The organism is Burkholderia singularis (assembly GCF_900176645.1).
GTDB lineage: Bacteria > Pseudomonadota > Gammaproteobacteria > Burkholderiales > Burkholderiaceae > Burkholderia > Burkholderia singularis.
The window spans coordinates 1-43,277 of record NZ_FXAN01000068.1 but is presented as its reverse complement, the minus strand read 5'-3'; the positions used below and the strand labels follow the sequence as shown (position 1 = coordinate 43,277).

General features: G+C 63.0%; 42 protein-coding genes and 1 pseudogene. 21 read left to right on the top strand and 22 right to left on the bottom strand.

The window, feature by feature from the left end; translation table 11 throughout:
• From BSIN_RS15260 to BSIN_RS15235, 5 genes are all read left to right on the top strand, one after another.
• On the top strand, window positions 1-767 hold a 767-nt coding region (locus BSIN_RS15260), incomplete at its 5' end, for an ATP-binding cassette domain-containing protein (protein ID WP_143757460.1).
• A gap of 14 nt (window positions 768-781) precedes the next feature.
• Window positions 782-1,840 carry an ABC transporter permease gene (locus tag BSIN_RS15255; RefSeq protein WP_089341128.1) on the top strand — a complete coding sequence of 353 codons (1,059 nt, stop codon included), beginning with the start codon at window positions 782-784 and terminating at the stop codon, window positions 1,838-1,840.
• Complete coding sequence (yjfF, locus tag BSIN_RS15250; protein ID WP_089341127.1) at window positions 1,837-2,916, top strand: galactofuranose ABC transporter, permease protein YjfF; 1,080 nt, start codon at window positions 1,837-1,839, stop codon at window positions 2,914-2,916. Before BSIN_RS15255 ends, yjfF begins: the two co-directional genes overlap by 4 nt.
• Window positions 2,917-2,953: 37 nt before the next feature.
• Window positions 2,954-3,232, top strand: a complete 279-nt coding sequence (locus BSIN_RS15245) for a hypothetical protein (protein WP_231935896.1) — start codon at window positions 2,954-2,956, stop codon at window positions 3,230-3,232.
• 304 nt (window positions 3,233-3,536) lie between these two features.
• Window positions 3,537-4,418 carry an SMP-30/gluconolactonase/LRE family protein gene (locus BSIN_RS15235; RefSeq protein ID WP_089341126.1) on the top strand — a complete coding sequence of 294 codons (882 nt, stop codon included), beginning with the start codon at window positions 3,537-3,539 and terminating at the stop codon, window positions 4,416-4,418.
• Between the two features lie 362 nt (window positions 4,419-4,780).
• On the opposite strand, the gene ychF is transcribed toward BSIN_RS15235, so the two are convergent.
• A complete protein-coding gene (gene ychF, locus BSIN_RS15230) occupies window positions 4,781-5,875 on the bottom strand; it encodes a redox-regulated ATPase YchF (RefSeq protein ID WP_089341125.1) in 1,095 nt (364 codons plus the stop codon).
• 148 nt (window positions 5,876-6,023) lie between these two features.
• On the opposite strand from ychF, the gene BSIN_RS15225 reads away from it, so the two are divergent.
• Both BSIN_RS15225 and BSIN_RS15220 read left to right on the top strand, forming a co-directional pair.
• On the top strand, window positions 6,024-6,512 hold the full coding sequence (locus BSIN_RS15225) for an integrase arm-type DNA-binding domain-containing protein (protein WP_143757459.1): 489 nt from the start codon (window positions 6,024-6,026) through the stop codon (window positions 6,510-6,512).
• Complete coding sequence (locus tag BSIN_RS15220) at window positions 6,509-7,168, top strand: tyrosine-type recombinase/integrase (protein WP_089341123.1); 660 nt, start codon at window positions 6,509-6,511, stop codon at window positions 7,166-7,168. Before BSIN_RS15225 ends, BSIN_RS15220 begins: the two co-directional genes overlap by 4 nt.
• A 622-nt stretch (window positions 7,169-7,790) precedes the next feature.
• Here BSIN_RS15220 and BSIN_RS15215 read toward each other — a convergent pair.
• Both BSIN_RS15215 and BSIN_RS15210 read right to left on the bottom strand, forming a co-directional pair.
• Window positions 7,791-10,271: a DEAD/DEAH box helicase gene (locus BSIN_RS15215; RefSeq protein WP_159935985.1), complete on the bottom strand. Its 2,481-nt coding sequence runs from the start codon at window positions 10,269-10,271 to the stop codon at window positions 7,791-7,793.
• Window positions 10,268-11,971, bottom strand: a complete 1,704-nt coding sequence (locus BSIN_RS15210; protein WP_089341121.1) for a site-specific DNA-methyltransferase — start codon at window positions 11,969-11,971, stop codon at window positions 10,268-10,270. Before BSIN_RS15210 ends, BSIN_RS15215 begins: the two co-directional genes overlap by 4 nt.
• Before the next feature lie 254 nt (window positions 11,972-12,225).
• Here BSIN_RS15210 and BSIN_RS15205 point away from each other — a divergent pair, with 254 nt between their 5' ends.
• On the top strand, window positions 12,226-12,927 hold the full coding sequence (locus BSIN_RS15205) for a hypothetical protein (protein WP_143757458.1): 702 nt from the start codon (window positions 12,226-12,228) through the stop codon (window positions 12,925-12,927).
• A 160-nt stretch (window positions 12,928-13,087) separates the two neighbouring features.
• A complete protein-coding gene (locus BSIN_RS15200) occupies window positions 13,088-14,365 on the top strand; it encodes a DNA primase family protein (RefSeq protein WP_089341119.1) in 1,278 nt (425 codons plus the stop codon).
• 635 nt (window positions 14,366-15,000) lie between these two features.
• Here the strand turns inward: BSIN_RS15200 and BSIN_RS15195 are convergent.
• Window positions 15,001-15,795, bottom strand: a complete 795-nt coding sequence (locus BSIN_RS15195; RefSeq protein WP_089341118.1) for a hypothetical protein — start codon at window positions 15,793-15,795, stop codon at window positions 15,001-15,003.
• Window positions 15,796-16,673: 878 nt separating this feature from the next.
• On the opposite strand from BSIN_RS15195, the gene BSIN_RS15190 reads away from it, so the two are divergent.
• Entirely contained in the window at window positions 16,674-17,012 is a 339-nt protein-coding gene (locus tag BSIN_RS15190; protein ID WP_256583819.1) for a DUF6573 family protein, read from the top strand.
• Between the two features lie 487 nt (window positions 17,013-17,499).
• Here BSIN_RS15190 and BSIN_RS15185 read toward each other — a convergent pair.
• Window positions 17,500-17,604 (bottom strand): annotated as a pseudogene (locus BSIN_RS15185) (GTPase); the annotation flags it as partial.
• Window positions 17,601-17,999 carry a hypothetical protein gene (locus BSIN_RS25410; RefSeq protein ID WP_143757457.1) on the bottom strand — a complete coding sequence of 133 codons (399 nt, stop codon included), beginning with the start codon at window positions 17,997-17,999 and terminating at the stop codon, window positions 17,601-17,603. The pseudogene BSIN_RS15185 and the gene BSIN_RS25410, both read right to left, overlap by 4 nt.
• A 69-nt stretch (window positions 18,000-18,068) precedes the next feature.
• Here BSIN_RS25410 and BSIN_RS15180 point away from each other — a divergent pair, with 69 nt between their 5' ends.
• Window positions 18,069-18,599 (top strand): lysophospholipid acyltransferase family protein, encoded by a 531-nt coding sequence (locus BSIN_RS15180; protein WP_089341117.1) that lies wholly within the window; start codon window positions 18,069-18,071, stop codon window positions 18,597-18,599.
• Between the two features lie 395 nt (window positions 18,600-18,994).
• Here BSIN_RS15180 and BSIN_RS15170 read toward each other — a convergent pair whose 3' ends face one another.
• A complete protein-coding gene (locus tag BSIN_RS15170; RefSeq protein WP_059520670.1) occupies window positions 18,995-19,360 on the bottom strand; it encodes a hypothetical protein in 366 nt (121 codons plus the stop codon).
• Between the two features lie 170 nt (window positions 19,361-19,530).
• Window positions 19,531-19,653: a hypothetical protein gene (locus tag BSIN_RS26520; RefSeq protein WP_069233726.1), complete on the bottom strand. Its 123-nt coding sequence runs from the start codon at window positions 19,651-19,653 to the stop codon at window positions 19,531-19,533.
• 235 nt (window positions 19,654-19,888) lie between these two features.
• On the opposite strand from BSIN_RS26520, the gene BSIN_RS15160 reads away from it, so the two are divergent.
• The 4 genes from BSIN_RS15160 to BSIN_RS15145 all read left to right on the top strand — a co-directional run bounded on the left by BSIN_RS15160 (window position 19,889) and on the right by BSIN_RS15145 (window position 24,723).
• Window positions 19,889-21,070, top strand: a complete 1,182-nt coding sequence (locus BSIN_RS15160; protein ID WP_069233727.1) for a UbiH/UbiF family hydroxylase — start codon at window positions 19,889-19,891, stop codon at window positions 21,068-21,070.
• A gap of 112 nt (window positions 21,071-21,182) precedes the next feature.
• Window positions 21,183-21,908, top strand: a complete 726-nt coding sequence (locus BSIN_RS15155; protein WP_059520672.1) for a DsbC family protein — start codon at window positions 21,183-21,185, stop codon at window positions 21,906-21,908.
• Between the two features lie 120 nt (window positions 21,909-22,028).
• Window positions 22,029-23,834 (top strand): M61 family metallopeptidase, encoded by a 1,806-nt coding sequence (locus BSIN_RS15150; protein WP_089341115.1) that lies wholly within the window; start codon window positions 22,029-22,031, stop codon window positions 23,832-23,834.
• A 292-nt stretch (window positions 23,835-24,126) separates the two neighbouring features.
• On the top strand, window positions 24,127-24,723 hold the full coding sequence (locus BSIN_RS15145) for an FMN-dependent NADH-azoreductase (RefSeq protein ID WP_089341114.1): 597 nt from the start codon (window positions 24,127-24,129) through the stop codon (window positions 24,721-24,723).
• A 249-nt stretch (window positions 24,724-24,972) separates the two neighbouring features.
• Here BSIN_RS15145 and BSIN_RS15140 read toward each other — a convergent pair whose 3' ends face one another.
• From BSIN_RS15140 to BSIN_RS15120, 5 genes are all read right to left on the bottom strand, one after another.
• Window positions 24,973-25,788 (bottom strand): uracil-DNA glycosylase, encoded by an 816-nt coding sequence (locus BSIN_RS15140; RefSeq protein WP_089341113.1) that lies wholly within the window; start codon window positions 25,786-25,788, stop codon window positions 24,973-24,975.
• Between the two features lie 57 nt (window positions 25,789-25,845).
• A complete protein-coding gene (locus BSIN_RS15135; protein WP_089341112.1) occupies window positions 25,846-26,487 on the bottom strand; it encodes a CYTH domain-containing protein in 642 nt (213 codons plus the stop codon).
• An 18-nt stretch (window positions 26,488-26,505) separates the two neighbouring features.
• Complete coding sequence (gene trpC, locus BSIN_RS15130) at window positions 26,506-27,291, bottom strand: indole-3-glycerol phosphate synthase TrpC (protein WP_089341111.1); 786 nt, start codon at window positions 27,289-27,291, stop codon at window positions 26,506-26,508.
• 77 nt (window positions 27,292-27,368) lie between these two features.
• Window positions 27,369-28,400, bottom strand: a complete 1,032-nt coding sequence (trpD, locus tag BSIN_RS15125) for an anthranilate phosphoribosyltransferase (RefSeq protein WP_089341110.1) — start codon at window positions 28,398-28,400, stop codon at window positions 27,369-27,371.
• An 18-nt stretch (window positions 28,401-28,418) separates the two neighbouring features.
• Window positions 28,419-29,009 (bottom strand): aminodeoxychorismate/anthranilate synthase component II, encoded by a 591-nt coding sequence (locus BSIN_RS15120; RefSeq protein WP_059520679.1) that lies wholly within the window; start codon window positions 29,007-29,009, stop codon window positions 28,419-28,421.
• 438 nt (window positions 29,010-29,447) lie between these two features.
• Here BSIN_RS15120 and BSIN_RS15115 point away from each other — a divergent pair, with 438 nt between their 5' ends.
• From BSIN_RS15115 to BSIN_RS15105, 3 genes are read left to right on the top strand one after another with little or no spacing between them, the layout of a single operon-like run.
• Window positions 29,448-30,368, top strand: a complete 921-nt coding sequence (locus BSIN_RS15115) for an LPD16 domain-containing protein (protein WP_089341109.1) — start codon at window positions 29,448-29,450, stop codon at window positions 30,366-30,368.
• A complete protein-coding gene (locus BSIN_RS15110; protein WP_089341108.1) occupies window positions 30,365-31,531 on the top strand; it encodes a cysteine desulfurase family protein in 1,167 nt (388 codons plus the stop codon). Before BSIN_RS15115 ends, BSIN_RS15110 begins: the two co-directional genes overlap by 4 nt.
• Window positions 31,528-32,346, top strand: a complete 819-nt coding sequence (locus BSIN_RS15105; protein WP_089341107.1) for a class I SAM-dependent methyltransferase — start codon at window positions 31,528-31,530, stop codon at window positions 32,344-32,346. Before BSIN_RS15110 ends, BSIN_RS15105 begins: the two co-directional genes overlap by 4 nt.
• Before the next feature lie 31 nt (window positions 32,347-32,377).
• Here the strand turns inward: BSIN_RS15105 and trpE are convergent, their stop codons facing one another.
• From trpE to BSIN_RS26810, 4 genes are all read right to left on the bottom strand, one after another.
• Complete coding sequence (gene trpE, locus BSIN_RS15100) at window positions 32,378-33,871, bottom strand: anthranilate synthase component I (RefSeq protein WP_089341106.1); 1,494 nt, start codon at window positions 33,869-33,871, stop codon at window positions 32,378-32,380.
• A gap of 364 nt (window positions 33,872-34,235) precedes the next feature.
• Complete coding sequence (locus tag BSIN_RS15095; RefSeq protein WP_369828189.1) at window positions 34,236-34,946, bottom strand: phosphoglycolate phosphatase; 711 nt, start codon at window positions 34,944-34,946, stop codon at window positions 34,236-34,238.
• 11 nt (window positions 34,947-34,957) lie between these two features.
• Window positions 34,958-35,644 (bottom strand): ribulose-phosphate 3-epimerase, encoded by a 687-nt coding sequence (rpe, locus tag BSIN_RS15090; protein ID WP_089341104.1) that lies wholly within the window; start codon window positions 35,642-35,644, stop codon window positions 34,958-34,960.
• 52 nt (window positions 35,645-35,696) lie between these two features.
• Window positions 35,697-35,900 (bottom strand): hypothetical protein, encoded by a 204-nt coding sequence (locus BSIN_RS26810; RefSeq protein WP_082712181.1) that lies wholly within the window; start codon window positions 35,898-35,900, stop codon window positions 35,697-35,699.
• On the opposite strand from BSIN_RS26810, the gene apaG reads away from it, so the two are divergent.
• Complete coding sequence (apaG, locus tag BSIN_RS15080; RefSeq protein WP_059520702.1) at window positions 35,826-36,200, top strand: Co2+/Mg2+ efflux facilitator ApaG/CorD; 375 nt, start codon at window positions 35,826-35,828, stop codon at window positions 36,198-36,200. The genes BSIN_RS26810 and apaG overlap by 75 nt on opposite strands.
• Window positions 36,201-36,239: 39 nt before the next feature.
• On the opposite strand, the gene BSIN_RS26515 is transcribed toward apaG, so the two are convergent.
• Complete coding sequence (locus BSIN_RS26515; RefSeq protein ID WP_231935900.1) at window positions 36,240-36,383, bottom strand: hypothetical protein; 144 nt, start codon at window positions 36,381-36,383, stop codon at window positions 36,240-36,242.
• A gap of 28 nt (window positions 36,384-36,411) precedes the next feature.
• Here BSIN_RS26515 and mltA point away from each other — a divergent pair, with 28 nt between their 5' ends.
• Window positions 36,412-37,527, top strand: a complete 1,116-nt coding sequence (gene mltA, locus BSIN_RS15070; protein WP_089341103.1) for a murein transglycosylase A — start codon at window positions 36,412-36,414, stop codon at window positions 37,525-37,527.
• A gap of 282 nt (window positions 37,528-37,809) precedes the next feature.
• Here the strand turns inward: mltA and paaK are convergent, their stop codons facing one another.
• The 4 genes from paaK to paaN form a co-directional block, all read right to left on the bottom strand.
• On the bottom strand, window positions 37,810-39,108 hold the full coding sequence (paaK, locus tag BSIN_RS15065) for a phenylacetate--CoA ligase PaaK (protein ID WP_089341102.1): 1,299 nt from the start codon (window positions 39,106-39,108) through the stop codon (window positions 37,810-37,812).
• A 43-nt stretch (window positions 39,109-39,151) separates the two neighbouring features.
• A complete protein-coding gene (paaI, locus tag BSIN_RS15060; RefSeq protein WP_082712184.1) occupies window positions 39,152-39,544 on the bottom strand; it encodes a hydroxyphenylacetyl-CoA thioesterase PaaI in 393 nt (130 codons plus the stop codon).
• A gap of 67 nt (window positions 39,545-39,611) precedes the next feature.
• Window positions 39,612-40,403, bottom strand: coding sequence for a 2-(1,2-epoxy-1,2-dihydrophenyl)acetyl-CoA isomerase PaaG (gene paaG, locus BSIN_RS15055; protein ID WP_089341101.1), 792 nt, complete (start codon window positions 40,401-40,403; stop codon window positions 39,612-39,614).
• Between the two features lie 97 nt (window positions 40,404-40,500).
• Window positions 40,501-42,207, bottom strand: a complete 1,707-nt coding sequence (gene paaN / locus BSIN_RS15050; protein ID WP_089341100.1) for a phenylacetic acid degradation protein PaaN — start codon at window positions 42,205-42,207, stop codon at window positions 40,501-40,503.
• A 129-nt stretch (window positions 42,208-42,336) separates the two neighbouring features.
• Between paaN and BSIN_RS15045 the strand changes: the two genes are divergently transcribed.
• Window positions 42,337-43,113 (top strand): enoyl-CoA hydratase, encoded by a 777-nt coding sequence (locus tag BSIN_RS15045; RefSeq protein ID WP_069233740.1) that lies wholly within the window; start codon window positions 42,337-42,339, stop codon window positions 43,111-43,113.
• Window positions 43,114-43,277 lie beyond the last annotated feature (164 nt).

The window sequence follows — 43,277 nt, the reverse complement described above, 5'->3', positions numbered from 1 at the left end:
GCGGCGCGCCCGCCGCCGCGCGCGGCGGCGATTCGGCCGAACCGTTCCTGTCGATGCGCGGCGTGGCACGGCGCGGCATGCTGCCGCCCGTCGATCTCGACGTGCGCGCGGGCCGGATTCTCGGGCTCGCCGGGCTGCTCGGCTCCGGGCGCACCGAGACCGCACGGCTCGCGTTCGCCGCCGAGCGCGCCGACGCGGGCACGATACGCATCGACGGCCGGCCCGTGAAACTGGCGTCGCCGCGCGACGCGGTGCGGCACGGCATCGCGTATTGCCCGGAGGATCGCAAGAAAGAGGGAATCGTCGCCACGCTGTCGATTCGCGAGAACATCGTTCTCGCGCTGCAGGCGCGGCGCGGCTGGTGGCGCATGATCGGCCGCGCGCGCCAGCGTCAGATCGCCGACGAATGGATCGCGCGGCTCGGCATCAGCGCGCGCGACGCCGAGCAGCCGGTCGGCCTGCTGTCGGGCGGCAACCAGCAGAAGGTGCTGCTCGCGCGCTGGCTCGTCACCGAGCCGAAGCTGCTGATTCTCGACGAACCGACGCGCGGCATCGATATCGCCGCGAAGTTCGACATCATGGAGCGCGTGCTGGCGCTGTGCGCAAAGGGGCTCGCGATCCTCTTCATTTCGTCCGAAATCGCCGAGGTGGTGCGCGTGAGCCACCGGATCGCCGTGCTGCGCGACCGGCGCAAGGTCGCCGAGCTGGCGGGCGGCGCGATTGCCGAAGACCGCGTGTACCGGCTCATTGCGGGAGACGACGCATGACATCCACGGCATCTATGACGTCCCTGCGCGTGCTGGTGCGTCATCCGCTCGTCTGGCCGTCGCTGACGCTCGCGCTGCTGCTCGCGATCGACGTCGCGCACCGCGCCGACTTCCTGTCGATCACGTTGCTCGACGGTCATCTGTTCGGCGCGCCGGTCGATATCCTGAACCGCGCGGCGCCGCTCGCGATCGTCTCGCTCGGCATGACGCTCGTGATCGCCACGCGCGGCATCGACATTTCGGTCGGCGCGGTGGTCGCGATCGCCGGGGCCGCCGCCGCAGTGGTTCTCGAAGCGCATCCGTTGGCGCATCGCGCGGATATCGGCGCGGCGCTGCTCGCGGCGGTGGGCGTCGGGCTGCTGGCTGGCGTATGGAACGGCATGCTGGTCGCGTTCGTCGGAATGCAGCCGATCGTCGCCACATTGATCCTGATGGTTGCCGGGCGCGGTATCGCCCAATTGCTCACGGGCGGCCAGATCATTCCGATCGAAGCGCCCGGCTACCTGGCGCTCGGCGACGGCTATCTCGCGGCCGTGCCGTGCGCGATATGGATCGCCGCCGGCGCGACGGCCGTGACCGCGTGGCTCGCGAATCGCACGGCGCTCGGCCTGTTCATCCGGTCGATCGGCGTGAATCCGGTCGCCACCCGGCTGGTGGGCCTGCGATCCAGCGCGATCGTGTTCGGCGTCTACGTGTTCTGCGGCTTGATGGCCGCGCTCGCCGGCATCATCGCCAGCTCGAACGTGCGCAGCGCCGACGGCAATCACGCGGGGCTGCTGCTCGAACTCGACGCGATTCTCGCGGTGACGCTCGGCGGCACGTCGCTCGCGGGCGGGCGCTTCAGCCTCGCCGGCACCGTGCTCGGCGCGCTGATCATCCAGACCCTGACCTACACGACTTATTCGATCGGCGTGCCGCCGGAGGCGACGCTCGTGGTCAAGGCGATCGTCGTGATCGCGGTGAGCGTGATCCAGTCCGAATCGGCGCGCGCGCTGCTCGTGCGGGCGGCGGCGCGTTACCTGCGCTTCACGCGGCCGCGCACGGCCACCGGAACAGGAGCACGCACGCCATGAGCAAGCTGACCGGCCGGCTGGCCGACCCCCGAGTCCTGCCCATTGTCGTGACGATCGCGTTGTTCGCCGTGCTGTTCGGCTTCGGCTGCGTGATGTACACCGGATTCTTTTCGTTGCAGGTGCTGTCGGGGCTCATCGTCGACAATGCGTTCCTGCTGATCGTGGCGATCGGCATGACGTTCGTGATCGTATCGGGCGGGATCGATCTGTCGGTCGGCTCCGTCGTCGCGCTGACGACGATTCTCTGCGCGCTCGGTGCCGAATGGCTGCATTGGCCCATCTGGGCGGTCGTGCCGGCCGTACTCGCGATGGGTACGCTGTATGGCGCGTCGATGGGCGCGCTGATCCATTATTTCCGCCTGCAGCCTTTCATCGTCACGCTGGCGGGCATGTTCCTCGCTCGCGGCGCATGCTTTCTGATCACCACGCAGTCGATCACGATCAACGAACCGACGTTTCATGCGGTCGCCGGCCTGAGCGTGCCTCTCGGCGGCGGCGCGCTGAATGCGGGCGCGCTGATCGCGCTCGCGGTGCTCGCGGCGGCGATCTACGTCGCGCATTTCACGCGCTTCGGACGCAACATCTACGCGATCGGCGGCAACGAGCGCTCGGCGTTGCTGATGGGGCTGCCGGTCGCGCGCACCAAGATCGGCGTGTATGCGCTCAGCGGCCTGTGCTCGGCGCTCGGCGGCGTGGTGTTCACGCTTTACGTGCTGTCGGGCTACGGCTTGCAGGCGCAAGGCATGGAGCTCGACGCGATCGCGGCGACCGTGATCGGCGGCACGTTGCTGACGGGCGGCGTCGGCTACGTGGTCGGTTCGGTGTTCGGCGTCGGCATACTCGGCACGATTCAGACACTGATTACGTTCGACGGCACGCTCAGCTCGTGGTGGACGCGCATCGTGATTGGCGCGCTGCTCTGCGCTTTCTGCCTGCTGCAGCGGATCATCGAGCGGCACGCCGCACGGCGCCCGGCCGGCGGCGGTGGGTTCGACGCCGCGCCGCAGCCGCCGGGCGGCGCGGCGTCGCGGCCCAACGGTGCCGATGATGATGCCGGTCTCGTATCGATGAGATGATGTGGGTTCAGAGCCACCTGACAACGAGGAAAAAAACATGCAACCGGAAACCGGATTCGACATCGATGCCTTGGACGCCGTGGAATCGACCGCCCCGCTGGTGACCCAATTCGTCCTCGATCTGAGCAGCGCGCCGGACAGACGCATCGTCGCCGACGCATTGCGCCTGCTGCTGCGCGAGCGCTCGGACGCACTGAATTTCGCGATGCGCATCGCCGCCGAGCATGGCCAGCCGCGGCCGGACCCCGGCGGTTTCGGCTTGAGCGATATCCTGCGGCTGCTGCGCACGGTGGAGCGGGTCGACGTGCCCGATTGATCGAGCGGGCGCCGGCTGCGCGGCGGACGCGCGCGGCCGCGCGGGGCTGACGGGACACCGAGACGCCAAGACGCCAAGACGCCAAGACGCCAAGACGCCAAGACGCCAAGACGCCAAGACGCCAAGACGCCAAGACGCCAAGACGCCAAGACGCCGTGCCGGGCGCGAGACGCCCGGCGCCTCGCCGGTACCCGGATCGTGCCCGCGCGCGGCTTGATAGGCTGCGATATGCCGGAGCCGGACCGCGGTGTTGCCGCGGCCAAGAATCAAGAATAACGATTGTTGAATCGATGGAGACAAACGCATGACGAACGAGATACGCGCCGATTTGCTGATCGACAGCCGGTGCGCGCTGGGAGAGGGCGCGACCTGGTGCTGGCGCAGCGGCCTGCTGTATTGGACCGACATCGAAGGCCGGCAACTGTGGCGCCACGATCCCAGCACGAACACAAGCGTATCGTTTCCGATGCCCGAACGGCTTGCGTGCTTCGCGTTGTGCACCAATCCGCGCTACCTGCTGCTCGGGCTGGCGACGCATCTGGCCTATTTCGATACGGAACACGCCGCGATGACGGCGATCGTCGATGTCGAACCCGGCCTGCCGACGCGTTTGAACGACGGCCGCTGCGACCGGCAGGGCCGTTTCGTATTCGGCACCAAGCATGATGTCGACGAGCCCGAGCCGATCGGCGGCTTCTATCGGCTGAACGCCGATCTGACGCTCGAGCGTTTGCCGTTGCCGAACTGCGCGATTTCGAACAGCATCGCTTTCGCGCCGGACGGCCGGACGATGTATTACTGCGATTCGCCCACCCGGCGGATTCACGCATGCGACTACCCCACGTTCGCGTCCAACCGGGTGTTTGTTGAACTGGATGGCGCCGACGGCGTGCCCGACGGCTCGACCGTCGACCGGGACGGCTATTTGTGGAATGCGCAATGGGGCGCATCGCGCGTGGTGCGATATGCGCATGACGGCAGCGAGGCCGCGCGCATCGCCGTGCCGACCCGTCAGCCGAGCTGCGTCGCGTTCGGCGGGCCGCGGCTCGGCACGCTTTATGTGACGAGTGCCGCCGTTGGCCTTGCCGATGCCGCGCGCCGGGCTGATCCGCATGCGGGCGGTGTGTTTGCCGCGCAGCCCGGCGTGTACGGGCTTGCGGAGCCGGTGTTCGGCTTCGGCGGGTGATGGACGCGGTGGCCGCGTCGCCCGCGTCGCGAACGGATGCGGGCGGCGGCGGTGCGGCGGCACGCGCGTGCACGGCGTCGGCGCGGTAGGCGCCGCGTGGTTCCCGCAAGTGCGGATGATGACGTTCGAAGAGACGAAACAGCCCGCTTCGTGCGCTTATGCCGTTCAATTCAGTTAAGCGCGGCTTAGCGGGCCAGCAACCATTCGAACTGCGTTCGAAACAAGGAAAAAGGCCGCTCCGACGTCAACCGGAGCGGCCTTTACCCTAACTGAACGGCACGATCCCTTCATCGAGCTTTTTCGTGCGGTTCGTGAAAGGCCGGGATACCAGTGGGCTCCTCCCGGCGCTTGGGCGCGTTGCGTCAGACGTTGAACAGGAAGTTCATCACGTCACCGTCCTGCACGATGTATTCCTTGCCTTCCGCGCGCATCTTGCCCGCTTCCTTCGCGCCTTGCTCGCCCTTGTACGCGATGAAATCGTCATACGCGATCGTCTGCGCGCGGATGAAGCCGCGCTCGAAATCCGTATGGATCACGCCCGCCGCCTGCGGCGCGGTATCGCCGATATGGATCGTCCACGCGCGGACTTCCTTCACGCCCGCGGTGAAATACGTCTGCAGCCCGAGCAGCTTGAAGCCCGCGCGGATCACGCGGTCCAGGCCCGGCTCGTCCATGCCCATATCGGCGAGGAAGGCTTCCTTGTCGGCTTCGTCGAGATCGGCGATTTCCGCTTCGATCGCCGCGCACACCGCGACGACCGGCGAGTTTTCCGCCTCCGCATACCGGCGCACCGAGTCGAGGTGCGGATTGTTCTCGAAGCCGTCTTCCTTCACGTTCGCGACGTACATCGCCGGTTTCGCGGTGATCAGGCAAAACGGCTTGAGCAGCGCCTTTTCGTCGTCCGACAGATCGAGCCCGCGCACGGCGCGGCCCTGATCGAGATGCGCGCGCGCCTTGTCGAGCACCGCGACGAGCTTCGCGGCCTCCTTGTCGTTGCCCGACTTCGCCGCCTTCGAGTAGCGCGCGAGCGCCTTCTCGACGGTGCCGAGGTCCGCGAGCGCGAGTTCGGTGTTGATCACCTCGATGTCGTCGAGCGGGCTCACCTTGCCCGCGACGTGGATCACGTTGTCGTCCTCGAAGCAGCGCACGACGTGCGTGATCGCGTCGGTTTCGCGGATGTTCGCGAGAAACTGGTTGCCGAGGCCCTCGCCCTTGCTCGCGCCGGCGACGAGGCCCGCGATGTCGACGAACTCGACGACGGCAGGCACGACGCGCTCGGGCTGAATGATGTCGGCGAGCGCCTTCAGGCGCGCATCGGGCACTTCGACGACGCCGACGTTCGGCTCGATCGTGCAGAACGGGTAGTTCTCGGCGGCGATGCCGGCCTTCGTCAGCGCATTGAACAGAGTGGACTTGCCGACATTAGGCAAGCCGACGATGCCGCATTTGAGGCTCATGGGAAATTCCTGAAAAATCAATTGGTTGCGAGCTGTCTCAGCGCGACAGCGACGGCGATGCCGGAAAAGGCGGCAGCCAGGGCAATTGGTGCAGAACCGCGCAAACCGGAGCGGAAACGCAACGATTGATACGAGTTTTGACCAAATTTTGACCAAGAAAACCACGATTGTAACGCTTTCGGATGCGCTTCTGAGCAAGGGTGCAGCGAAGCCGGGTATGGTTCTGCGGGACAAGGTTTTGTGCGGTCTCATCCTGCGCGTTGGAAGTCGGACGCAGACCTTTTGTGTATCGACCACCGTGAAAAGCAGGCCCATCAGGGTAACGCTTGGACGGTGGCCGCTTGTCTCAGTCGGCCAAGCTAGAGACTTGGCATTGCCCATCATTCGGCAGTGCCGGGCAGGCGATTTCGTCAAGCCGGCGAGGATTCAACTGCCGACCTTATGGGAGGTACTGGACGAATACGGCTCGGCTCGGAAGGTCAAGGAATCGAGCCTGAAACGGTACAAGTCGATACTCGTGACTCATTTCGCGGAATGGTTCGATAAGCCGGTTTCGGCCTTGGCTAGCGCGGCCTTCCGGCAGCATTGCCACGAGTTCGTACAGACGAGGGGCGCGGCATTATCGGCTCGCTTTTGAAGTATGTCGGCGCGGTTTACAACGTCGAGATACCGAGTCCGTTCGCCAGGCTACGCGCGGCGGGCCTGATGCCTGCCCGGCCTGCTGCGCGTGCGCGTAAGCTCGATGAAAACCGTCTGCCAGAGTGGAAGGCCGGTGTGGATGCGCTCCCCGAGGAACCGCGCGATTACTTGTGGCTCATGATGCTGACCGGGTTGCGGCGGAACGAAGGCACCGGCATACGACGGCGCGACGTAGATTTCGACCAGGACGTGCTCAGCATTCCCGATACGAAGAACGGCAAGCCTCAAAGCCTGCCGATAACGGACGCGATGCGGGCGGTGCTGAAACGACGATGCGCCGCGTTGGAGCCGGCCGACAGACTGTTTGCCGGGGTATCGGGGGAGCATGTAGCGGAGATGGCACAGCGTGCTGGCGCGCCGGTTTTCACGCTGCACGACTTACGCAAGCAGCTTGCGTCGGTCGGGGCACGTATCGGTATAGGCGATGCGACTCTCCGGCGGATTCTTGGGCATATGCCAAAGACGAGCGATGTTCTGCACCGGCATTACATCAGCTTGTCGCCGTCCGACATTGCGCCGGAGCTGACGCGAGTTCAGGATGCGCTACTAGATGCGTGCCGAAGGCGTGAAGATACGGCGGAGGGCGTGCAGTAGAGATGCCGCACCATGCAATTCGATGCCAAGCCTGCCGGTAGAACTTGGTTTTTAAGGGAATAGGCTTACCCGGGTTCTGGCATATCGCTTCATCGCGCATCCGCAGCACCCGTCGCAGCCTTCGCACGTGAGGAGCTGCGCTCCCCGCGCGCGAAGGCTGCGACGGGTGCTAGCTTGGCGCGGCGAAAGAATGGGTAAGCCGGCACGAGCGAAGCTCGCGCGGTTCTCCTCGCCGATAAGATTCCGTGACATGCTCGCCAGACGAACTCCGTCCCTGGCTGCGAACGCCCGCGGAGCGGGCGGAACGAAGTATCTTCGATGTGGACATGCGGGTCCCGGATGCGCTGCGGAGCGATGCAATCATCCGCAACCAGGACGGCTGGTGAGCCGGCAATTGCAGCGTAACGCCGGAGGCGTTGGCCCCTACGAAAAGTAGCCAATGCCGGAAGCGTATCTTTGACGAGAGGCTTTTTATTCTGGCGCGTACTACCAGAGTTACCGGACTTTTCACCACAGCTATACGTAGCTTTCGCGCCTCGGTGCCAGATGCACACAATTGAAAACCTGTGGCATATGGGGGTGGTTGAAAAAGTCCGGTAACTCTGGTGCGAGTGCATTGAAATCAGTCGTAACGCAGTCGGCCAACCTCGAACAAGCCATCATCGACCAGTTCCTTTTCGACCAGGCGGAACAGGCGCAATTCCTTCTTCTCTTTTGAGCCACGGCCGACCATAAACGCACGGCCATAGTGCATATGTACGGCACCGGCCTTTTCCTTGTCGTACTGTTGGAGCTGCGGTCCCTTGAACTCCAGTAGTGCGATGCCGTCGCCCATGTTGCGCCCCTTCACCGCGACGACAAAATCAGGGAAGAAGCCGACACCGCTCGACCAGTGATATAGCGCCACGGATTCGGGTTGCCGCGATGGATTCCGATGCCACCACTCCACTTCGCCCGAGGTATCCAGAATTTCAGCAAGGCGCAGTTCGTCGGGAGAAAGGTCAGCCGGGAAAACGCCGTACACGTTGCGCTTTGCCGGGGGCAATCGGTATTTCGATTGCAGTATCGGCGGTAGCGTAAGCGTCCGGGTCTGAATCTGGCTCGCGCGGCAACGCTTATGAGCCTGCCGTATCAGGCCAGGATTGCGAACGAGAACCAGTTCGAGCTGCTGCGTAAGGGCTTCGTCCGTGGCCGGCAACTCGAAGCCGCCGGCTTCCAGTGCGCTGCGGAAACGCTGACGCAGGGCCAGCAGGAACTGACGGTTATCGACATCTGGGTGTTCAAAGGCTATCTGTCGTGCCCGCTGCGCGATACCGACAGGAGACATCCTCGCCCAGACATCTTCATCGTCCGGGGTGTTGTTGGTCTCATCGAAGATTTCCGTCGTTCGCTTGACAAGTTTCGTTCTACTACGTTCACGGTCGGCTATCACCGCCGAGAAGTCGATGAACGAAACCAGTTGCGTTTCAAAGTCGTCGGCATGCGCGGGCAGCACTTCCGTCACAAGTGCCGGCATGTCGGCCACTTTCAGCAAGTAGTGATGCTGTTCTTCGGCATCCAGGCTAAAGGCATGGGTCAGCGCCGTCGGGCCATTATGCGCGCCATGCGCCAACGTTTCCCGGCTCAACTCGGGAAACAGGGGAGAAGACTGCCCGGAAGGTATCGGGGTGGATGATGGTGCGCCATACGGCGCTAAATCTTCCTCTGCTAGAAGCTCGCCGTACGGCTCCGGCTGACTGGCGGGGAACATCGTCGCCGTTTGGCCGGGCTTGACGACTTGCACAAACGACGAGTCCACCGTGAACGTGACGACGGTATCAGGCACCGTGCTGGCCGTATGCTCTTGCAGCTTGTTGATGACCGACGCAGCCCCCGTCAGCCCCTCTTGCGCCTCCCGGTTGGCAAGGTACACATAGCCGTAATCGAGCACGGGCGGCAGGTCGGGGCGGCGCTGCAACAGCGGGTGCACGCGCATGATGCGACCGACCACCTGGATGCCGAAATTTGCATCGCGCGTACCGCGCAGGGCAGCCAAGGTGAAGGCACGCGGGGCGTCGAAGCCCATAGCGATTGCCATCTTGAATACCAGCACTTCGACCGCAGGGTCATGCGCGAGTGCTTGCAAGTTCGGGTCGGGTTCTTCGGAGACGTGAACCTTGACCGCTGACTCGGGAAACTTGAGCGTGCTCGTCAGATAATCGCGTGCGCTTTCCAGCGATACCCCGCCGTTCGGCACCTGGACCAGCATCAGCGGCGTGAGGTTGATGCCTTGTTCCGCCAGTACGCCTTTGATGTGGCGGTGCATGTTCGCGCACTCGGCCAGGGCGACTTCTTCGAAATCGACCAGTGCCGCGTCATCGTTGTTGCCGGTCAGGAATTGCGCGGTCTTGACGCCGAACTTCAGCAATCCCGCGTGATAGCCCTCGTAGCGGGTGATGGTCGCCCAGTCCGACGGTTCGCCAAGCTGATAGCCGGTTTTCGTGGCGAAGCTGGCAACGTCCGCATCGCGCGGCGTAGCCGTCATCAACAGCGCATAGTCGGGCGACAGCACGTCGACGAAGAAGCGATAGGCTTCCTTTGCCTTGACGAAGCCATGGTGCGCTTCATCGACCACCACGCCGATTCGCAGGCCTTGCGCGCGGGCATCCGCGATAAGGTCATCGACCGACAGGCCATCGTCGCCGGTCGTGCGCGCCCGCCGGGCTTCTCTCGTCTTGGTTGCCACGGTTTGCCAGGTAATGACAAACAACGCGCCAGATGCGAGTTCATCCGCCGTGCGCTGATGCTCGATATTCAGAATCTTGAGCTGCGAAGCCTGACGCGTCAAACTCGATGCGGCTTGGTCAATCAGCGTGGCATAGGGCGCGAACCAGAACCAGACGACGTTATCGAGCGCCGAGAAGCGCGCAACGACTTCGGTTGCAATCAGCGTCTTGCCAACGCCAGTCGGTGCCTGAAGCATAACGGCCGCTGACTGCTTCCGCAGCGTGTTCAGTTCCCCCGGATTGGTCAGCAGGTTGTAGCTGTCGCGCAGATTCTGGAATCGTTCGACCAGCGCAGCAATATGCCGCTCCTGGAACGGTAACGGGTCGATGCGGCTCATGCTTGAACGCCCCCTAGTTTGCCAAATCGGAAGCCGCGCGTCAGGTCGGACGGCACTTCTCGCAGATTGTTTTCGTTGACCATATCCACCAATGCGGCCGGTGTCCATGTGTACACAGCGGCTTGCGGATGCTCGGCCAGTGCTTCGCGCAGAGCCGCCTTTACTTTCGCCGTGGTGGCCGGGACATAGATGATGACCTCCTGCATCCAAGCCGACACCGAAACCAGCTTGCCGCGCTTGGACAGGGGATGATGGTGCTTCATCTGGATAAACGACCAGACCATACCATCGTCCAACCGTTCTTCCAGTCGATGCGTCGGGATGTGTCGAGCGCGCACGTAGGCAAAATTGCCGCCGAGGCCTTCCACCTGGTCAGCCTTCGCAGTCGTGTAGCCTTCAATTGCTCGCCGTACTCGCGCCGCGCACACGTCGCGGCACAGGTTTTTGTCTGGCTCGGAATCAGTGGCTTCAGTGTTAGATACCAGAATGAAACGGCGCTCGCCGCCATCCTCCTTATTGAGTTGCAACAGCGCTTGCGCCATCGTCCCCGAGCCTGCAAAGAAGTCCAGGACCAAATCACCCGGCTTCGTTGCCAGACGCAGAATACGGTCCATCAACTGCAGTGGCTTCGGCGTCGAAAATACGTCTTCGCTTCGCTCCTTGGGCAGCATCTCGTTAAGCTGCTTCTTGGCGTCTTGCGTGTGGCCTACGGCATCGTACGTCCACAGGGTCTGAGGTACTACGCCTTGCTTGACTTCCGAGAGAAAGCGCTTCAGACGCGGGGCGTTGTTACCGCCCTTGCCCCACCAAATGCGGTTGTCTCTGTTCAACTCGTGGAATTTATCTTCCGAGACCGTCCAGTATCTTCCCGGCGGCGGCCCGGAAATCACCTTTCCAGAGGGAGCCGTGACCGCATAGGAGCCTGCTGAGTAGAAATTGCGCGCAGATATGTCACTAGACATCCACGGTCCTCTAGGGTCGTTGTCCATGTTCTTGTACGCACCATCCTGCGCGGCCGTGCGAGGCATGGGATTGGGGCGCCAAACGTCCCTATCAGCTGCATAGACGAGGATGTACTCGTGGTCATCCGAAAAATGAACGGCAGTATTCTTGGGTGAGAAAACCTTCTGCCAAATAATGTTGGCGATGAAATTGCTCTCGCCAAACACCTTGTTCATTAACAATCCGAGGTTAAACAGCTCGTTATCGTCGATGGACACAAAAATAACGCCGTCTTCCGCAAGCAAGTCTTTGGCCAGCCGTAACCGCTGGTACATGAACTCCAGCCAGGTCGAATGCCGATAGCGATTGGTCGGGTCGAAATAGCTGTCGTTGTAAACAAAGTCCTTGCGGCCCGTGTTGTACGGCGGGTCAATATAGATAAGTTTGACCTGGCCGGCATAGGTGCTGACCAGATGGCGCAAGGCATCGTAGTTATCGCCCTCGATGATGAGATTGCGCCACGGCCCCGTACCGCACGACAACGCCGGGTCTAGCTCAAGCCCGACGAAATCGCGGTTCAGCGCCTTGTCTTGCGCAATGTTCCTGCTTTCCCAGACCAGGCCATACGGGGTTTGGCTGTCGCGTCGCCTCAGCATCTCGATAAGGGTTTCGCGCGGAAGGTTCTCGTACTCCGCTGCGTTCGGGCGCGATGCCTCGTCCGGTTCGGCGTGAGGGATGCTCTGCAAGTCTTGGGTCATCTGCGCAAGGTGGTGCTATGAAGTCGAAGCCGTGATGATAGATGCTTTCGGCGCGGCGTTGATGGCTGTCCTCGTGCGAGGCAAAAACGGCAGCCAGGGCCAGAGGCTCTACAGCGTCCGTCCCTTGTGGCCGATAACCAGAGTTACCGGACTTTTGCCCCTAGGACGTGCGGCACGCGGAATCGGGAACCCACTGGCATGTGCGGTGGACTCCATGAGATAGTCCGAAAAGTCCGGTAACTCTGGTTAGGTATGTGCTCGCGCGTGATGTTGCGGAGATTTTTGTTTATTTATCGGCAGAATTTAAATTGAGCAAAGACGAGTCGATTAAAAAGTCGATGGCTGTATCCATCGCCAACCTCATGACCTCGCCGTCAGACGATGAGATTTCTCAGATAATCGATGATTACCGATACGTCGATAACGACGATGCACGAAATAAACTGAAAGGATTGGGTCTGTCGTTCGACAACGGAAAAGGTATTGTCGAGCAGGTTGTACACTTGGATTATGATGCCGATGAGGCTGCGGCCATGCTTGAGCCTGTTGCCAAAAATCAGGCGCCTGAAGCCATCCATTCGGCGGCAGCGCGAGCCATCGGAATCTGGGAAATACTGGGGCGCGTTGGCTCTCAATACGTCCCATTTGACGAGCTGCTTTCAACCCTGGAGGACGAGCTTGAAAGCAGTCCGGTTGATGCGCTTACCCTGGTCAGCCTATGCCTGTTTGGCAGGGATACCGCACGGCAGCATCGTGAACTGGCGGCAGCCGTTTCTGGCGTGATTGGTTCGCAGAAACGCTATAACCAGAAAAATGGCTCCCGAGACAGGAAGCAAAAATTTCTGGAAATGTGGCGACGCGGAGAATACAAAACAAAAACGCTTTGTGCGGAAAAGGAGCACGAACGTTTCGGCGTGTCATTCAATACGGCTATTACATGGCTGAAAAATGCCTAATCGCGCAGCCGGGTGCCTCGACAAACTGCGCTGGTATATAGCCCCTACAGCCTGGTAGCTAGACCCTAGCGCGCTTCTGACGGCGTGCATACCTTGAAAAAATGCTCTCCATGCTCACGAGACGAACTCGTGACATAAATCACACAAGGAGCATTTCATCATGGCAGCACGCATCCCCTTCGAGCCTTACGACTACGCAAACGAGCTGTGCGCGTCGGAAACTTCCGCCTACGCCGATAAACAGCTCGTCGAATGGAATGGGCGTCACTGGGAAATCGTCGAGGACGATGAGGCGCTGCGTAGGGCGTCAGTCTGGCTTAAAAGTAAGGGCATTCGACACCACGTCACTCCCAACAACGCGAAATCGGCTGTCAAGACGGCTCAACTTCTGCTGCCTCGACTCGCCGCCGCAAGTGATGAGCCACTGGTTCCGGCGCTGAACGGATACGTCCTCGCGGCACCGGCTGGCCTAACGCTGCTTGCGCACGACAAGTCGAAATGCCTTCGCCATGTCGTGAAGTGCAACTTCGACCCGCGCGCCCCCGCCCCGAAGAAGTTTCAGAAGTTCATCGAGCAGGTATTGCCCGACGAGGACGTGCGGGCATACGTTCAGGAATACATGGGTTACACGCTGATTCACGATGCCCGGCATCAGCGCGCGCAAATCTGGCTCGGCAACGGCGCGAACGGCAAGGGTGTCCTGGCAAACATTCTCCAGAAGCTGCACGCGAAGGTCGCCGCCGTGTGTCTCGATAATCTGGACGGTTTCAAGCTCGCACCGCTGATAGATGCTTCGCTTATTTACTGCGATGAAGCGCCGGAAGGAAAGCTGAAAGCAAACCGGCTGAAGTCCCTTATCGCGGGCGAAACGGTGACCATCGACCAGAAATACAAGGAAGTCATCAGCAAGGGCATCCCTGCGAAATGGCTCATTCTCTCGAACCACGTACCGAAAGTATCAGACCACTCCGAAGGCTTTTGGCGGCGCTTTGACATCGTGCCGTTCCCCGTCCATATTCCAGAGGGCGAGCGTGACCCGATGCTGGCGAGTGACATCATCCGCGATGAGCTGTCCGGTGTGCTCAACTGGGTACTGGAAGGACTGGTGCGGCTGCTGGCGCGTGGTCAATTCAACCCCGTGCTGCCCGAACCCATGCGGCGCGCGAAGATAGTCGCGCGTACCGTTACCAGTACGGTCGCGGCGTGGGCCGACGACGTATCGGCGGAGCGCACGACGGTCGCCGATGCCTCGCGCGTCAAGGTGTATCGCAACTATAAAGAGTGGTGCCGTGAAAACGGCGTCGCGCCGGAATCGTCCATCGAATTCTGGCGACGGCTCGATAATCTCATCGGGCCGCTCCAGTCGAACGCCCGTGCGAAGACCGGTGAGGGTTTCATTCGCGTGACGAATGTGCGCCTGGGAGCGTTGCACGCCTGAAAAATCCGGGCGTGTGGGAGCAGTCGGGAAAAGAACAATCGCCCAGCCGGCAATTGACCGGGCTGGGCGGCTGTCGCGGCGACATCGACGCGTGGCCTCGATACGTCTGGTCCTCTGGTGTATCTGCACCTCTCCACTGCAACTGCTGACCCGTGATGCCTGGTTACGTGCGATAGCTATCAGCGCGTGTACGCGCGCATCGCACGGCCCGTTTGAGTAGCGGGCAGAAAGGGTCATCTACTGCACGCACGGGCTGGCTAGCCTGGCGTGGATACCTGTGCCCAGGCTGCCGATTTGTGGCGACCTGGCGTATGACTGAAACGTGATTCCCACATAGCCGTATAGCGCATCAATCGACGATGTTGCGTATATCCGCAGATTAAATTTCAGGCGGTTTCCAAAAGCATGAAACCTGCATCAAGAATTTCCGATGCAAGACTCACGAGCAATACCCGATGTTCTCCGCCGCATAGGTGGTTTTCAAAAAAAGCCAGACGGATTGTTCCGCCTGGCCTTTTCCAGTTCTGGACCAGATATAAAAACCGGGCAGCCGGGGACGATATTCAGAGCGATAGGCCCTATGTGCCTTTTCCTGGTCAGCCGATTTAATAAAATCCCTGCGATGGAACGTCATTTCACTGGAAGGCGATGTCCGTGAAATGGTACGTGTCATCGACATAGGCAATCAATCGTTTTATCGATTCCGCTGACCAGCCGGCTTTCTCCAGTTCGCGCACGAGGCGAATACGGAATGCTGGCGTACAGATGAAGATGACTTTCGCCCAGCGCAGCCCGTTGACAAGCACCGGTCCGTCTGCCCGATTGGCGTCCTCATGGAAGGCTTTCAGGAAGGCGTGCAGCTTCGCATGGTCAGTCTTGTTGCGACGCGATTTCTCGACTTCGACCCACCAGACTTGTCCATTGCCCTGTAGCAGCACATCGGGCTTCTTGTCTGCGATGCCTTGCTCGCCCCCTAGCCATTTTCCGACTGCGATTTCGCGTTCGGTCGAGATGCGGAATCCGGCCACGATACTGGCGAGCGCAACGTCGTTCGCAATACTGCGATGGCGGAACTGCGCCGCGCTGAAGCGCCGCACCAGGTCCTTGCCACTGGACGCCGGCACGCCGAACTGCGCGAGCCGGCGCACGCCGGCTTCTGCCAGCGCGTAAATCAAACTGCCGTCTGGTGCGCGCGCCCGCAGCACCTGATGCGCCTCATACAGCCGGCGCAGCGTGCGTTGCGCCATCAGCCGGGCCGATGCAGTTGGCATCAGCGGCCGCATGTCCGGCTCACCTGCCGGCTTGCGCAGCCAGGGCTGCCAGAGCAGCACCGCAAGCGATTTCGTCGGCAGCCAGCCGAAGCGATTGAGCGCGCGCAGCATGCGCACCTCGTTCTGGCTGGCCGTAATGCGGCCGTCCTGCGCTGTCACGGGTATGTCTCCAATGGTTTCGACATATCCGTATAGCGCGTCACCGCCCGTATGTGCCCCTGTATGCCGGGGCGCATACAGGGGGAACGAAGCCGCTTTCGCGGCAAGGCCACCATCCCCTTACGCGCCCTGTACGGTCGCACGGGAATTCGTCGGGCTGGACGCCCGCCGTGTCCTTAAAACCAGCGCCCCACGCTGCGCGCAGGCAAGGTACTCATTCGTCGGCGCTGGATGCTCCGCCGACTCCGGCCGGTGGCCTGCGGTCTTTGACATGACTACCTTGCCCGCGCGCAGCGTGGGGCGGGGCTTCGCCCCCAAATCATTATCGGTCACTGGGGCGCCCTCTGCACGTTGGGACGCGCAGCAATGATTCGGCTCCCCCAGGCACGCATTTGACCCGCGTGGGCGCGAGTGCAATTGCGTGGGCGGCGGCTGCACGCCTTGCCCCCTATCGCTACGCGATGCGGCTCCCCTACGTAGCCGGCCCCTAGCCGACCACTGCGCGCCTTCGGCTTGCGAGCCACGCACGCTGCGCGTGCAGGGGTCGCGCTCATTCGAGCGCGACGCCGGTTTCGTCGCGGGTACACCGCGACCGCCGTCTTTCGTCACTGCTTCGCCCAAGCGATGGCGACTCTACGCCAGGCAGTCAGCCATGCAAGGGCCTTCGGCGCTCCGCGCACGGGTATCACCCGGTCCCTTCGGGCTGCGGCTTCCTCCCGTTCCCTTGCATGGCTGACTGCCTGGCGTTGTCGTTCGCCACGGGCGAAACAGTGACGAAAGACGGCGGCAGAAGCATCTGCCAACCCCACCGCCGAAACCGGAAAACAGTCGGGGGCTCACCAGCTCGGAATCCGGTCAGCTTCTAAGGAGCGCAAACCATGCAAGACCTTCACGACATCTTCGGCAAGACCATTTTCGTTTACACCCGCGCGCAGGCGATTGCAGATGGCGCGCTGGTCGATGTCAGCTCGCAGGCGCGGGATGCGGGTTTCCGTATTCCAGTGGTGGTGACAGCAGCAGTTTGGGCCGATTGCGTCGCGTGGTCGGAGGCGGACAGCCAGCGGCAGGTTTCGCAGGACGAGTGGGCGCGTTTGTGGGACATGTTGTGGATGGCGTCGAGAGCCGCACGGCGTGCGCAGGGTGCGCAGCGCATCGCGTTCGATGTGTACCGAGTGCCGCGCGGCGGTCACGGTATGCGCCCCGGCCGGTTACGCTGAATCTGCATATCGGCCCCGGCGACAACGCCGAGCCAGTCATTACGATTTTGATGCCGAACGAGGACTGATTTTCCACCACCCCGCGAACAGGCGCGGGGTATTTCCAACCGCTCATCAAGGAGAGCAGCAATGTCGTTCTACCCAATCAATCCAGCTACAGGCTTGCCGATGACAAGCGAAGACTACAGCGGCGTCGATGTTGGCGGTAATCCGTATGGTACGAGGCTGTAGCCCGCTGAAATCCCTGGCTGCGGGTTTGGTCGGGGAGTAGTGCGGGTCGGAGGGGCGGGCATTGCCGAAGGCCGGGCATTGCCTGATTGAAGCATCAACGCAGGCGCCTGGCTGTTGCGTTACGCGATGGATGCGGTATTCTGGCGATGCCCTATTAGGGCAGCATTGGCCCGCTCAGATTTGATGCGGGTTCTGCATCAGAATTTTCCAGCCTCGGCCTAACTACATGAATCAAAGGAATAAGTTAGGTACCCTGGCAGAACGGGTAGTTCTCGGCGGCGATGCCGGCCTTCGTCAGCGCATTGAACAGAGTGGACTTGCCGACATTAGGCAAGCCGACGATGCCGCATTTGAGGCTCATGGGTTCCTTCGGAATTTCGGAGATTCGGTGAAGCAGCGATTGTAACGCGTTCGGCTGCCCGCTTTCGTCCATGATCCAGCCCTAAAAGAAGGCGCGCGCGGTGGCAAATCGTGCGGCCCGGCGGCAATCACGAAGTCGGTTGATTTCTTTCGATAGGAAAAACGGGCGGCCGATTCATCGGGTTGCCGCGTTGCAGCATTATTAATCGCCGGAAATTGAATCCGAGCTTGATTAATAGTGTTAAAACGTCGTTGAAAACGGTGAAAAAAACAGCGAAAAAATATAGAGTAGCGGCTGCGCGGCCTGCTCGGAGGCGTTTCAGCCGGCTTGCGGCCGCGATACACGGCACCGAAGATCGCCAGCAGGAGGCATTGCCGACGTAATCGTTCAGTCATTGACGCTCAGTTATCCAAATCGATCTGCGCCGGAAGTCGATCGCATAGGCGTTCAGCAACGAGGCTGAAATGAAATCGACATTTATTCTCACGCGCTGGCTGAGTTTAGCCGGTCTGCGGCTGTTTCGAACCCGCGTTTCTTTGTCCGACGAGACCGTGGCGCGCCTGAAGGCGTCGCCCCATATCGTTTGTGCGAATCACGTTTCCTATCACGACGGTTTGCTCGTCGCTTTCGCGAGTCCGGTGCGGCTCGTTTTTTGCATCGATACGCTGCATTCGCGCCGCCTCAGGCGCACCCGCTGGGCGCTTCTGCTCGGACAGGCGCTGGGGCTCGGCCGCATGGTTTCCGTCGATTCCGGCTCGCCCTACGGCATGCGCCGTTTGCTGCGCGAACTCAAGAACGGCAACAGCGTCATGGTCTTTCCGGAGGGCCGTATCAGCCCGGACGGCAATGCGCTCGTCGAGCGCCCCGGCGTGGAATGGCTCGCGAAGCAATCCGGCGCCGACATCATCCGCCTGCATATCGACGGCGCGCATCGCTGCCGGATTTTCGGCAAGAACGGCGACAAATGGTTTCCGCCCATCCGGATCGAAGGATGACGGGTGCCGCGCGGGCCGATTCGCGCGAAGTCCGGTGGCGGTGCGCTGCGTGACGGGCACAACGGGGCGGCGGGCGGTGGCGCGTGGGCTGGCGGGGGCAGGTTCACGGGCGGAGCGGCTCCAAGCGATATCCGATCGCCGCGGTCATCGAATGGTGTCGGCCGAACGTGATGGCCGCCGCGCGGCACGGTTCTGATTTCTGATTTCTGATTTCTGATTTCTGATGGCGGATCGGCGGCTGGCGATGGCTGGCGCGGGCAGCGCGCCGTCCGCGGTGCACGCAGCGCGCCGAGCGGATCATGGCCGCCGCCGTGAGCGGCCATGATCCGCTTTTAGCCCACGCTGACCGCCGCTATCGGCATCGATCGTTCCGATCGGCGCTGATCGACGCAACGCTAATCGGCGATCCGCCGGTCGGCGAGCGCCGCGCGGCAATCGTCCAGCACGAGCAGCGCGAGGCGCGATTCGAAATTCAGATCGTCAGTATCGATAATTTCCTCGACCGCATCGCGCGCCCACGACGCGTTGACGAAATCCGCGTGCCGCTTCGCGATATCGAGCGCGATGAGCGACAGTTTCGCGAGCGACAACCAGTCGGCTTCGCGCGCGTGCCGATCGAGCCATTTGTGTGCCGACTGAACTTGGAACGCCGCGCCGGGCCAGCTTTCGTTCAGGTAATACGCACCGAGGTTGCCGACGCAAAGCCAGCAGAGCAACTCCACTCGGTCCTGTTGATTGAGATGGTGGCGTAAGTCGCTCATGGCCGTGCTCACGGTGGTGGTCGAGACCGGTTTTTCGACGCGCGCGATTCACGCGCCGTCATAGAAACGATAGCACGCGGCAGGCCGGATCAGGGGGCCGTTCAGTGGGGGGGAATACTTAAAGCGCCGAGCGCGGCCGGCGCGACGGCTCGCGCCGCGCGGCGCGCCGGTCAGTAGCGGTCGTAGTAATAATCGCGGTGATGGTGGTAGCCGCCGTCCGGCACCACGATGCAACCGCCAAGCAGGCTGCCCAGCACGAGCGCGGCAGCGGCGAATGCGGCGATCCGTTTCATCGACATCTCCTATCGGAATAACGCCGGTTCACTGTAGCGGCCGGCCGTATGACAGGCGGTGTGCGTTTGTAAGAAAACGTGCGGCGCGTAATGCGGCTGCCCGGCTGCGCCGGTTGCGTCGCGCGCGCCGGTTACATTGGCATCGGCCGGTAATCGATGGATCGCGCACGCGAGTTTGCCGGAGCCTGACGGAGCGCAAATCGACGCGCGGGCCGGGGCGGCAGGCCCGGCTATAATGCGCGCCATGACTGCCTACCCTCAGACCTTCGACGTCGCCGTCGTCGGCGGCGGCCTTGTCGGCAAGACCGCCGCGCTCGCGCTGACGCAGGCGGGCCACAAGACGGCGCTGCTCGCGCAGCCGGCCGCGCCGCGCTCGGCCGATGGCGCGTTCGATGCGCGCATCTACGCACTGTCGGCGAGTTCGCAGGCGCTCCTCGAGCGGCTGCGCGTCTGGCAGGCGCTCGACCATAGCCGGCTTGCGCCCGTCTACGACATGCGCGTCTACGGCGATGCGCACGCCGAACTGCATTTCTCCGCGTTTCAGGCGTCGGTACCGCAGCTCGCATGGATCGGTGAATCGTCGCTGATCGAGGCCGCGCTCGATGCCGCGCTGCGCTTCCAGCCCAATCTCACGTGGCTCGATGCGCGCGCGCAGGGCTTCGACGTGAAGCCTGACGAGGCGGTGCTCACGCTGTCGAGCGGCGATGTGATCTCGGCGGATCTCGTCGTCGGCGCCGATGGCGCGCATTCGTGGGTGCGCGCGCAGATCGGCGCGAAGGTCGAACGGCGCGATTACCGGCAAACCGGCGTGGTCGCGAACTTCAAGGCGTCGCAGCCGCACCGCGAGACCGCGTATCAGTGGTTCCGCGACGGCGAGATCATCGCGCTGCTGCCGCTGCCGGACGGTCATGTGTCGCTCGTCTGGTCCGCGCATACCGCGCATGCCGACGCGCTGCTCGCACTCGATCCCGCGCGCCTGGCGGCCGAAGTCGAGCGTGTCACGTCCGGCCGGCTCGGCGCGCTTGACTGCGTGACGCCCGCGCAGGGCTTCCCGCTCGCGCTGCAGACGCTCGAGCGGTTGATCGCGCCGCGCGTCGCGCTCGTCGGCGATGCCGCGCACCTGATCCACCCGCTCGCCGGCCAGGGGATGAATCTGGGCCTGCGCGACGTCGCGGCGCTCGTCGACACGATCGCGCAGCGCGAAGCGTTCCGCGGCCTCGGCGATACCGTGCTGCTGCGCCGCTACGAACGCGCGCGCCGCGAGGACATCCGCGCGCTGATGATCGCCACCGACGGCCTGCAGCGGCTCTTCGCGCTGCCCGGCACGCTTGCGCGCGTCGTGCGCAACACGGGCATGGCGCTCGTCGGCGCGCAGCCGCTCGTCAAGCGCTGGCTGGTCGCATCGGCGCTCGGTTAAGCGGGCGATATGCGGCCGGGCGAACCTTCGCGCGGCGTGGCGGTCCGACACTGCGTCGCTGCCGTCGTACACTGTGGCGACGCACGACGCATGTTCTGAAGGAATATCCAGCATGAAAAAAACGATTCGCATCGCCTCGCTGGCGCTCGCCGTTGCGGCGACGACGCTCGGCTGTACCGCGCAGGCAGACCAGACCACCGATAAGCTGAAGGCCGCGCTGCAGTCGCGCTTCGGCGCCGATGCGCCGGTCAAGAGCGTGACGAAATCGCCGGTTGCGGGGTTGTACGAGGTCAATCTCGGCTCGCAAATCATCTATAGCGACGCCACGGGCGACTACGTGCTGCTCGGCGAACTCATCGACACGAAGACGCACAAGAATCTCACGGCCGCGCGCATGGCCGAGATCAACAAGATCGATTTCGCGAGCCTGCCGCTTGCGAATGCGATCAAGGTCGTCAAGGGCAATGGTGCGCGCAAGATCGCGGTGTTTTCCGATCCGAATTGTCCGTATTGCAAGAAATTCGAGACGACGCTGCAATCGATCGACAACGTGACGGTCTACACGTTCCTGTATCCGGTGCTGACGCCGGATTCGACGGTGAAATCGAAATCGATCTGGTGCGCGAGCGACCGCGCGAAGGCATGGCAGGCGTGGATGCTCGAGCATCGCGCCCCCGCCGCCGCGACGTGCGACACGACGGCGCTCGACAAGAACCTCGCGCTCGGACGCGGGATGAACGTGACGGGCACGCCGACCGTGTTCCTCGCCGACGGCACGCGTCTGCCGGGCGCCGTGTCCGCCGACGAGCTGAATCAGGCGCTGGCCGGCGTGAAGTGACGCGGCGCAACGTGCGTCACCGAGCGGCGTGACGCAGATTCTTCGCAGCAGCGCAGGCGCCGGCGACAAGCCGGCGCTTCTTTTCATATCCGTTTCCGACTGCCCCGACCGACTCCGACGATGAAGCCCATCCGCTACACGATCGTTCCGAAAGATCCCGCTGCCCATTTGTTCGAAGTCACGCTCACGCTTGCCGATCCCGATCCGGCCGGCCAGCGTTTCATGCTGCCCGTGTGGATTCCGGGCAGCTACATGGTGCGCGAATTCGCCCGCCATATCGTGACGCTGCGCGCGTTCAACGACGCGGGGCGCAAGCTGCGGATCGACAAGATCGACAAGCACACGTGGCAAGCCGCGCCCGCGCACGGACCGGTCACGCTGCGCTACGACGTCTATGCGTGGGATCTGTCGGTGCGTGCCGCGCATCTCGATGACAGCGGCGGCTTCTTCAACGGCACCAGCGTATTTGTCGCCGCGCTCGGGCGTGAGGGCGAGCCGTGCGAGGTGACGATCGAGCGTCCGGCGGGCGACGCGTACCGGCGCTGGCGCGTCGCGACTTCGCTGACGGAGGCGCACGGCACCAAACGTTACGGCTTCGGCACGTATCGCGCGGACAATTACGACGAACTGGTCGATCATCCGGTCACGCTCGGCGAATTCGCGTTGACCTCGTTCAAAGCGCATGGCGTGCCGCACGACATCGTGATTTCGGGCCGCGTGATCGGCCTGGATCTCGAGCGGATCGCGGCGGATTTGAAGCGTGTGTGCGAAGCGCAGATCGCGCTGTTCGAGCCGAAGACAAAGCGCGCGCCGATGCCGCGCTACGTGTTCATGACGCAGGCGGTCAGCGACGGCTATGGCGGGCTCGAGCACCGCGCGTCGACCGCGCTGATCTGCAGCCGCACCGATCTGCCGGTGAAGGGCCGCGCCGAGACGACGGAAGGCTACCGGACCTATCTCGGCCTGTGCAGCCACGAATATTTCCATACGTGGAACGTCAAGCGGATCAAACCGGCCGCGTTCGCGCCGTATGACCTGTCGCGCGAAAACTATACGTCGCTGCTGTGGCTCTTCGAGGGGTTCACATCGTATTACGACGACCTGATGCTCGTGCGCAGCGGCCTGATTTCGCAGGACGATTACTTCGGCGCGCTCGGCCGCACGATCGGCGGCGTGCTGCGCGGCGCCGGCCGGCTCAGGCAGAGCGTCGCCGAAAGCTCGTTCGACGCATGGATCAAGTATTACCGGCAGGACGAGAATGCGTCGAATGCGATCGTCAGCTATTACACGAAGGGCTCGCTCGTCGCGTTGGCATTCGATTTGGCGATTCGCGCGCAAAGCCGTCAGCGCAAATCGCTCGATGACGTGATGCGCGCGTTGTGGCAGCGGTTCGGGCGCGATTTCTATCGCGGCGGCGCGCAGCGCGGCGTCGGCGAGGACGATGTGAAGGCACTGATCGCCGAGGCCACCGGCGTCGATCTGGGACGGTTGTTCGACGATGCGGTGTCGGGCACGCGCGATCTGTCGCTCGCCGAGCTGTTCGAGCCGTTTGGCGTGACGCTCACGCCCGATACCGGGGCAAACGGCGCGCAACCGCCCAAGCCGGCGCTTGGCGCGCGCACGCGCGGCGGCGCGGAGTGCGCGCTCGCGGTTGTCCACGAGGGCAGCGCCGCGCATCGCGCGGGGCTGTCGGCGGGCGATGTGCTCGTGGCGATCGATGGGCTGCGCGTGACGGGCTCGAATCTCGATGCGCTGCTCGCGCGCTACCGGCCGGGCGACAAGATCGAGATCCATGCATTCAGGCGCGATGAACTGCGTGTGACGAAACTCAAGCTCGACGGCCCGGAGATCACGCGTTACAAGCTGGTGGCGCAAGCGGCGTCGCCGGCGCACCGCCGGGCGCTGGCGGGCTGGTTGGCGGGTTGATCGGTTGAGCCGGAAGTGGCGGACGACGCCGGCGCGCGTTGCGGTGACCGCCGGTCGAGCGCGGGCGGCCGCAAGGGTTCCGGGTAGAAGCCGCCGGCTCGAAGAGGAAGGGGCGGCGCCGTTGGACCGGGAGGAGGAAGCACTTGCGGCGCGATTGATAAAAAAATTTAAGTCGCTCGATTGTTCCTCTACCGCAACAATGCGTCGCCGGAATTCAGCTTTTTCGATGCAAAGGGGCCACGCACAATGGCGTCACTCGCACCGCTTGTGCGCTAATTCATCGGAGTTCGACATGACGACCATTCTGCAAATCAATTCCGCTGCACGCTCGCAAGGCGCGCAATCGACGCTGCTGGCCGATGAGCTGACGGCAAAGCTGCAACAATCGAATCCTGGCGCGCAAGTGACGCTGCGCAACCTGCAAGCCGATCCGCTGCCGCATCTCGACGACGCCGTGCTCGGTGCATTCTTCACGCCGGCCGACAAGCGCAGTGCGGAGCAGAACGCGATCGTCGCGAAGAGCGATGCGCTGGTCGCCGAACTGCAGGCCGCCGACGTGATCGTGATCGGCGCGCCGTTGTACAACTTCGGTATCTCGTCGCAACTGAAGACCTACTTCGACTGGATCGCGCGCGCGGGGGTGACGTTCCGCTACACCGCGAACGGGCCCGAAGGCCTGGTCACCGGCAAGAAGGTGTATGTGGTATCCGCGCGCGGCGGCAAATATACCGGCACGCCGAACGATTCCCAAACGCCTTACCTGAAGACCTTCCTCGGCTTCCTCGGCATGACCGATGTGCAATTTATCTTCGCGGAAGGCTTGAACATGGGCCCGGATGCGCAGAGCGCGGGCCTGGCCACGGCGCGTGAGGCGATTGCCGCCGCGTGATGCCACACGCGGGCGCGACGCGTCCGTTTCACGATCCGTTTCGATGCAAAAACGCCGCTTGCCCGTAAAAAGGGAGCGGCGTTTGTATTTCATCGACGCAAGCGGGGTGCGAAGACGAGGCCGGCTAGCGCCGTGACAGCTTTTTCGTATGCCGGGCAGCGGCTTGATCTGCCGCGGTTTGCGCGTTGGAGCGCCAGACTGCCCCGCCGAGCCCGACGCAGTTTGCCGAGCTGCGCGGCTGGCTGGAAGTTACGCGAGCGTTTGAGCGTCGTCCGGCAGCCGCCAGTCGATCGGCGTGCGGCCGTGTTGCTCCAGGTACGCGTTCGCGAGCGCGAAATGCCGGCAGCCGAGAAACCCGCGATGCGCGGACAGCGGCGACGGGTGCGGGGCTTCGAGTACACAATGCTCGCTCGCATCGAAGAGCGCGCGCTTGGCCTGTGCGTGCGCGCCCCACAGCATAAAAACGAGATGCCGATCGCGCTTCGCAAGCTCGCGGATCAGCGTATCGGTGCAGGGTTCCCAGCTGCGCTTCGCATGGCTGGCGGCGCGCGAACGCTCGACGGTCAGCACCGTATTGAGCAGCAGCACGCCTTGCCGTGCCCATGAATCGAGACAGCCGTGACGGGGAATCGCATAGCCGAAGTCGGACGAGATTTCCTTGAAGATGTTGCGCAGCGACGGCGGCGGCTTCACTCCGGGCGGCACCGAAAATGCAAGCCCGTGCGCTTGCGGCGTGCCGTGATCTTCGCCGTGATACGGGTCCTGGCCGAGGATCACGACTTTCACGTCGTCCGGGTGCGTGAGCCGCAGCGCGCGAAACACGTCGGTCGGATAAACCGGTTTGCCCGCCGCGCGCTCGCCGTCGACGAAGCGGCAAAGCGGTTCATACGCGCTGCTTGCGATGAACGGTTCGACGAGCGCGCGCCAGTCGGGCGGCAGCGCGTCGAATTGTGCGGCGAGAGACGGCACGGCGGTGGCGTTTGCCGTTGTGGGCGCGGCGCACGAAGTGGACGGCGAAGCGGGCGATTCGGGCGACGGATCGTCGAACAGCGAAGTCTGTTGCATCGGGCGGGATGATGGCGGCTTGGGCTGAGTCATGAGAAGGCGGGGGCAGCGGGCGTGTCAGCCGGCGTGTGGCGTGCCGTCGCGCAACCGGTAACCGCGCTGCGCCTTGCTCAGGTTGTCCGGTGCGATGCCCGGCAACTTGGCGCTCAGCTCGTCGGCCAGCGCGACGAGCGCCGAGGCGTCGCCGTCGACGAGTTCGAGTTCGATCTCGCAGATCGGCTCGCGCCGCGTGTCGCTGCCGATTTGTGCGACGATTTCGCCGCGATCGAGCGCGGCTTCGATCGTCGCGTCCGCGTGTGGGATTTGCCAGAGCGTGCGCGAGAAATCGGTGCGAAAGAGCGCGACGAGTTCGGGCGCGGCGGCGCGCAGCGCGTCGGCGGCCGCGGCGACGTCACAGGCGCTGATCAGCGCGTTGATGTCGAGCGCCTCGCCCGCAACCGGTATTTCCCATTCGTGCCGGCGATGCAGCCCGCCTTCGGCGGTGCCGGCCGTCTTGAACGTCTGCAACCAGCCTTGCGGCGCACGTCTAAGCCGCAACGCGCTTTTCGCGCGTGCAAGCGCGAGCGACGGCGTGTCGAAATAGACGTTCGCGAGCGCGATGTCGCGGCCGTGCGCGCCGGCGCGCGCATCGAGCAGGCGCCGCGCCGCGTCGGCTTGCGCGGCGGGCAGCGCGAGTTTGATTTCCTGTTCGATCGCCATCGTCGAATACGCCGCGGGTCAGAAAAACATCTGCGCGAGCGCGGCGCCCGGATCGTCGGCGCGCATGAACGCCTCGCCGACGAGGAACGTATGCACGCCCGCCGCTTCCATGCGCTCGACGTCCGCGCGCGACAGAATGCCCGATTCGGTCACGACGATCCGATCGTCCGGGATCGCGTCGAGCATCCCGATCGTCGTGTCGATCGTCGTTTCGAACGTGCGCAGATTGCGGTTGTTGATGCCCACGAGCGGCGTCTTCAGCGTGAGCGCTTCACGCAGCTCGTCGCGATTGTGCACTTCGACGAGCACCGCCAAGCCGAGCGAATGCGCATACGCTTCGAGATCCTGCATCAGCGGCGTGTCGAGCGCGGCCGCGATCAGCAGGATCGCATCCGCGCCCATCGCGCGGGCTTCGAGCACCTGGTAGGCGTCGACGATGAAGTCCTTGCGCAGCACGGGCAGGCTGCACGCGGCGCGCGCTTGTTCGAGGTAGTGCGCGCCGCCCTGGAAAAACTGCTCGTCGGTCAACACCGACAGGCACGCGGCGCCGTGCCGCTCATACGAGCGGGCGATGTCGGCGGGCACGAAATGCTCGCGCAGCACGCCTTTCGACGGGCTCGCCTTCTTCACCTCGGCGATGACGGCCGCATCACCCGCCGCATGCCGCTTGAGCAGCGCGCCGACAAAGTCGCGCGCATCGCGCGACGACGCTTGCTGTTTCAGCGCTTCGAGCGGCGCGTTTTTCTGCGCGGCGGCGATTTCTTCGCGTTTTACCGCGATGATTTTGTCGAGGATATCGCTCATCGGTATTCCTGCTGAGTTGAATCGGTTCGGCCGGGGCGATGCCCGCCGGCGCGCGCCCGGTGCTCGGTACTCGGCGTTCAGCGCTTGAACTGTTGCGTGAAGCGCACCAGCTCGTCGACCTTCGCGCGGGCGCGCCCGCTTGCGATGGCTTCGCGCGCAAGCTCGATGCCGTGCGCAATCGAGGTGGCGACGTTCGCCGCGTAAAGCGCGGTGCCCGCGTTCAACGTGACGATCTCGCGCGCGACGCCCGGTTTGTTGTCCAGCGCGCCGAGCAGCATCACGCGCGATTCGTCGGCGTTTTCCACCTTCAGCGTGCGGTTCGACACCATTTGCAGGCCGAAGTCTTCCGGATGGATTTCGTATTCTCGCACGTCGCCGTCGACGAGTTCGCCGACGAGCGTCGCCGCGCCGAGCGACACCTCGTCCATTCCGTCCTTGCCGTAGACGACGAGCACGTGCGAAGCGCCAAGCCGCTGCATCACGCGCACCTGGATGCCGACGAGATCCGGATGGAACACGCCCATCAACTGGTTGGGCGCGCCGGCCGGATTGGTGAGCGGCCCGAGGATGTTGAAGATCGTGCGCACGCCGAGTTCGCGGCGCACGGGCGCGATGTTCTTCATCGCCGGATGATGGTTCGGCGCGAACATGAAGCCCATGCCCGTCTCGGCGATCGATGCGGCCACCTGCTCGGGCGGCAGATCGATGTTGACGCCGAGCGCCTCCAGCACGTCGGCGCTGCCGGATTTGCTCGACACGCCGCGATTGCCATGCTTCGCGACCTTCGCGCCCGCCGCCGCCGCGACGAACATCGTCGCGGTCGAGATGTTGAACGTATGCGAGCCGTCGCCGCCGGTGCCGACGATGTCGACGAAATGCGTGTTGTCAGGCACCTCGACATGGTGCGCGAACTCGCGCATCACGGTCGCGGCGGCGGCGATCTCGCCGATCGTCTCCTTCTTCACGCGCAGACCGGTGATGATCGCGGCCGCCATCACGGGCGACATGTCGCCGCGCATGATGAGCCGCATCAGGTGCAGCATCTCGTCGTGGAAGATCTCGCGGTGCTCGATCGTGCGCTGCAGCGCTTCCTGAGGGGTGATGGTCATGGAGTCGGGCCGCCGTCGTTATGCCGGATAAGCGGCCGCCTGCCGCGTTTCCTTCAGGAAATTCTTGAGCAACGCGTGCCCGTGCTCGGACAGAATCGATTCCGGATGGAACTGCACGCCCTCGATCGGCAGCGTCTTGTGCCGCACGCCCATGATTTCGCCGTCGTCGGTCCATGCGGAGATTTCGAGGCAATCGGGCAACGATTCGCGCTCGATCGCGAGCGAGTGGTAGCGCGTCACGTCGAAATGCTTCGGTAGATCGGCGAACACGCCTCGCCCGTCGGTTTCGATCCGGCTGACCTTGCCGTGCATGATGGTTTTCGCGCGCACGACGCGCCCGCCGAACGCCTCGCCGATCGCCTGATGGCCGAGGCACACGCCGAGGATCGGCGTCTTGCCGGCGAATTCGCGCAGCACGTCGAGCGTGATGCCTGCGTGCTGCGGGTTGCTCGGGCCGGGCGACAGGCAGATCGCGGCCGGTGCGAGCGCCGCGATTTCGGCCGTCGTGATTTCGTCGTTGCGATAGGTGCGCACGTCTTCGCCGAGTTCGCCGAAGTACTGGACCAGGTTGTAGGTGAACGAATCGTAGTTGTCGATCATGAGCAGCATGATTCCTCCTAACTCCTTGAAAAGGCTCGGTTTTTTGATTGGGATTCAGGGGCGTTCAACGGGTGCCTGCCCCAAATTCGCCCCAATTCGCCAGATTGGAAATGGGGCCGCCCGCTGCGGGGCCGTGCAAAGAACTTGGCAGGCTTAACGCCAACCAAAAAAGAGGAGTACGGAGGGGAATCGAGCGCTGTGTCGCATGAACGGCATTCTAACAGCACAAAAGGACCGGTGGCGCGCGTGTTCTGGCGGTGAAGTGGGGGCAATGGTTTGCATCCTCCGGCAGGCGGTGCCGGTCCTCGTTCGTCGAAATGCGCAATGCCCGAGCGTGCGGCGTCGCTACCGGAAACGCGGGCACCCTATCAACCTTGATAGGTACCTGATGGGGGGTAGACAAGACTACTTTATCAATATAGTCATAAGGATATCGGAAAAACTGCTATGCCTCCTCCCGACAAGCCCCAACTGCTCAGCTACGCTCATCACCATTGCCTCGTGCAATCCGAAGCGGAACTGCTCGGCCTGCTTCAGGCGGAAATATCGGCTGCGTCGAATCGGGAACTCATTATCATGGCCGGGCACTTCATGCTTTTCCTCGACGAGTCCCGAGGATGCCTCGTACCCGGCGTAATCGAAGAAAACGAATCGCCCATGCGCGAAAGGATTGCGCGGCGGGTGGGCATATTTCCCGGCTATACATGGGAACTTGGCGTTCGTATTGCGCAAGCGTTCAAGCAGCGCTTTGACTCGATCCGATTCCTGCTGCTCATCAATGACTGGCAATACGTTTCGACTTCCAGCGGCTCCGCGTCCGAGCTGCGGCGCGTTTTTTATGAGCAGTTCGACAGGCTCCCGGCGTCGTATCGTGCGGTTCTCGAGCGCAGCGGAAAATTTTCCGAGGACAACGTGCTTGCCAGCCGCAAGCACCCGATCGCTTTTCCGGAAACCTGGCTCAAATACCGCTTCCAGAAAAGCGCCGACAAGCTGGTCAAGGCGGGGCGCCTCGACCGTCGCGTGCTCGACGACGGCCCCGATGCGGGGACCGAAATTTCTCTCATCGACGAGAACGGCGACCATAAACCGCTCATTACCTGTGGCGTAACCGGATGCGCCGGAGAGATCACCGAGATGATCTCGGAGATTTACGCGAGCGGGCACCGTTTGCTCCTGATGTTTGCGCCCGGCGAGTGCTTTCAGCCCGTCAAAACGGGGGTATCGGTCGCACTGTCCCTATATGGGCTGACCGGCATGAAGGTCATCATCGCGGACCCGGGCGGCAGCGGCGAGATGCAGCCGGACGAGATCTTCTCGAAGCTTGTCAACGTCGAGGTCATTACATCCGAGCGGGGAGCGATGTCGTGAACGTCAACAGTTCCCGTGACGCGATCTATCTCGATCACTGCGCCACGTCGCGATGTTCGCCGGAAGTGGTCGATATCGTGCGGTTTTACATGGAGCGGGAGTTCGGCAATCCCGCATCCGCCCATGCGATGGGCCGGCGCGCGCAACATGCAGTCGAGACCGCGGCGCGGCAAGTCGCGTTGCTGATCGGCGCGCGCGCTGACGAGATCGTCTTCACGTCGGGGGCGACGGAGGCGAACAACATCGCGCTGTTCTCCAGCTTCGAGCATGACGAACGCGCGCCTTCCGGCGCGCTGCTGTGCCCGATCGATCACAAATCCGTGTTGTCCGTCGGCCGGGAACTGAGGCGCCGGGGGCTCGCAGTCGACACCCTGCGGGTCACGTCAAGCGGACGCGTGCAACCGGCGGAGGTCGAGGCGCGGCTGTCGGCCGACACGCGCATTGTCAGCATCGGTCACGTGAACTCGGAACTCGGCACGATTCAGCCCGTGGACGAAATCGCGGCGATCACTCGCCGTTCGGGAGCATGGCTGCATATAGACGCGGTTCAGTCGGCGGGAAAGATTGGGCTGAATGTCAAGGAAACCGGTATCGGCATGCTGTCGGTTTCCGCTCACAAGATACAGGGGCCCAAAGGCATCGGCGCACTTTTCGTCGATACACGCGTGGCTCCCAAGCTGCGGCCATTTATTTACGGCGGCGGCCAGAGCCGTCTGCGTAGCGGGACACTGCCGACCCCGCTCATTGCCGGATTCGGTCTCGCGTGCGAAATGGCGCGGTCCTCGCTCGCCCAGCGTTATGCGCGAGTCGTGACATTGCGGAACTATTTCATCGAGCGTCTGTTTCAACGCGTACCGGATGCCGTGTTGAACACCGATCTCTCGTGCAGCTCGCCCTATGTCGTGAACGTTCGTTTCGAAGGCGTTGCATCGGAGGCGCTGGTATCCGGGATGCATCAGGTCGCTATTTCGTCGGGCTCGGCCTGCAATTCCGCGGAACTGCTGCCTTCGCACGTGCTTACCGCGATCGGCCTGAGCGGCGAGCAGGCCAACGCATCCGCTCGGTTCTGCTTCACGCATGATCTCGACGAGGCCACGCTGGATACGGCGATCGGCCATCTTGTCCACAAGATCAATTCTCTTCGCCAGGAGCCCCGCAGATGACCCACGAGCCTACTCATCTTCACGCCGGTTTCTACGAACGCGCATTTGGCGGCTTCACGGTCCAGGCAATCGAGGAGGTACGCTTGGAAACTTATGGGGAGGATCTGGGGCAGAACGACTGGTCGACCGCCGATGACTTTCGGGCGTTTGGGCAGTGGCTGGGCCTGTGCGCCGATTCCCATCTGCTCGACGTTTGCAGCGGCTCGGGCGGGCCGGCGCTATTCCTTGCCAAGCAGAGCGGATGCCGGGTCACGGGTGTCGATATTCAGCCAGACGGCCTGCAAACTGCGCGACGGCTTGCGCGGGAGCAGGGGCTGCAAGATCGCAGCCGGTTCGTCGACTGCGACGTGCGTCAGCCGCTGCCGTTTCCGGATGGCAGCTTCGATGCGTTGCTGTGCATCGATTCGGTCGTTCATCTGCGCGATCGGCAGGCGCTGCTGAACGAATGGCGGCGGCTGCTGAAACCCGGCGGACGGTTCGTCTATACCGATCCCACGTTGGTCACGGGTATCGTCAGCAAGGACGAGGTCGTGGAGCGTGGTACGCCAGGTTATTTTCTGTATACGCCCGTCGGTTTGAATGAATGCCAGATCGCCGAAGCGGGGCTGAAACTGGAGCGCCAAGTCGATCTCACGGCAAATGTGGTGAAGCTTAGCGAACGCTGGCATGCCGCGCGTGAGAAGCGGCGCGCGCAACTTGTCGCGATGGAAGGCGAGGAGGCATTCGAACGCATGCAGCGTTTCCTGGCGACCACCCGGCGGGTGTCGGTTGAAGGCAGGCTTTCCCGCGCTGCCTTTATCGGACACCGCTTGTGAGCCGGGTGGTCAATCTCCGGTCAATCTCCAGTCAGAAATCGGAATCGAGGCCGTCTTGCACTTGCTCGGCCGCGCGCAGTACCGCGCGCGCCTTGTTCTCGGTTTCCTGCCATTCGGATTCGGGCACCGAGTCCGCGACGACGCCCGCCGCCGCCTGCACGTATAGATTGCCGTTGTGGATGAGGCCGGTGCGGATCGCAATCGCGAGATCCATTTCGCCCGAGAACGACAGATAGCCGACCGCGCCGCCATAAAGGCCGCGCTTCACCGGCTCGAGCTGGTCGATCAATTCCATCGCGCGCACCTTCGGCGCGCCGGACAGCGTGCCGGCCGGGAATGTCGCGCGCAGCACGTCGAAGTTCGTCATGCCGGGTTTGAGCTTGCCTTCGACCGAGCTGACAATGTGCTGCACATGTGAATACTTTTCGATCACCATCTTGTCGGTGACGGCGACCGAACCGATTTGCGCGATCCGGCCGATGTCGTTGCGCGCCAGATCGATCAGCATCACGTGCTCGGCGATTTCCTTCGGATCGTTCAGCAACTCGGTCGCGAGTTCGGCGTCGCGCTCGGGCGTGTTGCCTCGGGCGCGCGTGCCCGCGAGCGGACGGATCGTGACGATTTCGTCGTCGCCGCGCTTTTCCTGGCGCACGAGAATTTCCGGCGACGCGCCGACCACGTGACAATCGCCGAAGTTGTAGTAATACATGTACGGCGACGGATTCAGCGAGCGCAGCGCGCGGTACAGCGACAACGGATTGTCGCGGTACGGCTTCGACAGGCGCTGGCCCACCTGGATCTGCATCAGTTCGCCTTCCGCGATGTATTCCTTCGCGCGCCGGACTGCAGCGAGATAGTCGTCCTTCTTGAACTCGCGGTAGATTTCGGTGCGCACGCTCGCCGACGTGACGGGCGGCTCGACGCTCGCGCGCAACCGCTGCTTCAGCTCGCGCAGCCGGTGCTTTGCCTTCGTATACGCCTCGGGCGTTGCCGGGTCGGCATAGACGATCAGGTAGAGCTTGCCCGCGAGGTTGTCGATGACGGCGACTTCCTCGGTCAGCAGCAACTGAATGTCGGGCAGGCCGAGATCGTCGTGCGGTGCGGTGTGCGCGAGCTTCTTTTCGATATAGCGCACCGCGTCGTAGCCGAAATAGCCTGCAAGGCCGCCGCAAAAGCGTGGCAGGCCGGCGCGCTGCGCAACCTTGAAGCGGCTTTGGAATGCCGCGATGAATGCGAACGGATCGCCGTCGTTCGTCTCGACGACTTGCCCGTCCGTCACGACTTCCGATACGCCGTTTTTCACGCGCAACCGCGTGCGTGCGGGCAGACCGATGAACGAATAGCGTCCGAAGCGCTCGCCGCCGACGACGGATTCCAGCAGGAACGAGTTCGCGCCGCCGCGTTCGGGTTGCGCGAGCTTCAGGTATAGCGATAACGGCGTTTCAAGGTCGGCGAGCGCTTCGGCGATCAGCGGAATGCGGTTGTAGCCGGCGTTGGTGAGCGATTGAAATTCGAGTTCAGTCATGTTCCGGTCCTTCGTCGGGACGATCGGCGCGGCGCGCCAGGAATCGGGTAGGGCTGCGCGTGGCCCGGGCACTGTCTCTCGGGATCGTCGACGAGCGGAGGACGAACCGATGGATGAGGGCCTGGCGATCGCACGCCGCGCCTCGGCCCACGCACGAACGGCATGCGTTCGGATGCGGTGAGCCAGCGGGTTGGACGACGATCGGGGCGCTTGGTGCGCAGCGAAACAAAAAACGGGGCTGAAGACGAGCTTCAGCGTACCTCATCGAGGTTGGTGCGACCAGCGACGCCAGGGCCAGGCTCCCCGGTCGATGCTGCTCAGACTCCGTTTTTTGTTCAGAAACATGCGGATGGAAGAAAAATGATCAGACGGCTGAACTGGCCGAATTGTGTGCGGCAATTGCTTGCGCGGCGGCCAGAAGTGAATCGACTATACCATCCGATTCGATCATTTGTATAGCTTTGCCGTGGTTGTAGCCGTACGGCACGGTCAGCGTCGCCATGCCGGCCGCGCGGCCGGCGAGCGCGTCGTTTTCCGAGTCGCCGATCGCGACCGCCGCATGCGGCGCGACGCCGAGCGCCTCGCACGCGGCGAGCATCGGCGCCGGGTCGGGCTTTTTGCGCGGCAGGCTGTCGCCGCCGAACACCGCTGAAAAATAGCCATCCAGCCGATATTGCGCGAGCAGATCGACCGCGAAGCGGTGCGGCTTGTTTGTCACGCACGCGAGTTTCAGGCCCGCATCGCGCATTGCTTGCAAGCCTGCGGCGACATCCGGATAAAGCCGCGTGTGGCGGCCGTTGATCTTCGCGTACTCGTGCTGATAGAGCGCAAGCGCGTCGGCGAAGCGCGCTTGCGCGTCGGGCTGCGCAAAGCGCGGTGCCAGGACGCGCTGGATCAGGTTCTCAGAGCCTTTGCCGACGTAGTGCATCACTTCGTTGCGCGTTGCCGTCCGCGCACCGAGGCGGGCGAGCATCGCGTTCAAGCTCGCCGTGAAATCGTCGGCAGTGTCGATCATCGTGCCGTCGAGATCGATCAACGCCGCGTCGATCCGCCGCGCGGCAAGGCGAGGGAGCATCGCCATCGCCGTCACGCGCGCTTGACGGCAGCGAGCGCGTCGCGCATCTCGCCGATGACCTGCCGATAGTCAGGCTTGCCGAAGATCGCCGAGCCTGCGACGAACGTGTCCGCGCCCGCCGCGGCAATCTCGGCGATGTTGTCCACCTTCACGCCGCCGTCGATCTCGAGATGAATCTCGCGACCGGTGCGCTCGGTATATGCGTCGATCCGCGCGCGCGCTTCGCGCAGCTTCTCGAGTGCGTGCGCAATGAACGATTGGCCGCCGAAGCCGGGGTTCACCGACATGATCAGCACGAGATCCACGCGATCCATCACGTGATCGAGGTAATTGAGCGGCGTCGCCGGGTTGAACACTAGGCCCGCCTTGCAGCCGTGGTCTCGGATCAGGCCGAGCGTGCGGTCGATATGGTCCGACGCCTCGGGATGGAAACTGATCACGTTTGCGCCCGCCTTCGCGAAATCCGGCACGATCCGGTCGACCGGCCGAACCATCAGATGCACGTCAATCGGCGCCTGCACGTGCGGCCGGATCGCTTCGCAAACGAGCGGGCCGATCGTCAGGTTCGGCACATAATGGTTGTCCATCACGTCGAAATGGATCCAGTCTGCGCCGGCGGCGATCACGTTGCGGACCTCTTCGCCGAGCCGCGCGAAGTCGGCCGACAGGATGCTGGGGGCGATGCGAAATTGCGTCATGGCTTTCAGGAGCGTGCGTGGGGAGCGTCGCGAGGCGACGAAAGACGCCATTTTACCGCCCATGCGCGTGCCGCCCGGTTGCGGGCCAGAGCCTCATCAAGCAGAATGCCGACCAATGCGGCGACGGCCGCGCGTGCGTAAGCCCGCGTGGCACGCGGGCGGCGATCCTGACGAGACCATCATGAGCCAGTACCAATTCAGCGTGTCGGTGAAGACGTGCTATCTGCCGGAACAATCCGACCCCGAGCGCCGTCAATACGCATTCGCGTACACGCTGACGATACGCAATACCGGGCAGGTCGCCGCGCAGCTGATTGCGCGGCACTGGATCATTACGGACAGCGAGAACGGCGTACAGGAGGTCAAGGGGCTCGGCGTAGTCGGCCATCAGCCGCTTTTGCAGCCGGGCGAGCAGTTCGAGTATACGAGTTGGGCCGTGATCGCAACGCCGGTGGGCACGATGCGCGGCGCGTATTTTTGTGTCGCGGAGGATGGCGAGCGTTTCGAGGCGCCTGTCGAAGAGTTTGCGCTGCATATGCCGCGGACGCTGCATTGAAGCGTGCCGCGGCGGGATGAATGTCGGGCAGGGGCGCGTTCAGCGCTGGGGCTTGTCGGGCCGGCTGGATGATTTCTTTTTACCCGAGGTCGTCCAGACGACGATGAAGACGAGTAGTGCGAGCGCCAGCAAAGATTCCAGCGCGAAGATGAGCATTGGGTATTGGTCGAGCAGATCGGACATGGCAGTTTCCATCAACAAAGAACATTGTATGAGTTTTAGCCGGCGGTTTGCCGGGTGGGCTGCTGCTGCGGCGGCCGCCGTGCTTCTGGCGGCATGCGGCGGCTCGCCGGTGCGCACGAAGCCGCCGACAGGCGCCGCGATCGTGCCGGGGCAGATTGCCGCCACTCGGCTGACGCCGGTGGCGTGGCAGCAGGTGCCGGGCTGGCAGGACGACAGCCTGGTCGGCGCGACGATCGCGCTGCGGCAAAATTGCGTCCGTCTCGAGCGCCAGCCGAACTGGCGGCGTGCGTGCGCCGCGGCTGCGCGGCTCGACGATCTCGACGTCGGCAGCGCACGCACGTTCTTCGAGACGTATTTCACGCCGTTCCAGTTCGCGAATAACGACGGCACGCTCGACGGTCTCGTGACAGGCTATTACGAGCCGCTGCTGCGCGGTTCGCGGGTGAGGCGCGGCCCGTACCAGTACGCGCTCTATCGCTGGCCCGCCGGCTACCGGGCGGGCGCACCGCTGCCGGCGCGCGCGCAGCTCATGCGCTCCGGCGTGCTGAATGGCAACGAACTCGTGTGGGTCGACGATCCGATCGAAGCGTTCTTCCTGCAAGTGCAGGGTTCCGGACGGGTCGTGCTCGACGACGGCACGGTAATGCGCGTCGGCTATGGCGGCACGAACAATCAGCCGTACCGCTCGATCGGCAAATGGCTGCTCGATCGTGGCGAACTCAGCGCCGGACAGGCGACGATGCAGGGAATCAAGGCGTGGGCGCGCGCGAACCCGGCCAGGGTCGATGCGCTGCTCGACACCAATCCGCGCTTCGTGTTTTTCCGTGAAATGCCGTCGCAGGAAACCGTTCCGCAAGGCGGCGCGGACGGTCCGGTCGGCGCGCTTGGCGTGCCGCTCACGCCCGAGCGGTCGATCGCGGTCGATCCGTCGTCGATTCCGCTCGGCACTCCGGTATTCCTGCAGACGACGCGGCCGATGACGAACGCACCGCTCAACCGGCTCGTGTTTGCGCAGGATACGGGAACCGCGATCAAGGGCGGCGTGCGTGCCGACTATTTCTGGGGGCTCGGCGACGACGCGGGCGATCAGGCTGGGCGGATGAAGCAGGTCGGCCGGATGTGGCTGCTTTTCCCGAATTCGTAAGCGACGACGTGGCGGCTGGCGTGAGCGGCCCGCCGGCGGGGCTGGCAGAGGCACGCGACGCGTTTTTCGCGTGAGGCTGCGTCCGGGCGGGGCGGGTTTGGTTTGCCTGACTGGATGCGATGCGCGGCGGCGGGCCTGGCCGACGCGAGCCGGCGGTTATTGACTCACGCGTCCAATGTTCGATTATTTTTTGCGTTCGTGGTTCGTGGTTCGTGGTTCGTGGTTCGTGGTTCGTGGTTCGTGGTTCGTGGTTCGTGGTTCGTCAAAAAGACAAATCTCGCTTCACGGCCAACGTTTGTCGACAATACGGCGTGCTTTACCCACGGAGCGCTCGATACCGCCGACAGGCAGCACATCGATGATCGCCGTCACGCCGACCATCGCTTTGATGTCATGTGCAAGCGCCCGGCGGCCCGTTTCGATCGCGGCCGCGTCTGGCGAAATGTCCGGATTGGGTTCGATATTGAGCGTCAGCACGTCGAGCGGCCCGTCCTTCGTCAGCACGATCTGATAATGCGGCGCAAAAACGTGCTGTTTGAATAGCTGTTCTTCGAGCTGAGTCGGAAACACATTGACGCCGCGCACGATCATCATGTCATCGCAGCGGCCGGTAATTTTGTCCATTCGTCGCATCGTGCGCGCCGTGCCTGGCAATAGCCGGGTCAGATCGCGTGTGCGGTAACGAATGATCGGCATCGCCTCCTTGGTGAGCGAAGTAAACACCAGCTCGCCGAATTCACCATCAGGCAGCGCTTCGCCGGTATCCGGATCGATGATCTCCGGATAGAAATGATCTTCCCAGATCGTCGGGCCGTCTTTCGTCTCGACGCATTCCGACGCGACGCCCGGACCGATCACTTCAGACAGCCCGTAAATGTCGACGGCGTCGATCCCCACCCGGCGCTCGATCGCCCGTCGCATATCGTTGGTCCATGGCTCGGCACCGAAGATGCCAATGCGTAGCGAGCACCGGGCAGGATCGAGATGCTGCCGCTCCATCTCGTCGACGATCGACAGCATATAGCTCGGCGTCACCATGATGATGTCGGGCCGGAAATCCTGAATGAGCTGCACCTGTTTTTCCGTCTGGCCGCCGCCGAACGGGATGACGGTGAGCCCTGCGCGCTCTGCGCCATAGTGCGCGCCGAGGCCGCCTGTGAAGAGACCGTAGCCGTAACTGACATGGACTTTGTCGCCGGGCCGCGCGCCTGCCGCGCGAATAGACCGCGCGACGACGCCGGCCCACGTGTCGATGTCGCGCGCCGTGTAGCCGACCACGGTCGGCTTGCCTGTCATGCCCGACGATGCGTGAATGCGCGAGACCCACTCGGGCGGCACGGCGAACATGCCGAACGGATAGTTGTCGCGCAAGTCTTGCTTGGTCGTAAACGGGAAGCGGGATAAGTCGGCGAGCGTTTTCAGATCGTTCGGATGAACCCCTGCCGCATCGAATTTGCGACGGTAGACGGGCGAATGCTCGTATGCATGCGCGAGCGACCATTTGAGCCGTTCGAGCTGAAGTGCGAGCAATTCGTCCCGGCTCGCTTGTTCGATGGGTTCTAACGGAAGCGATGGGGGCATGGTTGTCTCCGATATTTTTATAGGCCGTTCGCGTAAAACGATGCTATCGATCTCGCGGGACGACCGTTCCTGCAATTTGTGCTGATTTACCGCGGAACATTGCGACAATTTCACCGGCCTGATTGGTCACCTGAATGTCATAGATGCCATGTCGCCCATTCAATGCCTGCTCTCTCGCTTCCGCAGTCAGCGTGTCGCCTGCCGCTGCCGGCCGCAGGAATTCGATCGAACAACCGGCTGCGACCGTATTGACGTTGTATGAGTTACAGGCGAACGCGAACGCCGAATCTGCCAACGTAAAGATGAGCCCTCCATGACAAATCTGGTGGCCGTTCAGAAAGTCAGTCCTAACGGACATGCGCATGCGCGCATAGCCGGGCCGTACCTCGAGCAGTTCGATGCCGAGCGCCCGGCTGCAGGTATCGGCGGCATACATCGTCTGGGCGACGGTTTCGGCGAGCGCTTCTGCTGGTAGCGCGCCGGTTGCGGAATGCCCGGTCATCTCAGCGCCCCTCGAATCGGGGCGCGCGCTTTTCGATGAATGCCCGGACACCTTCCGAATAGTCGTGCGATTGCCCCAGCTCGCGTTGCACGTCTCGTTCGAGGTCGAGCTGCTGGTCGAGCGTGTTGGTCACGCCCGCGCGCATTGCCTGCTTGATGGCGGCAATGGCGCGCGTTGGCTGTTGGGCAAGTTGCCGGGCAAGCTGGGTGACCGTGTCGATGAGTTCGCCGTCGTCGACCACACGCCAGATGAGTCCCCAGCGCTGAGCCTGCTCGGCAGAGAGTTTTTCGCCTGTCAACGCGAGGCCGAGCGCACGCGCAAGGCCGATGCGTTGCGGCAGAAACCACGTACCGCCCGAGTCGGGAACGAGGCCGATCTTCACGAACGACTGGATGAAGCTGCTCGATTGAGCCGCGATCACAAGGTCGCACGCCAATGCGAGATTGGCTCCCGCGCCCGCAGCAGTGCCGTTGACGGCTGCGATGACGGGCAGCGGCAGCGCCTGTAGCCGGCGGATCAGCGGATTGAAATGCGCTTCGATCAGCGCGCCGAGATCGGTTGCCGAGTCGGGCGAGGAATCGAGGTCGGCGAGATCCTGTCCGGCGCAGAAGCCGCGTCCCGCGCCGGTGAAAATCAACGCGCGCGCGTTCGCGGCTTGCACATCGTTTAATGCCGATTGGAGTTCGCCATGCATCGCACGCGTAAAGCTATTGAGCTTGTCGGGCCGATTGAGCTCGATCGTCGCAACGTGTGCGGCCCGATCGATTTCGACACGAATCGCTTGATAGGACATCGAAAGTCTCCTGTCAGTCGAGATAGCCTTGCGCGGCTCTCGGGGGATTCATGCATCGTAGCGAACGACGGCGTGATAGACAGCCTGGCCGAACGGGCTATGCCGTTTGGCCGGCTTCCGCGGGAGCGGCCTTGGGCGCAACATGGTGTCGACTTTGCACGATGCGAAAGCGGTTCACGACAAATGCGGCGTCGGACAGCGATGCGTTCGCGGCCGGATTGGCGCCAGTCCCGTGGAAATCCGAAAATGCCGCGGACTGGTTGACGAACACGCCGCTCGTCAAGTTGATCGACAGCGCGACGCCGCCGCGCACGGCGGCTTCATGCGCTGCATCGACGACAGCGTCATTCGTGCTATAGACGGAAAGCGTGAGCGCGCCGTGTTCGGCCGCGATCGAACCAGCGAGGTCAAGCGATTGCGCAGTCGAATCGGTCGCGATGACGAACGAGATCGGACCGAACCATTCCTGCGTGAACTTCGCCTGGTCCGCTGCGTCGAGTTGCAGCACCAGCGGTGTGCGCACGCGGGCGCCGGCGAATGCCGGGTGAACGAGTGCCTGACTGTCGGCGAGCACGGAGCCGAGCTTGCGGGCTGCGTCGATGCGTTTCGCGACCCCTTCGTTCTGGAGCGCGCCGATGAGTTCGACCGCACGTTCCGGATCGCCGGTCAGCTTTTTTACGGCATCGGCAATTGCCCGCGCGACTTCGTCGAAGCCGATGTGTCCGTCCGCAGTGTGAATGCCGTCGCGAGGTACGTAGATATTTTGTGGCGCAGTACACATCTGCCCCGAGTAGAGCGACAGCGAGAACGCGATGTTTCTGGCGGCGGCTTTCAGATCGTCGACGGAATCGATCACGATCTGATTGACGCCCGCTTTCTCGGTATACACCTGCGCTTGATGGGCGTTTCGCTCAAGCCAGTTGCCGTTCGGCGTGCTGCCCGTGAAGTCGATCAATTTGATTTCGGGGCGCAGCGCGAGCGCCTGAACGAGAGCGCCGTCGTCGCCTTCGGTGGCGAGCAGCGTGACTACATTCGGGTCGAAGCCCGCGTCGCGTAGCGTATCGCGCGCAATACGTACAGTGGTGGCGAGCGGCAGGATCGCGCCGGGGTGTGGCTTGACGATCACCGTGTTGCCGGTGGCGAGGTCGGCGAACATGCCGGGATAGCCGTTCCACGTGGGGAACGTCGAGCAGCCGAGCACGAGGCCCGTGCCGCGCGGCACGACCATATAACGCTTGTGCATCGCAAGCGGCGGATTCTTGCCTTGCGGCTTTTCCCAGTACGTATCGGCGGGAATGCGCTGCAGTTCCTGCCACGCATAGGCGACGGCTTCGAGTGCACGGTCCTGCGCGTGCGGTCCACCTGCCTGGAACGCCATCATGAATGCTTGGCCGGTCGTATGCATCACGCTGTATGCGATTTCGAAACTCGCGCGATTCAGACGGGCAAGGATTTCGAGACAGACACCTGCCCAGGCGGTCGGACCGGCAGCGCGCCACGCAGGTTGCGCGTTTGCGGCTGCGGCGATCAATTCGTCGGGGGACGATTTCGGGTATCGAATGCCAAGCGCGAAGCCATATGGCGATTGCTCGGCGCCGACCGTGCCGCCCGACGCGGGCTGGTCGAGTGCGAACGGCTGATTGAGCTGCGTTTTGAATGCGGCTTCACCGTCTGCGTTTGCGCTTTCCCCGTACACTTTGGGACTCGGCATTTCGGCAAACGGGCTCCAATAGCCGCGCGTTTCGATCGCGGAAAGGGCTTGCTTCAGCGTGGCTTCGTGCTTCGTGAACAAGGAGTGTGTCATGACGGCGGCCTAATGTGCGATGAAGTGATCGATGGTTATTAATTAACCGACCGGTTGGTCGATGAATGGTAGCATTAAATTATTTGCGTGTGCGCGGTGTTTCGCGCTGCCTTGATCAAGGAGGAAGAGATGGCTTACGAAAATATCCTGACGCAGACGCGTGGCCGGGTCGGGCTGATTACGTTGAATCGCCCGAAGGCGTTGAACGCGCTGAACGATGCGTTGATGGACGAACTGGGCGCTGCGCTGAAGGCGTTCGATGCCGATGAGGGAATCGGTGCGATCGTCATTACCGGCAGCGAGAAGGCGTTCGCTGCTGGCGCCGATATCGGCATGATGGCCAAGTACTCGTACATGGATGCATACAAAGGCGATTACATCACGCGCAACTGGGAGACCGTGCGGCAGATCCGTAAGCCGATCATCGCGGCTGTCGCAGGATTTGCGCTGGGCGGCGGCTGTGAGTTGGCAATGATGTGCGACATCATTTTCGCGGCCGACACGGCAAAATTCGGCCAGCCGGAAATCAAGCTTGGCGTGATGCCGGGGGCGGGCGGCACGCAACGCCTGACGCGTGCGGTATCGAAGGCGAAGGCGATGGACATGTGCCTGACTGCGCGTTTCATGGATGCGGAGGAGGCGGAGCGCGCTGGGTTGGTTTCGCGGATCCTGCCCGCTGACAAGTTGCTGGATGAGTCGATTGCCGCTGCCGCGACGATTGCTGAGTTTTCGTTGCCGGCCGTGATGATGGTGAAGGAAGCGGTTAATCGAGCATACGAGACGACGTTGGCCGAGGGCGTGCATTTCGAGCGACGCTTATTCCATTCGCTGTTTGCCACCGAAGATCAAAAGGAAGGAATGGCCGCATTCGTTGAAAAGCGTAAGCCGGTGTTCAAGCATCGGTGAGTGCATGGATGTCGGCGCGCATAAAGCCGCCGACGCAAATTTTTTTCGCTAAGGGGTTGCGCGAAGGGCGGGGCCTGACTAGAATCACGCCTCTTTCGCTGAAACGGAAACGGACAGCGGGGGAGAGAGAAGGAAGCGCGGCCGACTGCTAGAGAGGGAGTTGA

Excerpts from the sequence above, each read along its gene's own strand:
- BSIN_RS15255 (WP_089341128.1), top strand. The coding sequence starts at position 782 with ATGACGTCCCTGCGCGTGCTGGTGCGTCATCCGCTCGTCTGGCCGTCG.
- yjfF (WP_089341127.1), top strand. The coding sequence starts at position 1,837 with ATGAGCAAGCTGACCGGCCGGCTGGCCGACCCCCGAGTCCTGCCCATT.
- BSIN_RS15245 (WP_231935896.1), top strand. The coding sequence starts at position 2,954 with ATGCAACCGGAAACCGGATTCGACATCGATGCCTTGGACGCCGTGGAA.
- BSIN_RS15235 (WP_089341126.1), top strand. The coding sequence starts at position 3,537 with ATGACGAACGAGATACGCGCCGATTTGCTGATCGACAGCCGGTGCGCG.
- ychF (WP_089341125.1), bottom strand. The coding sequence starts at position 5,875 with ATGAGCCTCAAATGCGGCATCGTCGGCTTGCCTAATGTCGGCAAGTCC.
- BSIN_RS15215 (WP_159935985.1), bottom strand. The coding sequence starts at position 10,271 with ATGAGCCGCATCGACCCGTTACCGTTCCAGGAGCGGCATATTGCTGCG.
- BSIN_RS15210 (WP_089341121.1), bottom strand. The coding sequence starts at position 11,971 with ATGACCCAAGACTTGCAGAGCATCCCTCACGCCGAACCGGACGAGGCA.
- BSIN_RS15200 (WP_089341119.1), top strand. The coding sequence starts at position 13,088 with ATGGCAGCACGCATCCCCTTCGAGCCTTACGACTACGCAAACGAGCTG.
- BSIN_RS15190 (WP_256583819.1), top strand. The coding sequence starts at position 16,674 with ATGCAAGACCTTCACGACATCTTCGGCAAGACCATTTTCGTTTACACC.
- BSIN_RS25410 (WP_143757457.1), bottom strand. The coding sequence starts at position 17,999 with ATGACTGAACGATTACGTCGGCAATGCCTCCTGCTGGCGATCTTCGGT.
- BSIN_RS15180 (WP_089341117.1), top strand. The coding sequence starts at position 18,069 with ATGAAATCGACATTTATTCTCACGCGCTGGCTGAGTTTAGCCGGTCTG.
- BSIN_RS15170 (WP_059520670.1), bottom strand. The coding sequence starts at position 19,360 with ATGAGCGACTTACGCCACCATCTCAATCAACAGGACCGAGTGGAGTTG.
- BSIN_RS26520 (WP_069233726.1), bottom strand. The coding sequence starts at position 19,653 with ATGAAACGGATCGCCGCATTCGCCGCTGCCGCGCTCGTGCTGGGCAGC.
- BSIN_RS15160 (WP_069233727.1), top strand. The coding sequence starts at position 19,889 with ATGCGCGCCATGACTGCCTACCCTCAGACCTTCGACGTCGCCGTCGTC.
- BSIN_RS15155 (WP_059520672.1), top strand. The coding sequence starts at position 21,183 with ATGAAAAAAACGATTCGCATCGCCTCGCTGGCGCTCGCCGTTGCGGCG.
- BSIN_RS15150 (WP_089341115.1), top strand. The coding sequence starts at position 22,029 with ATGAAGCCCATCCGCTACACGATCGTTCCGAAAGATCCCGCTGCCCAT.
- BSIN_RS15145 (WP_089341114.1), top strand. The coding sequence starts at position 24,127 with ATGACGACCATTCTGCAAATCAATTCCGCTGCACGCTCGCAAGGCGCG.
- BSIN_RS15140 (WP_089341113.1), bottom strand. The coding sequence starts at position 25,788 with ATGCAACAGACTTCGCTGTTCGACGATCCGTCGCCCGAATCGCCCGCT.
- BSIN_RS15135 (WP_089341112.1), bottom strand. The coding sequence starts at position 26,487 with ATGGCGATCGAACAGGAAATCAAACTCGCGCTGCCCGCCGCGCAAGCC.
- trpC (WP_089341111.1), bottom strand. The coding sequence starts at position 27,291 with ATGAGCGATATCCTCGACAAAATCATCGCGGTAAAACGCGAAGAAATC.
- trpD (WP_089341110.1), bottom strand. The coding sequence starts at position 28,400 with ATGACCATCACCCCTCAGGAAGCGCTGCAGCGCACGATCGAGCACCGC.
- BSIN_RS15120 (WP_059520679.1), bottom strand. The coding sequence starts at position 29,009 with ATGCTGCTCATGATCGACAACTACGATTCGTTCACCTACAACCTGGTC.
- BSIN_RS15115 (WP_089341109.1), top strand. The coding sequence starts at position 29,448 with ATGCCTCCTCCCGACAAGCCCCAACTGCTCAGCTACGCTCATCACCAT.
- BSIN_RS15105 (WP_089341107.1), top strand. The coding sequence starts at position 31,528 with ATGACCCACGAGCCTACTCATCTTCACGCCGGTTTCTACGAACGCGCA.
- trpE (WP_089341106.1), bottom strand. The coding sequence starts at position 33,871 with ATGACTGAACTCGAATTTCAATCGCTCACCAACGCCGGCTACAACCGC.
- BSIN_RS15095 (WP_369828189.1), bottom strand. The coding sequence starts at position 34,946 with ATGCTCCCTCGCCTTGCCGCGCGGCGGATCGACGCGGCGTTGATCGAT.
- rpe (WP_089341104.1), bottom strand. The coding sequence starts at position 35,644 with ATGACGCAATTTCGCATCGCCCCCAGCATCCTGTCGGCCGACTTCGCG.
- apaG (WP_059520702.1), top strand. The coding sequence starts at position 35,826 with ATGAGCCAGTACCAATTCAGCGTGTCGGTGAAGACGTGCTATCTGCCG.
- BSIN_RS26515 (WP_231935900.1), bottom strand. The coding sequence starts at position 36,383 with ATGTCCGATCTGCTCGACCAATACCCAATGCTCATCTTCGCGCTGGAA.
- mltA (WP_089341103.1), top strand. The coding sequence starts at position 36,412 with ATGAGTTTTAGCCGGCGGTTTGCCGGGTGGGCTGCTGCTGCGGCGGCC.
- paaK (WP_089341102.1), bottom strand. The coding sequence starts at position 39,108 with ATGCCCCCATCGCTTCCGTTAGAACCCATCGAACAAGCGAGCCGGGAC.
- paaI (WP_082712184.1), bottom strand. The coding sequence starts at position 39,544 with ATGTATGCCGCCGATACCTGCAGCCGGGCGCTCGGCATCGAACTGCTC.
- paaG (WP_089341101.1), bottom strand. The coding sequence starts at position 40,403 with ATGTCCTATCAAGCGATTCGTGTCGAAATCGATCGGGCCGCACACGTT.
- paaN (WP_089341100.1), bottom strand. The coding sequence starts at position 42,207 with ATGACACACTCCTTGTTCACGAAGCACGAAGCCACGCTGAAGCAAGCC.
- BSIN_RS15045 (WP_069233740.1), top strand. The coding sequence starts at position 42,337 with ATGGCTTACGAAAATATCCTGACGCAGACGCGTGGCCGGGTCGGGCTG.